Source organism: Heminiphilus faecis (assembly GCF_008728965.1).
GTDB classification, from domain to species: domain Bacteria; phylum Bacteroidota; class Bacteroidia; order Bacteroidales; family Muribaculaceae; genus Muribaculum; species Muribaculum faecis.
Genome location: NZ_VSMC01000017.1, coordinates 1 through 57671, shown reverse-complemented (window position 1 = coordinate 57671; position 57671 = coordinate 1). Strand labels below are relative to the sequence as shown.

The 57671-nt window shown below is 48.4% G+C and carries 51 protein-coding genes and 1 pseudogene (1 of these 52 running past the window's edge); 15 read left to right on the top strand and 37 right to left on the bottom strand.

The window, feature by feature from the left end; genetic code table 11:
• The 6 genes in view from FW767_RS08615 to FW767_RS08590 are tightly spaced (at most 54 nt apart) and all read right to left on the bottom strand, a layout consistent with a single transcriptional unit that may run on beyond the window.
• On the bottom strand, window positions 1–7 hold the beginning of the coding sequence (locus FW767_RS08615) for a DNA/RNA non-specific endonuclease (protein ID WP_205523874.1). It extends 800 nt beyond the left edge of the window; the window shows 7 of its 807 coding nt (coding positions 1–7); the start codon lies at window positions 5–7; the stop codon falls past the left edge of the window.
• Between the two features lie 54 nt (window positions 8–61).
• A complete protein-coding gene (locus FW767_RS08610) occupies window positions 62–928 on the bottom strand; it encodes a hypothetical protein (RefSeq protein WP_147438767.1) in 867 nt (288 codons plus the stop codon).
• Between the two features lie 17 nt (window positions 929–945).
• On the bottom strand, window positions 946–1821 hold the full coding sequence (locus FW767_RS08605; RefSeq protein ID WP_147438768.1) for a hypothetical protein: 876 nt from the start codon (window positions 1819–1821) through the stop codon (window positions 946–948).
• A 13-nt stretch (window positions 1822–1834) separates the two neighbouring features.
• Window positions 1835–2281, bottom strand: coding sequence for a DUF6108 family protein (locus FW767_RS08600; RefSeq protein ID WP_121699350.1), 447 nt, complete (start codon window positions 2279–2281; stop codon window positions 1835–1837).
• Between the two features lie 12 nt (window positions 2282–2293).
• Window positions 2294–2734 (bottom strand): hypothetical protein, encoded by a 441-nt coding sequence (locus FW767_RS08595; protein WP_148463829.1) that lies wholly within the window; start codon window positions 2732–2734, stop codon window positions 2294–2296.
• 22 nt (window positions 2735–2756) lie between these two features.
• The gene (locus tag FW767_RS08590; protein ID WP_121699352.1) at window positions 2757–3254 is read right to left on the bottom strand and encodes an RNA polymerase sigma factor; all 498 of its coding nucleotides are present in this window, start codon (window positions 3252–3254) and stop codon (window positions 2757–2759) included.
• A 136-nt stretch (window positions 3255–3390) separates the two neighbouring features.
• Between FW767_RS08590 and FW767_RS08585 the strand changes: the two genes are divergently transcribed.
• The 6 genes from FW767_RS08585 to trxA all read left to right on the top strand — a co-directional run bounded on the left by FW767_RS08585 (window position 3391) and on the right by trxA (window position 7933).
• On the top strand, window positions 3391–4173 hold the full coding sequence (locus tag FW767_RS08585) for a glucose 1-dehydrogenase (protein ID WP_121699353.1): 783 nt from the start codon (window positions 3391–3393) through the stop codon (window positions 4171–4173).
• Between the two features lie 66 nt (window positions 4174–4239).
• Window positions 4240–4653, top strand: coding sequence for a secondary thiamine-phosphate synthase enzyme YjbQ (locus FW767_RS08580; protein WP_121699354.1), 414 nt, complete (start codon window positions 4240–4242; stop codon window positions 4651–4653).
• A 2-nt stretch (window positions 4654–4655) separates the two neighbouring features.
• Window positions 4656–5591: a ribosome small subunit-dependent GTPase A gene (rsgA, locus tag FW767_RS08575; RefSeq protein WP_121699355.1), complete on the top strand. Its 936-nt coding sequence runs from the start codon at window positions 4656–4658 to the stop codon at window positions 5589–5591.
• Window positions 5592–5593: 2 nt separating this feature from the next.
• Window positions 5594–6208, top strand: a complete 615-nt coding sequence (locus FW767_RS08570; protein WP_121699356.1) for an L-threonylcarbamoyladenylate synthase — start codon at window positions 5594–5596, stop codon at window positions 6206–6208.
• Between the two features lie 214 nt (window positions 6209–6422).
• Window positions 6423–7358 (top strand): malate dehydrogenase, encoded by a 936-nt coding sequence (locus FW767_RS08565; protein WP_121699357.1) that lies wholly within the window; start codon window positions 6423–6425, stop codon window positions 7356–7358.
• Window positions 7359–7453: 95 nt separating this feature from the next.
• Window positions 7454–7933 (top strand): thioredoxin, encoded by a 480-nt coding sequence (trxA, locus tag FW767_RS08560; protein ID WP_121699358.1) that lies wholly within the window; start codon window positions 7454–7456, stop codon window positions 7931–7933.
• Here the strand turns inward: trxA and FW767_RS08555 are convergent.
• Window positions 7917–8990 carry a hypothetical protein gene (locus tag FW767_RS08555; RefSeq protein WP_147438769.1) on the bottom strand — a complete coding sequence of 358 codons (1074 nt, stop codon included), beginning with the start codon at window positions 8988–8990 and terminating at the stop codon, window positions 7917–7919. The two genes, trxA and FW767_RS08555, sit on opposite strands and share 17 nt — an antisense overlap.
• A gap of 109 nt (window positions 8991–9099) precedes the next feature.
• Between FW767_RS08555 and priA the strand changes: the two genes are divergently transcribed.
• Window positions 9100–11583 (top strand): replication restart helicase PriA, encoded by a 2484-nt coding sequence (gene priA / locus FW767_RS08550; protein WP_121699360.1) that lies wholly within the window; start codon window positions 9100–9102, stop codon window positions 11581–11583.
• A gap of 8 nt (window positions 11584–11591) precedes the next feature.
• On the opposite strand, the gene FW767_RS08545 is transcribed toward priA, so the two are convergent.
• From FW767_RS08545 to FW767_RS08535, 3 genes are read right to left on the bottom strand one after another with little or no spacing between them, the layout of a single operon-like run.
• Window positions 11592–12209 (bottom strand): nitroreductase family protein, encoded by a 618-nt coding sequence (locus FW767_RS08545; RefSeq protein WP_121699361.1) that lies wholly within the window; start codon window positions 12207–12209, stop codon window positions 11592–11594.
• 32 nt (window positions 12210–12241) lie between these two features.
• Window positions 12242–13174 carry a DMT family transporter gene (locus tag FW767_RS08540; protein ID WP_121699389.1) on the bottom strand — a complete coding sequence of 311 codons (933 nt, stop codon included), beginning with the start codon at window positions 13172–13174 and terminating at the stop codon, window positions 12242–12244.
• A gap of 10 nt (window positions 13175–13184) precedes the next feature.
• On the bottom strand, window positions 13185–14129 hold the full coding sequence (locus tag FW767_RS08535; protein ID WP_121699362.1) for an alpha/beta hydrolase family protein: 945 nt from the start codon (window positions 14127–14129) through the stop codon (window positions 13185–13187).
• A gap of 66 nt (window positions 14130–14195) precedes the next feature.
• On the opposite strand from FW767_RS08535, the gene FW767_RS08530 reads away from it, so the two are divergent.
• Window positions 14196–14720, top strand: coding sequence for an AAA family ATPase (locus FW767_RS08530; protein WP_121699363.1), 525 nt, complete (start codon window positions 14196–14198; stop codon window positions 14718–14720).
• Between the two features lie 5 nt (window positions 14721–14725).
• Here the strand turns inward: FW767_RS08530 and FW767_RS08525 are convergent, their stop codons facing one another.
• The 13 genes from FW767_RS08525 to FW767_RS08465 all read right to left on the bottom strand — a co-directional run bounded on the left by FW767_RS08525 (window position 14726) and on the right by FW767_RS08465 (window position 30889).
• Window positions 14726–16096 (bottom strand): efflux transporter outer membrane subunit, encoded by a 1371-nt coding sequence (locus tag FW767_RS08525; RefSeq protein ID WP_121699390.1) that lies wholly within the window; start codon window positions 16094–16096, stop codon window positions 14726–14728.
• Between the two features lie 18 nt (window positions 16097–16114).
• On the bottom strand, window positions 16115–19234 hold the full coding sequence (locus FW767_RS08520) for an efflux RND transporter permease subunit (RefSeq protein WP_121699364.1): 3120 nt from the start codon (window positions 19232–19234) through the stop codon (window positions 16115–16117).
• 10 nt (window positions 19235–19244) lie between these two features.
• Window positions 19245–20399: an efflux RND transporter periplasmic adaptor subunit gene (locus tag FW767_RS08515; RefSeq protein ID WP_121699365.1), complete on the bottom strand. Its 1155-nt coding sequence runs from the start codon at window positions 20397–20399 to the stop codon at window positions 19245–19247.
• 192 nt (window positions 20400–20591) lie between these two features.
• Complete coding sequence (locus tag FW767_RS08510; protein ID WP_121699366.1) at window positions 20592–21323, bottom strand: biotin--[acetyl-CoA-carboxylase] ligase; 732 nt, start codon at window positions 21321–21323, stop codon at window positions 20592–20594.
• On the bottom strand, window positions 21316–22593 hold the full coding sequence (locus FW767_RS08505; protein WP_121699367.1) for a hemolysin family protein: 1278 nt from the start codon (window positions 22591–22593) through the stop codon (window positions 21316–21318). The genes FW767_RS08510 and FW767_RS08505 overlap by 8 nt, the downstream gene beginning before the upstream one ends.
• A gap of 5 nt (window positions 22594–22598) precedes the next feature.
• Window positions 22599–22820: an Imm17 family immunity protein gene (locus tag FW767_RS08500; protein ID WP_121699368.1), complete on the bottom strand. Its 222-nt coding sequence runs from the start codon at window positions 22818–22820 to the stop codon at window positions 22599–22601.
• Window positions 22817–23260 carry a tRNA (adenosine(37)-N6)-threonylcarbamoyltransferase complex ATPase subunit type 1 TsaE gene (tsaE, locus tag FW767_RS08495; protein WP_205523873.1) on the bottom strand — a complete coding sequence of 148 codons (444 nt, stop codon included), beginning with the start codon at window positions 23258–23260 and terminating at the stop codon, window positions 22817–22819. Before tsaE ends, FW767_RS08500 begins: the two co-directional genes overlap by 4 nt.
• Window positions 23261–23285: 25 nt before the next feature.
• Entirely contained in the window at window positions 23286–24830 is a 1545-nt protein-coding gene (porX, locus tag FW767_RS08490) for a T9SS response regulator signal transducer PorX (protein ID WP_121699369.1), read from the bottom strand.
• Between the two features lie 13 nt (window positions 24831–24843).
• A complete protein-coding gene (gene porW, locus FW767_RS08485; protein ID WP_205523872.1) occupies window positions 24844–27606 on the bottom strand; it encodes a type IX secretion system periplasmic lipoprotein PorW/SprE in 2763 nt (920 codons plus the stop codon).
• Window positions 27607–27627: 21 nt separating this feature from the next.
• A complete protein-coding gene (locus FW767_RS08480) occupies window positions 27628–28446 on the bottom strand; it encodes a metal ABC transporter permease (protein ID WP_121699371.1) in 819 nt (272 codons plus the stop codon).
• A gap of 15 nt (window positions 28447–28461) precedes the next feature.
• Complete coding sequence (locus FW767_RS08475) at window positions 28462–28875, bottom strand: phospholipase (protein WP_121699372.1); 414 nt, start codon at window positions 28873–28875, stop codon at window positions 28462–28464.
• Entirely contained in the window at window positions 28875–30128 is a 1254-nt protein-coding gene (locus FW767_RS08470; protein ID WP_121699373.1) for a 3-phosphoshikimate 1-carboxyvinyltransferase, read from the bottom strand. The genes FW767_RS08475 and FW767_RS08470 overlap by 1 nt, the downstream gene beginning before the upstream one ends.
• A gap of 23 nt (window positions 30129–30151) precedes the next feature.
• Complete coding sequence (locus FW767_RS08465) at window positions 30152–30889, bottom strand: glycoside hydrolase family 25 protein (RefSeq protein WP_121699374.1); 738 nt, start codon at window positions 30887–30889, stop codon at window positions 30152–30154.
• A 184-nt stretch (window positions 30890–31073) separates the two neighbouring features.
• Here FW767_RS08465 and FW767_RS08460 point away from each other — a divergent pair, with 184 nt between their 5' ends.
• The gene (locus FW767_RS08460; protein ID WP_121699375.1) at window positions 31074–33332 is read left to right on the top strand and encodes a GH92 family glycosyl hydrolase; all 2259 of its coding nucleotides are present in this window, start codon (window positions 31074–31076) and stop codon (window positions 33330–33332) included.
• A gap of 88 nt (window positions 33333–33420) precedes the next feature.
• Here FW767_RS08460 and FW767_RS08455 read toward each other — a convergent pair whose 3' ends face one another.
• Window positions 33421–34260: an alpha/beta hydrolase gene (locus FW767_RS08455; protein ID WP_235898091.1), complete on the bottom strand. Its 840-nt coding sequence runs from the start codon at window positions 34258–34260 to the stop codon at window positions 33421–33423.
• Between the two features lie 28 nt (window positions 34261–34288).
• Entirely contained in the window at window positions 34289–36238 is a 1950-nt protein-coding gene (locus FW767_RS08450) for a glycoside hydrolase family 97 protein (RefSeq protein WP_121699377.1), read from the bottom strand.
• A 226-nt stretch (window positions 36239–36464) separates the two neighbouring features.
• Here FW767_RS08450 and FW767_RS08445 point away from each other — a divergent pair, with 226 nt between their 5' ends.
• The 3 genes from FW767_RS08445 to FW767_RS08435 all read left to right on the top strand — a co-directional run bounded on the left by FW767_RS08445 (window position 36465) and on the right by FW767_RS08435 (window position 40387).
• Entirely contained in the window at window positions 36465–38306 is a 1842-nt protein-coding gene (locus tag FW767_RS08445) for a glycoside hydrolase family 97 protein (RefSeq protein WP_205523871.1), read from the top strand.
• A gap of 82 nt (window positions 38307–38388) precedes the next feature.
• A complete protein-coding gene (locus FW767_RS08440) occupies window positions 38389–39648 on the top strand; it encodes a peptidase U32 family protein (protein ID WP_121699379.1) in 1260 nt (419 codons plus the stop codon).
• A 151-nt stretch (window positions 39649–39799) separates the two neighbouring features.
• The gene (locus tag FW767_RS08435) at window positions 39800–40387 is read left to right on the top strand and encodes a C40 family peptidase (protein ID WP_121699380.1); all 588 of its coding nucleotides are present in this window, start codon (window positions 39800–39802) and stop codon (window positions 40385–40387) included.
• A gap of 116 nt (window positions 40388–40503) precedes the next feature.
• Here FW767_RS08435 and FW767_RS08430 read toward each other — a convergent pair whose 3' ends face one another.
• The 5 genes from FW767_RS08430 to FW767_RS08410 form a co-directional block, all read right to left on the bottom strand.
• Window positions 40504–41643 carry a tetratricopeptide repeat protein gene (locus FW767_RS08430; protein ID WP_121699381.1) on the bottom strand — a complete coding sequence of 380 codons (1140 nt, stop codon included), beginning with the start codon at window positions 41641–41643 and terminating at the stop codon, window positions 40504–40506.
• On the bottom strand, window positions 41633–42445 hold the full coding sequence (locus FW767_RS08425) for a hypothetical protein (RefSeq protein ID WP_121699382.1): 813 nt from the start codon (window positions 42443–42445) through the stop codon (window positions 41633–41635). The genes FW767_RS08430 and FW767_RS08425 overlap by 11 nt, the downstream gene beginning before the upstream one ends.
• Before the next feature lie 77 nt (window positions 42446–42522).
• Window positions 42523–43122 carry a GrpB family protein gene (locus FW767_RS08420; RefSeq protein WP_121699392.1) on the bottom strand — a complete coding sequence of 200 codons (600 nt, stop codon included), beginning with the start codon at window positions 43120–43122 and terminating at the stop codon, window positions 42523–42525.
• A 34-nt stretch (window positions 43123–43156) separates the two neighbouring features.
• Entirely contained in the window at window positions 43157–44155 is a 999-nt protein-coding gene (locus FW767_RS08415; protein ID WP_121699383.1) for an alpha/beta hydrolase, read from the bottom strand.
• Between the two features lie 94 nt (window positions 44156–44249).
• Complete coding sequence (locus tag FW767_RS08410; RefSeq protein ID WP_121699384.1) at window positions 44250–45899, bottom strand: fumarate hydratase; 1650 nt, start codon at window positions 45897–45899, stop codon at window positions 44250–44252.
• Between the two features lie 154 nt (window positions 45900–46053).
• On the opposite strand from FW767_RS08410, the gene FW767_RS08405 reads away from it, so the two are divergent.
• Window positions 46054–47772, top strand: a complete 1719-nt coding sequence (locus FW767_RS08405) for an ArnT family glycosyltransferase (RefSeq protein WP_121699385.1) — start codon at window positions 46054–46056, stop codon at window positions 47770–47772.
• Between the two features lie 32 nt (window positions 47773–47804).
• Here the strand turns inward: FW767_RS08405 and FW767_RS08400 are convergent, their stop codons facing one another.
• Window positions 47805–48656 carry an OmpA/MotB family protein gene (locus FW767_RS08400; protein WP_121699386.1) on the bottom strand — a complete coding sequence of 284 codons (852 nt, stop codon included), beginning with the start codon at window positions 48654–48656 and terminating at the stop codon, window positions 47805–47807.
• Between the two features lie 333 nt (window positions 48657–48989).
• On the opposite strand from FW767_RS08400, the gene FW767_RS08395 reads away from it, so the two are divergent.
• Both FW767_RS08395 and FW767_RS13475 read left to right on the top strand, forming a co-directional pair.
• A complete protein-coding gene (locus tag FW767_RS08395; protein WP_147438770.1) occupies window positions 48990–50378 on the top strand; it encodes a tetratricopeptide repeat protein in 1389 nt (462 codons plus the stop codon).
• A 614-nt stretch (window positions 50379–50992) separates the two neighbouring features.
• A complete protein-coding gene (locus FW767_RS13475) occupies window positions 50993–51109 on the top strand; it encodes an IS3 family transposase (protein ID WP_121700373.1) in 117 nt (38 codons plus the stop codon).
• Window positions 51110–51148: 39 nt separating this feature from the next.
• On the opposite strand, the gene FW767_RS08385 is transcribed toward FW767_RS13475, so the two are convergent.
• The 6 genes and pseudogenes from FW767_RS08385 to FW767_RS13515 all read right to left on the bottom strand — a co-directional run.
• Entirely contained in the window at window positions 51149–52168 is a 1020-nt protein-coding gene (locus FW767_RS08385; protein ID WP_121700370.1) for a 2-oxoacid:ferredoxin oxidoreductase subunit beta, read from the bottom strand.
• 6 nt (window positions 52169–52174) lie between these two features.
• Window positions 52175–54022 (bottom strand): 2-oxoacid:acceptor oxidoreductase subunit alpha, encoded by a 1848-nt coding sequence (locus tag FW767_RS08380; protein ID WP_121700371.1) that lies wholly within the window; start codon window positions 54020–54022, stop codon window positions 52175–52177.
• Between the two features lie 67 nt (window positions 54023–54089).
• Window positions 54090–55448, bottom strand: coding sequence for a dihydroorotase (locus tag FW767_RS08375; protein WP_121700372.1), 1359 nt, complete (start codon window positions 55446–55448; stop codon window positions 54090–54092).
• Window positions 55448–56218: a polyprenol monophosphomannose synthase gene (locus FW767_RS08370; RefSeq protein ID WP_121700374.1), complete on the bottom strand. Its 771-nt coding sequence runs from the start codon at window positions 56216–56218 to the stop codon at window positions 55448–55450. The genes FW767_RS08375 and FW767_RS08370 overlap by 1 nt, the downstream gene beginning before the upstream one ends.
• Before the next feature lie 20 nt (window positions 56219–56238).
• Window positions 56239–57432: a pyridoxal phosphate-dependent aminotransferase gene (locus FW767_RS08365; protein ID WP_121700375.1), complete on the bottom strand. Its 1194-nt coding sequence runs from the start codon at window positions 57430–57432 to the stop codon at window positions 56239–56241.
• A gap of 122 nt (window positions 57433–57554) precedes the next feature.
• Window positions 57555–57671 (bottom strand): annotated as a pseudogene (locus FW767_RS13515) (IS30 family transposase); the annotation flags it as partial.

The following is a 57671-nucleotide window of genomic DNA, read 5'->3' as shown; positions in this document are numbered from 1 at the left end:
TTTTCATAATCATGCAAAGATAGCGGTTTTTCACCTAAGCTATGCCGCCAACCGGCAATTTTTACATCGCCCACACGATTCCGGTCGACACGGTCGAGAACTGCGGTCCGCAGCCACTCTTTATCAGCTTCATCGGCGAATACCGCACATACAGTCCCCAACCGCGGTAAGTCACGGCTCCATACAGGTCTGCCGTAATCTTACGTGCATATATGCCACCGGCACGATATCCCTCTTCATTGCGACCCACCTCATATGTCGTCTTGAGACTGCTACCGGTAGTCACATTTAAAATCGGCCCCGCATGCAGACAAAAATACCGTCCGAGATCATGACCGTAAATAAGCGGCATCGATATAGCCTCCGCCCTGAGCCGCGAACGTCCCGCATGAGCACCTTCCGGATAAGGCTCCACCGATATCGCTCCGTCAGCCTTCACAAAACGACCGGTCGAATTGAGTTCATAGTCCCGCAAGTTATATCCCATACCGATAGTAAGCCAATTATGGCGATTCCAGTAAGCGCGCAGGCCGAGTATAAATATAGCTGAAATTTCATAAGACTTTGCCGCCTCGACATGCATGCCGGAGGGCGCTCCTGCGGCATGCACAAGTCCCGCGCTGACACCACCGAATATCAGATCCCAGTCAACGGGTCCGGTCTTATACAGCAACGATAGCCCGTTGGAACCCGTACGCTTCCTGCGCACGGCCGATATAGACACATCGCTGTCATCTCTTACATATTCATACTCAACCACACTGTCAGATGCAAGTTTCATTCTGAGGCTAATACCATCCGATGACTCGGTAAACACTATTTTCTCCGGGTTGTCAACCGATATAATCGTATCAGGTTTATTTACACTCACTGCCGCGGCCGACATCGCAACCGCAGTAAGCACCGTTGTGACAAACATCTTTTTCATAATCCTCAAATTACGCATTACATCGGGAGCATAACGCCGAACGAAAACGACTTAATTTCAGGTCCACAGCCCGACTTCATGACACTGACAGGCGAATACTTCACATACACTGCAAAACTGCCAATCAGACCGGCCGATGCCATGAAATCGACCGTCACCTTACGTTGTTGAAGCCTTTTGTATGACTCCTTGACCTCGATACCGTCGTAGTCATAGCATGAATTGGCCGATGCATGCAGATTGAAATTAACTACAGCTCCGAGTCTTACTCCCCATCCGCGATAAACACGCTGCGTCATCATCAGCGGCACATTCAGGTGAAATATCTGCAACCGCGAGTGACGTCCATAAGTGTCATCAGGATAGTCATCTACTACAAAGTCGCCGTCGGAGTTCTTGTAAAACCGTGTGCCGCCTTTGTGGGTGCGATAGCTTTTGAAGCCGAAGCCCAAACCGGCCGACCATCTCGGACCATTGCGCCACGGACGGTATTCCCATCCCAGCAGATTAAGCATACCCCACTCTATCGAGCGGCCGGCTGCAAGATTCAGATTGTCAGGAGTATCAAATGTGTTTATGAAGCCCATGTAGATACCATAGCTCACCGCATAGGTGTCCCCTTTGTTTCTGCGCGTTTTTTTTACAAATCCCGGTATGTTCAGTATCCACTCCTCATTAACGACGGTACTGTCGGTAACTTGCGAACTGTAAATATAGTCTGTCGCTTTTCCGTCATAATTGTTGATTGTCACTACCACTCCGTTTTCCGTTGAGGCCACGGTCACCTGTTCGGCCTTATCGGCTACAAGAAGGGTATCGGCTGATTCATTCTGTTGAGCCGATACAGACACGGCCAAAGCCGTCATAAGCAGCATTACAAATCTTTGTTCCATTGCATCGTATATATTATTTTTTCAACATTTTTTTCACATCCGCACGTCCGGCCTTTCCTTCAATATATATCAGTATCAGTTTGTCCTTGCCGACCGCATGTTGGTTCAGATAAAACAGATAGCGGTTTAGTTCACCGTCCGACATCGGTTTAAGTGTATAGTAACCGTAATAAAGTCTGCCGTTGCGAAATGCCACCTCCTTGTCCAATGCTCCGGCCGCATCTTTCAGCACCGCCGCCTCAAACACCGGCACTTCATCGGACATCCCCGACAAAGTAAGGCTATGGTATACCGACAGATTGTACTCTTGTAGCCCCGACCCGCTTATCACGGTTTCGGTAGCGTGCACGTTGTCACGGTATGGCCCGTTAAACAGGCCGTTTACACTCAGCCCCTCCTGCGCGCCGGCTGCAACGGCCGGCAACATAGCTATAGTCAATATCAATGCGTTAAGTTTCATATCGCACCATTTTTAAAATTCAACTGTTTCAAGAACATCGCCCATCATCTGCATCTGTGTCCTTACATCAAGTCCTACATCGGCCGAAGCCTCCTCAAGCACTGACAGATCATGATGCATAAGACCGAACACATCGTCATCGTCCTCTATCCGTTGTCCGCCGACATAGGCATAACACTCCTCTTCGGGCATTTCGCCATAACTTATGTATCCCACACCCGCCATGATTATAAACGCTATTGCGGCAGCAACATGCAACAGCCTTTTTACCGGAACAAACGTTTTTGCAGAACGCTGTTTCCCCGCCACACAATATCCGGCCACAGCACGAGCCTCATCTATAACAGGACTCGACATGTCTGTCATAGCCAGCAGGCGTAAAAACCGCTCCTCTTCCTCTTCGTCAAGAATGCAATCGAAATAGCGTTCCGCCAATAATTCAAGTTCACGCATTGACTGTCGTTTATACTCATGTCTATTCATATCGGGTCTCCTTATATATTTCTCTTATCGTCTTTCTGGCGCGGCTCAGTATCATTCTTACATTTTCCTGCGTCGTTCCTATCTCTTCAGCAATATCGCAGTACGCCATTCCGTCACGGTCGTGCATCTTAAGCACTGCCTGTTGACGGGGACTTAGACGACTGTCTATTATCGCCTTTACACACATGTATAGCTCCTCTCGTTCTTCGGAGTCATCATAGTCAGCCGTATCGCCGGCTTCATCTATACTCACGGCAAGCCTTACTTTTCGTCGCCGTAGCATGTCAAGAGCCACATTCCGTACCGTGGTAACCGACAAGCACTCCGCATCCTTCTCGGTTTTTATTGTATCGCGTCGTTGCCACAACCTGAAAAAAGCATCCTGAAGAGCATCATCTACAGCATCGTCGTCACCGAGCATACGCGCGGCACATCGGCCGAGCCCCGCTCTAATCCTCAAAAACGTCGATGTCAGTTTATGTTGCTCCATTGCCTGTTTCTGTCGTTTCTATCGAGTAAACGCACATCTTTACGGTTTGTAACACTGATTCGCAATTATTTTTAACCGCAAACATAATCAATATCCCGAAAGCCATTGTTATAGTTAGTATATAATTTAAGCTGTTATGGATAATATCGACAGACTTTTTGACCTCACGGGCAAAGTCGCCATAGTGACAGGCGGAGGCGACGGCATAGGACGAGGCGCCTGCAACATTCTTGCCGCGGCAGGAGCTTCGGTTATGGTAAGCGACCTGTCGGCTGACAAAGCCCGGACTACGGCCGACGAAATCACAGCACAAGGCGGTATAGCCACAGCCATAGCGTGCAATGTGCTCGAAGATGGCGACCTTGTCAGGCTCGTAGAGAAAACCATCGACATTTACGGCACTGTCAACATACTTGTCAACAATGCCGGGCTTGGCGGAGGAGGCCGTGAGAATCCGTTCAAGATCGACAGGGAGTATGTAGAACGTATATATTCAATCAATGTCTTCGCACCGTGGAGGCTTTGTCAGCTTACAGTGCCGCATATGGCCGAATCCGGCTATGGCAGCATCATCAACATAACCTCCATCAGCAGTACAAATACCGAGCCCAATATGGGCATATACGGCTCGTCAAAAGCCGCATTAACACATCTTTCAGCCAATCTCGCTTTTGACTTCGGGCCCATGGATGTGCGCATCAACTGCGTAGCTCCGGGAGCTGTCAGGACCCATGCATTGGCATCGGTCATAACTCCTGAACTTGAAGAGAAGATGCTGCGCCACACCCCGATCAGACGTCTTGGCAATGTATCGGACATAGCCGGAGCCATACTATATTTCGCAGCTCCGGCATCGGCGTGGATAAGCGGTCAGGTACTTGTCGTAAACGGCGGCGGCAAACAGATTCTGGATGAATAACCCTACTCTCCTTAAAAAACATCCCGAGGATTTTGCCCCGTTACCGTTTTACTCTATCTTTGTATTATGGTACTACAGAAAGAGATTACACTCGCTCCGAGAAAAAGGGGTATTCACCTCGTGACGGGCGACATACAGAAAGAGTTGACCGGGCTGCCGTCAAAAGGCATTATCAACCTGCTCATAAAACACACATCGGCAGCATTGGCGCTTAATGAAAACGCCGACCCCGATGTACGTAGCGATCTTGCATCCATATTTGACCGGATGGTGCCTGAAAACGCGACGTATTATCTGCACACCATGGAAGGATCCGACGATATGCCGGCTCATGCCAAGTCTGTACTCGTAGGGACGTCGCTCACCATTCCCGTTACCGGCGGCCGTCTGAATCTCGGCATGTGGCAAGGCATATATCTGTGTGAGTTCCGCGACTACGGAGGGCCGCGCAAGATAGTTGTAACTGTAATCGGCGAATAATCATGGAAGGACTTGTCATAAAAAATACCGGCAGCTGGTATATCGTCCACACCGATGAAGGAAGTGATGTGAATTGTAAGGTCAAGGGCAATTTCAGGCTGAAAGGCATACGCACCACCAATCCAATAGCTGTCGGCGACAAAGTGACAATAACCGTAAACCCTGACGGCAATGCCTACATCACCGCCATAAAGCCTCGCGAGAATTACATAATACGACGAGCAAGCAATCTGTCGAAAGAGTCACACATAATAGCGGCCAATGTCGACAGGGCATTTCTTGTCGTCACACTCTCCCATCCCGTGACTTCGACTACGTTCATCGACCGCTTTCTTGCCACGGCAGAAGCATATCGCATACCGGTAACCATAGTCATCAACAAAACCGACCTGCTCACAGAACCCGAAGAGCATGAGTACTGCGAAGCTGTAACCTATCTGTACCGCTCCATTGGATACGACGTTATTGAGATTTCGGCCAAAGAGGGCACAGGCATCGAAAATCTGCGAAACCGTCTTGTCGGTAAGGTATCGTTGCTTTCAGGCAATTCCGGCGTCGGAAAATCGACTATCATAAACGACCTCATGCCAGAACTCGACCTGCGCACCGCCGCCATATCGGACATACACGACACCGGCATGCACACGACCACATTCTCCGAAATGTTTCCCCTGCCCGAAGGCGGATGGGTCATCGACACTCCGGGCATAAAAGGCTTCGGCACAATAGACTTTGACCGCCACGAAATAGCCCACTTCTTTCCCGAGATATTCAACATATCCTGCAACTGCCGATACAGCGATTGCACCCACACCCATGAACCGGGATGCGCCGTACTCGAAGCCCTTGCCGACCACCGCATAGCGGAGTCACGCTACAACTCCTACCTAAGCATACTCGATGACACCAATCCCGACAAATACCGTAAACCCTTCTGACCATGACACCGCTAAAAATGTACCCCACAAGCCTCAACGAGAAATATCTTGACATCACGGTCAGGACTCTTACCGACGGAGGCATAATCATCTATCCTACCGATACGCTCTACGCCATCGGGTGCGATGCTCTTAACGGTCATGCCGTAGAGCGCATATGCCGGATCAAGGGCATCAACCCGTTGAAAACCAACCTGTCCATAATATGTACTGACATATCGCAGGCCGCCGAGTATGCTCGTATTGACAACAAGGCATTCAAGTATCTGAAACAGTACCTGCCCGGCCCCTATACATTTCTGTTGCCTACGGCAAGCGCCTTGCCCAAAGTGTTCAAGGGCAGAAAGGTCGTGGGAGTGCGTATTCCCGACAATGCCATAGCCACAGCTCTTGCCGAACGTCTCGGCAATCCGCTACTGTCAACCTCCATACAATACGATATCGACGAACCTGAAGAAGCGGTGTCGCCGGAATCCATAGCCCTTCGCTATGCCGATGACATAGACCTCATGATTGACGGCGGCGACGGATCGATAGTACCGTCTACGGTCGTCGACCTTACCGACAGTTCACAGCCCGTCATAGTCCGTGAAAGTTCCGCCCCCTTCAATATCTGACATATAATTATGTAATATACACCGTCCATACACTGACGACTTTCATGGGCATATCTTCAATTCGATGTCGCAAACACTGATTGCATGACCCATTATGTAAGGTAATATTTTTTGTTGTTATATTTCAGGCAAAATTTTCATTTAAAGAAATATTTCCTTATTTTTGCATCACAATAATTGTATCTTAATTTTTAACCGAATAAATCAAGTAATTATGTCAAAGGTAACAGTAGTAGGAGCCGGCAACGTAGGCGCTACCTGCGCTAATGTTTTGGTGGCTAACAATGTAGCTGACGAAGTCGTTCTCATCGACATCAAGGAAGGCCTTGCCGAGGGTAAGACCATGGATATCATGCAGACTGCCAATCTGCTCAACATCAACACCCGCATGACTGGTGTAACCAACGACTACTCAAAGACCGAAGGCTCGGATGTGGTTGTCATCACTTCCGGTATACCGCGCAAGCCCGGCATGACCCGTGAGGAGCTGATCGGCGTTAACGCTGGCATCGTCAAGTCTGTAACCGACAATGTGCTCAAGCACTCTCCCAACGCTATAATCATATGCGTATCCAACCCCATGGATACTATGACCTATCTCATCCATAAGACTTCGGGTCTTCCCAAGAACCGCATCATAGGCATGGGTGGCGCTCTTGACAGCTCTCGCTTTAAATACTTCCTCAGCGTAGCCCTTAACGCCAACCCCAATGAAGTTGACGGCATGGTTATAGGCGGACACGGCGACACCACAATGATACCGCTGACACGCTATGCCACTTATCGCGGCATACCCGTAAGCGAGCTTCTTGACAAGGCAACCCTTGACAAAGTAGCTGCCGACACCATGGTAGGCGGCGCTACTCTTACCGGTCTTCTCGGCACTTCGGCTTGGTACGCTCCCGGTGCGGCATCGGCTGCTGTCGTAGCTGCCGTGCTTCACGACCAGAAGCGTGTCATACCCTGCTCCGCTCTTGTTGAGGGAGAATATGGCGAAAACGACATCTGCATAGGTGTTCCCTGCTTGCTCGGCCGCAACGGTATAGAAAAGATTGTAGACGTAAAACTCAATGACGCAGAGAAAGAACTCTTCGCCAAAAGCGCAGCCGCAGTGCGCAATACCAACGGAGCTCTTGCTTCGTCACTCTAAGCACCGGACAAAGAAGTTTTTGAACCAATTTAACCACAAGGTGTTTCGATTCTACGAAACACCTTGTTTGTGTTATTAACATTTATACATGTATTATGAAGAAATTAACTTACATTCTTATGACCGCAGCAGTTGTAGCAGGTATGTCGCTATTATCATGCAACTCCGCGTCAAAGCAAGCCAAGGAAGCGGCAGAGACCGAAGAAAAAATAGCTGAAGCCAGCGGTAAACCTATAGTACTCGGCCCGGGCGACATTCTTGAATTCGGAGAGCCTATGCCTGCACCGGTAGTTGTGGATTTTTGGGCGGAATGGTGTCCTCCGTGCAAAAAATTCGCACCTATTTTTCACAAAGTGGCGGAAAAGTATAAAGGACAGGTACGTTTTATATCGGTTGATGTCGACAAATGCCCCGACATAGCCAAGCAGTATGGTGTAGAATCAATACCGACCATACTCCTTGTAAACACCAAAGGTATCATAAACCGCAACATCGGTTTCATGACCGAAGACGAACTCATATCCGGAGTCGAAGCAATAATGCCTTCAACAGAGCCGACTATCGCTCCGCGCTGACAGATCGGCGGAAATTTTCATAGCGGGCCATACTTACAGCCCGGCAAGAATCATTATAATAACGCAGGCGGGAAAGGTTTATATACCGGTTCCCGCTTCCGCGTTTTATAGGGAAAACCTCATTTTTACGTCTGACAACCTCGTCGCAAAGAGAACTACGTCCGGTAACATCATCGGGCCTAAGTTCAGAAGGCACACTATAGACAGTCACAGGAAGCACATATGAGCATGGAGGATAACCTATGACCGTCCACATGACGGCACATCCGTCGCCTCGCTGCTCTATCACCACAGATGCACTTGACGAATTGCGCGGTATAAAATCCTGATCGACAATCCATTCTTGACCCGACTCCTCCATATCGCAGCCCAAAAGTGAATGGTAAAAACTCCGCGACAGCACTTCGGTAAACGTCTCCGGCGCAATCGCACCTTTGTAACGGTAAGGCTCCAGCAGATACCGGGCATTGCACTCGCGAATATATCCGAATCCCGACACCGAGTCGCCTGAATAAGAATAATTGGTGCGATAAAGCACGCCTGAGGCTGCTTCGGAAAGACTATATTTCACATAGCCTCCGTCATGAGTCTCATAGTAAGCACCTTCACCCGAGGCATCAAGCACTCCGAAATTGGCTTGCACGCCTAAAGGCTTAGGCAACGAGTCAAGCAGCATTTCAAAATCAGACAATGTACGGCAACTACGCAGTGCGTCTGTCATGACCACTCCCTCACGATCACGAAATGAAGCTGTATCCGGGACCAGATTATACGACGCCGTGTTCATTATGGCGAAACCGGCACTGTTCACTCCGGCCCAAGCTTCGGCAAGAAGAGAGTCACCGGCATTAAACAGAGCCACATAATCAAAGTCGTCTGCAGTTTTTGCGTTAACCCGCGCTACAAAATTATTTTCATTACCCGTATCACGATGCTTCCACAACATAGCATATCCGTCGCGGGCAACACGTCGGTCAACTATAGCGGATGTACATGACGACGCCACAGCCCATGACGACATCAGCATCAATGCTGACATCACTAAATGTTTAATCATGACTATTCTTTGCATACACAAATGTAATGATTTATCTTTATACTTTCAGGATTTGTACGTATCTTTGAATATGTTTTAGTATCCTTACATAACTAAATCCAAACAGCCTATGCCTGAAGAGACCCGACAATATGCCGAAGTCATATTACCATTGCCGCTTTACGGGACATTCACATACAGCATACCCCGCAATCTTACGGATAAGATCGGCATAGGCTACAGGATAATAGTACCGTTTGGCCGAAAAAAATATTATACCGCCGTTGTGGTATCGCTCACGCCAGTGGCTCCGCGAGGTTTTGAGGTCAAGGATATAGTATCCGTACTTGACGACGGTCCCATACTGCGTTATCCGCAACTTAAGTTATGGCAATGGATATCGGAATACTATCTGTGTGCCACAGGCGATGTGTATAAAGCCGCCGTACCGGCCGGTCTTAAAATCGAGAGCGAGACATTCATAGAATTAAACCCCGACTACGAAGAGACTGTGACCGAACGCCTTACCGAACGCGAAGCCATAATCGCACAGACTCTTGATCACAACGGACGCATGCCGCTCGGCGACATAGAGAAGCGCACCGGTCTGCAAAATGCCGAGACCCTTACCGCCAAAATGATTGAGAAGGGCATCGTCATCGTATCGGAAAAACTTGTGGAGCGTTACCGCTCAAAAAAGGAAACATGCCTGCGGCTTGCTGTTGACCGCAACGACGACACGGCCATGCACGCGGCATTTGACGCTGTAAAAGGCGCACCCAAACAGGAAAAGCTACTCATAGCTCTTATCGATTCGCTCAACAAAAGGAGTCGAAATGGAGAATGTGATGATGTGCCGCGTGCCGCTCTGCTCGAAGCTACCGGACTATCATCGGCCATAGCAGCGGCACTCGCATCAAAAGGCATCATCGAGATTTTCACCCGGGAGATAAACCGTTTCCGCTATCTGGGCACCGACATCGGACAACTTCCGGTATTAAGTGAAGCACAGAACAAAGCCTTGGATGAAATACACAACGGCTTCCTTGAAAAAGACATCATACTGCTCCACGGTGTAACATCAAGCGGCAAAACCGAGTTGTATATCCACCTTATCGACTATGTACTGAAAAAAGGCGAGCAGACACTGTTTCTTGTACCGGAAATAGCTCTTACCACACAACTTACACGACGATTGCAAAAAGTATTCGGCAACAAAGTCATAATATATCACTCAAAATTTTCCGACAACGAACGGGTAGATCTATGGAAACGCATTCTACACGATTCACGTCCGTGTGTCATTTTAGGAGCACGCTCCTCGCTGTTTCTGCCGTTTTCCAAACTCGGACTCGTCATTGTCGACGAAGAACACGAATCGAGCTATAAACAATTTGACCCGGCACCACGCTACAACGCGCGCGACTGCGCCATCGTGCTCGCATCAATGCACGGAGCCAAGACTCTTCTGGGTAGCGCCACACCATCTATCGAAACCTACTACAAAGCGCTCAACGGGCGCTACGGGCTTGTAACACTGTCGCAGCGTTTTGAAGGAGTACAGCTGCCAGCCATTAAAATCATCGACACCGTAGATGAAAGACGCCGGCAACGTACTGCTTCCGGTCCTATGACAGCAGAGATGGGGCGTCTGTCGCGCGAGGCATTGAGCCGCGGAGAGCAGATAATCCTGTTTCATAACCGCCGGGGTTATGCTCCGGTTGTCACCTGCCGCCAATGTGCCTACGTACCAAAGTGCCAGAATTGCGATGTGTCGCTTACTTATCACAAACGTGCAGGCGAAATGGTGTGCCACTATTGCGGAGCCACTTACAAGCTACCGTCCATATGCCCGTCATGCAAGGAACCGGCCATCGAGGTACACGGCTACGGCACTGAGCGCATAGAGGATATAGCAGATTCTGCATTTCCCAATGTAAAAATCGCACGCATGGACCTCGACACTACGCGCAACAAGGACAGCTACGAAAACATCATAGACGATTTTTCAAAAGGCAAGTCACAGGTACTCGTGGGCACACAAATGGTCACCAAAGGACTCGACTTCGACAAAGTGAGCATGGTAGGAGTACTCAATGCCGATACTCTTATCAACTTCCCTGACTTCAGGGCCTCTGAAAGGGCTTTCAACATGCTTGAACAAGTTGCCGGACGTGCCGGACGACGCAATACCCGGGGGCTTGTCGTTATACAGACCTCACAGCCGGCTCACCCGATATTGTCGTTTGTACAGAGCCATAACTACAAGGGTTACTACGAACATGAGCTCAACGAACGGCGCCGTTACAACTATCCTCCCTATACCCGCGTGATAAATGTATATCTCAAACACCGCGATCTTGACCGGCTGATAGAGGCCGCCGCACGCTACGGCGACAAGCTGCGCGAGATGTTCGGCAACCGCGTATTCGGACCTGACGAACCCCATGTGGCCCGTATCCAGTCGCTTTACATACGTAAAATCATGCTAAAAATTGAAATCAGCGCTTCCATGCGCAAGGTAAAAGACCTGCTTCGCTCCGTTTACGAGGAATTCATGACCGACCCGTCCTTGCGATCGCTGCAAGTATACTATGACGTAGACCCCATGTGACGACTCAGTCACCACTTGTTGTATCTGACCTTGTTCTCGTCCCATTTATCTTTGGGTGTCTGTGCTCCGTCAGGATACCCCATCGGCACCACACACAACGGTATAATTTCGTCAGGCATGCCAAGCACCTTGCGGACATCATTGACACGCTCCATATCGGGATATACGCCAGTCCACACGGCTCCAAGCCCAAGGGCATGGGCAGCGATAAGCATGTTTTCAGTCGCAGCCGAAACATCCTGAATCCAAAAGTCGCGTCCGTTACCTTCAAGAGCACGGGTCATATCGCCGCAAGGCACTACTGCCAAAGGTGCCTGCTTTAACATACGTGCATAAGGGAGCACTTCGGCAAGACTGTCAAGCATGGCCCGTTCATTGACGACAACAAAAGCCCACGGCTGTTTATTAACGGCTGTAGGAGCAGCCATAGCCGCTTTGAGCAGCAGAGTCACGGTATCGTCCGGCACCGCACGATCGGTGACGTAACTCCTTACACTTGTACGTGTAGCTATAGCGTCAAGAACTACAGAAGCATCGTCTGCCTTGGATACACAATCAGCCGGAGTATTATTTTTACAGCCAAGCATAGTCATAATAAGTAAGGACAATAATATTATCTGTTTCATAATTAAATGTTTTTATGGTTAATTGGTTCAATTTATTTTATCACATGCAACATCACCGAAAGCTGGCGCAGAATCCTGATAAGCGGCTTAGACAGTATAAGAAGTGTTACAGCCACAAGAACCATCACTATACCGGTGACAGCAAGGGCCGTGAGTCGCTCGTCAAAGACGCATACTCCTATTATGAGGGCAGTCACCGGCTCAAGAGCCCCGAGAATAGCGGTAGCCGTCGATCCTATGTCATGAATAGCCACAGCCATTGTCAGCAACGAAACCACCGTAGGAAATAAGGCGAGCGACACCGCACAAACCCATGGCAGAGTCCCCTCCACAGGAGTAAATCCAGAACAGAACAAGATGCGCACAAAAAATACCGCCTGTCCGAAAAACACAGAATAAAACGTCAGCGTAAGAGAAGGCACCGACCGCAATGACGTACGGTTGACCGCCACCATGTAAAGTGCATAAGCCACGGCTGAAAATATAACCAGCACCGTACCGGTTACACTCAGGTTAGCCTCGGCATCTCCCCCGAAATAAAGCAATACTATGCCCCCCAAAGCCAAAGCTATCGACAGAACGGTAACTACAGAAAGCCGTTCACGATAAAACAAAGTATTTATTATAGCGACAAATACAGGATATACAAACAGTATGGTGGACGCTATGCCGACATCCATATATCGGTAGCTTTCAAAAAGCAGCAGGGACGAGCAGGCAAAAAGTATGGAAAACAGAGCCATCAGAGGTATCTGCCTGCGGGTCAAATGAAAACTTTTACGCATAACAATCATGGACACGGCAAGCATTATCACCGCAAGAACATAACGATAACACAACATCGAATCGGAATTAACACCTACAGCAAACAGCGGAAGCGCCAACAGCGGGTTAACACCGTATGAAGCGGCCGCCACGGCACCGGCCACATAACCACGCGCTCTATTTGATACACTCGGGCACATAAACATCATACTACATATTGGACCGCAGATAATCCTCTATTGTAAAATCAGTCTTGTAGTCTCCGGTGCCGGGGATTGTCTCCTCAATAGTAGCCGTACGGCATACGCCGGGAGAATCCGTGAGTCGTATAAAGTTGAGTATCTCACCCCTATAACGTGTCATGGGAGTACCTGACACCTCATGGCCTCCGCCACGCACCACATGAAACACATGTGACAGCCCCATACCACCAAGTGCCCGGCTGACCGTAGACGATCCCCATAGGCCAAACCCGTCGATTACAGCCTTCTCAAACGGCACCACACTATCTGCATCACCATGAAAAAGCATTATGGGAGCTGTCATAGCAGTCCACTCGGGAACGCCCTCTGCACATACGGCCCCCGCCATAGATATGACACCGGCATAATTAAAATCAGCCGGAAGTATACCGCTGGGCACCATATCATTGCATATACCGTATTCTGCCTGAAGTACCGTTATGGCTCCGGCACTCGACCCGCAGGCTATGATTTTGGCGCTGTCCACTCCCCACATAGGACTGTGTTCTATGACAAAGGCCGTAGCTTTATAAAAATCGGTTACAGCCACTGATATAGCTTCATACAACGCATCTTTGAAACCCGGCAAAGTCGCTAATCGCACCGGATCGGCATCCTTAAGCGCCGTACGATAATCGGTCGATACCACCGTGACGCCGTTTTCGACAAGAAAGCGGAAAAACGGCATGAACGATGCGCTATCGCGGCTGCCGCCACGAAAACCGCCGCCAAAAGCAAAAACGACAATCTGACCTTTGTCATCACAGCCTCTGACAGCAGGATAGCGATCAAGCCGCAGAGTATCGCCGCCGGCAGTAACATCAAATACATATGTCTCTTTAGGCAACTCAAAGGCAGCAGAACCATAAGGAAAAGCCAAAAGGAAAAAACACAAGATATATTTTAGACTCATCTTTCCATTCTATATTTATACACAAAAGTATATAAAAAACATGATATTTTTATACTTTTGTACAATATGAATATGCAGGAAGAAAAGTATATGACAAAGAGCTATAAGCAGGTATTGCTGCTGTGCGGTATTTCAGGGTCGGGAAAGACTACATTTGCCCGCAGTATGGCGTCTTCAGGCTACCGGCATCTGTCAATTGACGATATTATGTGGCGCACACACGGGTTATGCGGCATCGACTATCCCGAAGACCGGTATGACGAATACCGCGACATTGCCGAAAAAAGTCTGCTGGAAGAATTAAGTCGACTTATAGCCTCCGGACATAAAGTCATCATTGACTCCCCGCTATGCAAAAGGGCCAAACGCGACTTCTACCGCAGGTATGTGTCTTCGCTCGGAGCCGAATATTCGCTTATATTTTTCGACACCCCGCTCGAGCTACTAAAAAAGCGACTTCGGAAACGCAATCTGACACCGGGACCCGATGCGGCCATAGTGACCGACGATATGGTTGAACTGTTTTATAAAGGGTTTGAACGTCCGCATGATGACGAGCCATACATCAGCATCGCCCCTCAACAGCCGTAAAACCGTCACCAGCCCCCACCAAGAGCCTTGTAAAGCTGCACCATGGCAAGACGCTTGTATAAAGCGGCATTGCTCAGGCCTACCTGTGCATCAAAATAGCTACGCTGAGCGTCAAGCACATCTATATAACCGATAACTCCGTTTATATACTGCAGCTGGGCAAGGTCCATGTTGGTCTTGGATGCATGTACAAGCTGGGCCATGGTTTCATATATGTCACGGGCCTTGTTGTATGCCACAATAGCGTCACGCACCTCCTTGAAGGCATTGAGCACCACTTTCTCGTAAGCATAACACTCCTGCTCATAGACCGCCTGCTGTGCCCGATAAGCGCTCTGACGGCGTCCCATATCAAACAGCGGACCGAGAAGGCTCGCACTAAGAAAGTGCATCGGCGACTTAAACAGATTGGAAAACTCCTCACTTTCGACGCCAAACTGTCCGGTCAGAGCAAGACGCGGAAACCTATTGGTATAAGCCACTCCCACAGCTGCATTTGCAGCAATTAGATTCTGTTCAGCGGCTCGTATGTCAGGACGTCGCTCAAGTAAAGTCGACGGAATACCGACAGGCAGTTCTTCAGGCAATCGCATATTGATACGCGACGACCGTTCTATACCCGAAGGGAACTCACCGGCAATAAACGAAATTTCGTTTTCTTTCATAGCAATGTCACGTTCGAGCACGGGAACACGCGTAGCCGTGCGGGCATATTCAACCTGAGCCTGCTGATAAGCCGTCTCGGAAGTAAGGCCGCCCTCAAAACGCAACTTGGCAAGACGCACACTCTCCCTACGGGCTTCGAGAGTCTGCTTCACAATAGCAAGTTCCTGATCAAGGGCCACAAGCTCATAATAAGCCTGAGCCACATCGGCTACAAGGCTCATGGTCAAAGCCCGGCGATTCTCAATACCGGCCATAAATTGCGCCTTGCCGCGCTCATTGGCCCATCGCTTGTTGCCCCACAGATCAAGTTCCCAGCTCATTGCCGCTTTAAGACCATACTCCGGATCGTTTTTAAAATTGTCACCTCCGTAATTCAGTCCTTCTTTCTGAGCATAGAAACTTCCGTTGATTTCCGGGAAAAGCCCCGCAAATTCTATGCGCTTGCGCGCCGCAAGCTCTTTGATACGCGCATCAGCTATGCGCAGATCCTTATTGTGCTCCATTGTCTGCTTGATCAGACGCTGGAGTATGGTATCGGTATATATGTCCCACCATCCGAGGTCGGCTATCGAGAATGTATCGGTAGTGACCGTAACACCGAGATTTTCGGGCAAAGACATATCGGGACGTACATACTTCTGTCCAAGTTTGCAGGATCCGAGCGACAATGTCATGGCTGCCAGCGACGCTATTATTATATGTAATCTCATAAATCCCATAAGTTTTTATCACGCAGACTTCGAGGTCACGCGCTTTTTAAATTTCATGACACTCCGGTAAATCAACACAAAGAAGAATGGCACAAGCAATATGCCAAACACTACGGCAAATATCATTCCGAAAAATACACCTGTGCCTATGGCCTGACGGCTTGCAGAACCCGGCCCTGAAGCAAGTACCATGGGAAGCATGCCGAGGATGAAGGCAAGCGACGTCATAAGAATAGGTCTGAACCTTAATTTTGACGCATAAATCGCCGCCTGAAGTGCATCTACCCCCTTGTCGGTCTGCTCCTTGGCAAACTCCACGATAAGTATGGCATTTTTAGCCGCCATACCCATAAGCATCACAAGACCGATCTGGAAGTATATGTCATTTTCAAGCCCGCACATCCACTCGCCTATGTAAGCTCCCAATGCAGCCACCGGCAACGACAACAATACCGCCACAGGTACAGTCCAGCTCTCATAAAGAGCGGCGAGAAACAAAAACACGAACAAAAACACCAGCGCAAGCACAAGTCCGGTCTTGCCTCCGGCCTGTTTCTCCTGAAATGACAGACCGCTCCACTCCACTCCAATGTTTTCAGGCAGTCTTTCGGAAGCGATCTTCTCAAGTGCGGCCATAGCCTCGCCCGAACTGTAGCCACCGGAAGCTTCTCCCCTTATCACCGAACAATTAAACATATTGAAGCGCTTTATATTGCCCGGACCTGTAGTATATGAAGTCGAGCCAAGTGAAGCAAGCGGTATCATCGTATTGCCGCTCCCTCTTACAAAAAAGAGGTTTATATTCTCACGATGCTCGCGATATGGAGCTTCAGCCTGAATATATACACGGTAAATGCGGTTAAACATATTGAAATCGTTGACATACACCGAACCTGTATATGCTTTCATTGTCGAAAACACATCGGCCAGCGGAACTCCAGAAAACTTAACTTTGTCTCGGTCAACATCAAAATAAAGCTGCGGTATATCGGCCTGCAATGACGATGACAGCCCGGTAATGGACTTCTGCTCCGACGCATACTTCATAAGAGTATCGGTGGCATTGACAAGGTCGTCGAGGGTGGCATCACCGCGAGCCTCAAGCTGCATCTCGAAACCGCCCGATGTACCGAAACCGGGAATCACAGGCGGACGCGACAGATAAATCTTACACTCCGGATACTGCGCCATATCTTTTCTCACCACCGCCATAATATCATCGATGGTCTGCTCATCACGATCTTCCCACGGTTTAAGAATCACCGTCAGCTCACTACGTGCCTGACTGCTTCCTACCTGCGAACTGCTTCCTGCCACACTCTGCACATACTCTACAGCCGGGTTGGCCGTAAGATAAGCCACGGCTCGCTCCGTGATAGTGCGGGTACGCTCAAGTGTAGCACCTTCGGGCAGTTCAAGTTCGACCTTGAAGTAGCCTTGGTCCTCGACCGGAAGAAAGCTCGACGGCATAAGGTGGTTTATGACGAGTATAACGGCTATCATGGATACGAAGCCCACGAGCACGCGCTTTTTGTTTTTAATAGTTACGCCTATGACACTGACAAACTTATCGTTGCCTGTAGCCAGCCACTCGTTTATCTTACGGAACACTATATTTTTCTTCTCATCTTTTTTTGCCGGACGAAGTATGAGCGAACACATGACCGGACTCAGTGTAAGAGCCACAACTGCCGACAGGAGCACCGACACGACAATGGTCACTGTAAACTGACGATAAAGCTGTCCTGTAATGCCGCCGAGAAAACTTACCGGCACAAACACCGCGGCAAGAACCAGCGATGTAGCTATGATAGGGCTCGTAAGACCTGTCATGGCCTTCTTTGTGGCCTCGTAGGGCGACAGTCCCTCTGTAGCCATTATGTGCTCTACATTTTCCACTACCACTATGGCGTCATCGACCACAATACCTATAGCAAGGACAAGACCAAGCAGGGTAAGCATGTTGAGCGAGAACCCGAATATGAGCATGAAGCCGAAAGTACCGATAAGAGAAATCGGCACGGCGATAAGCGGAATAAGAGTTGCTCTCCAGCTCTGCAACGACAGGTATACAACAAAAATCACAAGAAACAAAGCCTCGAAAAGAGTCTTGTACACCTCATGAATAGACTCCGATATATAGGTTGTCATGTCGAAAGGTATGTCATAGCTCAACCCGTCGGGAAAACTCGAGCTAATCTCCTTCATGGCCTCCTTGACGCGAGTGGCTACATCCATGGCATTGGCTCCGGGCAGCATATATATGGCAAGTACCGCGGCATTCTCACCGTTTATACCACTCTCCGTGTTGTAAGACTGCGCTTCAAGCGATATACGGGCCACATCGCGCAACCTTATTATAGAGCCGTCAGGATTGGCTCTCACGACTATATCCTCAAATTGGCTTACTGATGACAGTCGTCCTTGTGTTGTGATGGGTATGGTTATGTCAAGTCCTTTGACAGGCTGCTGTCCGAGTACTCCGGCGGCCGATTCCCGGTTCTGATCCTTCAGTGCTTTCTGAAGATCACCTACGGTTATGCCGAGATTGGCAAGTTTGTCAGGCTGAACCCATATCTGCATGGCATAATATCGACTCCCGATATTGGACACACGCCCCACTCCGGGTATACGGCGCAATAGGTCGAGGACATTGAGAGTGGCGAAATTGCTCAGATATATCTCATCAAATTTAGGATCTGATGAAGTAAGACATATGGTCAGGAGCTGGCTTGGAGCCTGCTTCTCCACTGATATACCATTTTGTACTACCTCTGCCGGCAGTCGCGACTCAGCCAGTTTTATACGGTTCTGTATCTCTACGGCAGCCAGATCGGGATTGGACGATATGTCAAACGTCACCGTCGCAGAAAAGCCGCCCGAATTTGAACTTGACGACTCCATGTAAAGCATGCCGGGCGTACCGTTAAGCTCCTGCTCTATGGGAGTAGCAACCGCCTGTGACACAGTCAGGGCACTCGCTCCGGGATAAGAAGCACTGATCTTAACCACCGGAGGCGTTATCTGCGGATATTGGTCGATAGGCAACATGGTCATGCCTATGATGCCTATGATCACTATAAGTATCGATATAACGATCGAAAATACGGGTCGATCGATAAAAAAACTCATCTTCATACACTCATCATCATTCTTTTTCCTCTTCAACTATAGCATCGGCCACTTTCACCTTTATTCCGGGCGATAGCTTGTGGTAGCCTTCCACAACCACATTTTCGCCGGGATTAAGACCGCGCTCGACCACAATATTGTTCTGGAATTCCGGTCCGAGCTCCACAAAACGCTTCTCTACGGTAGAGTCGGCCCGCATGATATATAGGTATGAACCGCCTTTCTCGATTATGACAGACTTCTGGGGCACTACGGTAGCGTCCTCCCTGATGTCAAGCAATACTTTTACCTTTGTAAACTGGCCGGGCAATATGGCGCGCTCAGGGTTAGGCATCTCCGCTCGTACCGAGAATGTGCCTGTCTCCGGATCAACCTGCGGCTCGGCAAAATCCACCATACCTTTATGAAGATACACAGTATTGTCGGCAAGAGTTATGGTGACATAAGGCTGCCATGAACGAGTCTTGTCCTGCTGACCTAACGCTACATTACGCTCCTTGCTTTTCAGATAGTCCAGCGCCGTCATGCTGAAGTCTATAAGTACCGTATCGCTCTTGACGATAGTAGCAAGCAAGGATTTAGCACCGGGTCCTACCAAAGTGCCAAGATCGACATTACGTTCGCTTATATGTCCCGACAACGGTGACCTTACTGTAGTATATCCGAGTTCAAGCTCAGCCTGTGCAAGGTCGGCGCGGCTCATAGCCACCGCAGCTTTGGCGGTTTCGTAGGCAGCCACAGCATTGTCAAGATCAAGACGGCTTGCCGCATTCTGCTCGTGCAGCGGCTTTATGCGCTCAAGATCACGTTCAGCCTTCTGCGCCTGCGCCTCATCCTTTTTAAGTTGAGCGCGTGCCTTGTCGACCTTGGCGCGATACTGGTCGGGATTTATGATAAACAACACCTGATTTTTTTTCACATAAGTACCCTCTTCGAACAGCATCTTTTCAAGATACCCTTCGACTCGTGCCCGGACCTCGACAAACTGTTGCGCCCTTACCCTGCCTACGTATTCACCATAGATCTCAACATCTTCCTGATGAGCAGGCTCTACTGCAATGACCGGCAACTCTGTAACAGTCTTCTTACATCCATAAAAGGCTCCGCTAATAACCACAGCGGAAACCAACAGCGATAACGTCTTTTTCAATCTTAAACAAAATCCTTTCATGTTCAATAAGCGATAATGTGCAAATAGTAAACATATAAAACCGGCTATCGGTTCATCCTTCAATAAGGACAACCGTTAGACGGCACAAATTTAATGTTTTTAATTAAGATATGCCGTATACCGGCTAATATGACTAACAACCTGTATTATACAGCCAACAGCCTCATCAGTCAGAAAGCGGCGGCCTATGTATCACAGGACAAGAGCTACCTCTTTAAATGCGTAAGTGCGTGAATTGCCCTCCGTATCAAGCAGCGTCATGTGACCGGTTGGGGCAATTCCCGCAATTATGGCATGGAACTCCTCGCCTGTGGACATATCGCGATAACCGGCACCTTCACGTCGGTAAAGAGAAGACATATAATCGGCATGGCGCTCATACACATGCTGCAAAAGGCGTGACAGTATGGCATCCACTACATCATCAAGCAGCTTGGATAGGTCATATTGCACGCCTGTAAGCATAACAAGCGACACCGGATTGGGAGCGTCGCTGTAAAATGACTGTTGGTTTACATTCAGACCGATACCTGCAATAGAATATCCGACAGAAGAACCGATAAGACTGTTTTCAATAAGTATACCGCATATCTTGCAGTCATCTACATAAATGTCGTTTGGCCATTTTATCGCCACAGCATTATCGGGAAGTAGCGGACGCAATATGTCCGTTATACCGAGCGCCACAGCTTCCGATATATAGAACTGGTCGCGCGCCGGCATCGCGTCGGGTTTTATAAAAAGTGAAAACGTAAGATTCTTGCCGGGCATCGCTTCCCAAGAATTGCCGCGCTGACCTCGACCGGCAGTCTGTCGGTCGGTTATAACCACGGCGCCATGACTTAGCCCGGACACAACCGACGCCATGTAGGAATTGGTCGAACTGCACTCGTCAAGTCTTATTACATGATGTATGTCAGTCATTGCTCAATCTCGTCACAAGTATCTTATCTATATAAGTCATGTCCATATCCACGATTTCAAACTTAAAATCGTGCCAAGTCACCGACTCACCCTCCTCCGGCATCTTACGCATAAGTTCCAGTAAAAGTCCGCCGACAGAAGAATAGCCGGCAGGGACGTACAGGTCACCGCAGCCAAAGTAGTCAAGAAAATCATATAAAGGACACTGTCCTGCAACAAGCCATCCCTGATTGTCGGCCCTCGGAATAATGAATTGAGCATCGGCTGACTCCGGAACAGTGCCTACAAGTCCGTCAAGGATGTCATTCAGGGTCAATACACCCTGCATCATTCCGAACTCGTCGCACACGATAAGACAATGCTCGTGATTCTCCTTCAGCTTGGCCAAAGCATCGTAAGCGGTCATGCTTTCCGGAATAAAAGTACCGGCCATAACTACGTCGGCAAGCATAAAGTCGGGTTCATCAAGTGTAAGTATAAGGTCTTTGAGCGACACTACACCTTTCACATCCTCATGATCGCCGTCAAGTACAGGATAAGAGTCGTGCAGTTCGTGAGCAAGCACTTCCTTGACCTGAGCCGCCGTCATGTCAATATCGACGGTGACTATCTCTTTGCGGCATGTCATGATTGAAGCCACTCTCAAGTCGCCCATTACAAGCGCACGGTTCATTATCTCCTTTTCAACTTCTTTCACTTCACCGGAAGCCGCTCCGTCATTGATGATGGACTTTACGTCGCTCTCGGTAACCTTATTATCATCACAACGTATATTGAAGAGTCGCACCACCAGACCGGTAGATACGGAAAGTAGCCATACGGCCGGTATGGTAATGCGTGACAGCAGCCACATAGGCCGGGCCACGAGCTTGGCAACGGTGTCAGAGGCACTCAAAGCGATACGTTTCGGCACCAGCTCGCCCACAACTATAGACAAATAGGTCACTACAACGACGATAAGAACCTGAGCAACAGGCAACGCATAGGCCGGAGCAACGCCCCAACCGATAAGAATAGCACCGAAAGCCTTTGCGAACGAAGCCCCCGAGTAAAGACCGGTAAGTATACCGATAAGAGTGATGCCGATCTGTATTGTAGACAGAAAGCAATCGGGATCGTTGGCAATGCGCAGCGCGGCCTTTGCCGCGCGGTCGCCGGCATCGGCTTCTCTTGACAGACGTGATTTACGAGCAGATATCAATGCCGTCTCCGACATCGAAAAAAGACCGTTGAGCAATATTAGCCCCACGATTATCAACAATTCATTCATATGGTTTAAGCAGTGATATTATACATATACATAGCCATGGCCAATATTGCCAGACCAAGCACGATATATAATAAACGCGCCAAGGGGCGCCGTAGTTTTCCGGTAAGCACCCGTACATTGATATTGTCAAAAAACCAGCTCCATCCGGCAATACCAGCTACAATGGAAAATATCCCGCAAAAAGTGAACAGAACTACGAGCACAAGAGTGGCGCCTTGCAGTGTCATACTTCAGCGCTGTCAGTTATAGTAAGCTTCCGGCACCCGTCGGGAAGTGCCTCGATATCAACGCGCACAGTATCATCAGGGAGTATGTCGGCTATACGCTCGGGCCACTCAATAAAACACAACGCTCCGGAGTCAAGATAATCTTCCACTCCTATGTCAAAAGCTTCTTCAAGCGACTCAAGCCTATAGAGATCGAAATGATATATCAGCTCTGCCGTAGTGTCAGAACGATATTCGTTTATAATCGCAAACGAAGGGCTGCTCGTAGGGTCGTCCTCAACCCCCAGTTCTCGCGACAGCGCGTTAATGAATGTGGTCTTTCCCGCTCCCATATCACCATAGAAAGCAAAGACTGTAGAGTCGCCCATAAGGCCGATAAACTGACGTGCGGCATCGGCAAGACAGTCAATCGAATCAATTGTAATAGTATTTATTGCCATATAAAATAATATAGTGTATCAGTTGTTATTTTGCAGTAAGAGTTACAACAGGCACCAGCATCTCTTCAAGTGATATGCCACCATGCTGAAATGTGCCGGTGTAGTATTGCACATAATGATTATAATTGTTAGGATAAACGAAAAAGTCGTGTCCGGAAGCAAAAATGTAAGATGACGACAGATTGGGCGAAGGCAAACCGAACCGTTCGGGATATTTTATGTCATAGACGTGACGTGGATTGCATGTCATGTTACGGCCTACCTTGTAACGCAGTCCGGAACCTGTATCCTTGTCACCTACAATCTTCACAGGATTGTCGACCTGTACTGTGCCATGGTCTGTGGTCAGCACTATTCTGAAACCTTTCTCCCCTATACGTCTGAACAGCTCCATCGCGAAAGAGTGGCGAAACCACGACTCTGTGAGCGACAGATAAGCACTGTTGTCAGCGGCAAGTTCACGTATCATCTTGGACTCGGTACGTGCATGCGATAGCATGTCAATGAAGTTTATCACCACGACATTGAGCTGATTTGAGGACAGATTGTCAAGTTCATGCACAAGTCTATCGCCCGAAACCGAATCATTTATCTTCCTATAAGAGAAGTGTATGTCACGCCGCGAGCGTTTCAACAATGCCGCCAGCAGAGCCTCTTCATAAAGATTTTTTCCGTTCTCATCACCCTCTTCAACCCACATGTCAGGATACATGCGTGCGATATCGGCAGGCATTAGTCCCGAAAACAGAGAATTGCGTGCGTACTGCGTGGCAGTTGGAAGTATCGAAGTATACATGCTCTCGTCAAAGACAAACGCATCGGCAAGCAACGGCTTTATAACCCGCCACTGGTCGAGGCGTAAATTGTCAATAAGCACGACAAATAATTTATGACCGGCATCAAGGAGCGGAAATACATACTTGGGAAATATATCGGGACTCATGAGCGGAGCATCATCACCGGCGCCAATCCAAGAACCGTAATATGTCCTTACATAGCGGGAGAAAGCCATGTCGGCCTCACGCCACTGCATGCGTAACATATCCTCCATATCGGTATCGGCTGACGCAAGTTCCCGATCCCAGTATACAAGCCTGTCGTATAGCTCATACCAGTCATCAATCGCATCACACGCATTTGTCTTGGCCGAAATCGCGGCAAAGTCGCGGCGATAGTCATCGGCAGCGCATCGGCTTACAAGATCTCCTGAATGAAGGAGTTTTTTTATCGACAGCAATATCTGGTTGGGATTGACAGGCTTTATAAGATAATCGGCTATCTTGTTGCCTATAGCCTGATTCATGATATCCTCCTCCTCGCTCTTGGTTATGAGCATGACAGGTATATGAGGAGCTATACGTTTTATAGCGTTAAGAGTCTCAAGACCTGACAGTCCGGGCATATTTTCGTCAAGAATTATCAGGTCGAAGTGTTGCCGACGCACAAACTCGACTGCATCACGGCCGTTGTTTACGGTTGTGACGTCATATCCTTTATCATGGATAAATAATATATGGGGCTTCAGCAAATCAATCTCATCATCAGCCCACAGTATGCTGTATCGGCTCATATCAAATTACATTTTACAGAACCGGGCCGGCAACAACCGGACTTTCGGCACTACGCTCATCCACATAACGGAAGTAATCGTCAAAAGACCGGCCCTCGTTCACAAGCCTGTTGAAGTCATCGACACTTATCATGACGGGCCTCACCTGCGCAGGTAGCTGCAGTTCTGGGTCATCCTCCAAAATGCGTCGATAACGGACAATTTCGTCAAAGTTAGCAAATCCCTTTACAACAAGCAACCCCAACCGCCCGAAATTCATAGGTTCGAGGTCAAAATCACTTACTACGAAAGTGCTGAAATTATGTCTTGCTACATCATAAAGCAGTTTATTGCCCGACACCTCGTCAACAGGATAAACCAATACCATAACGTGGGGAGCCGCACTGTCAAGCTCAAAAAACACCGAATCAGAAACCACTGCGGCAGTATCGGACGCAAGACGGGTTGTCCATGCCAGACCTCTCACGTTGTCGCCTCCGGCATTGAGAGAGCGCCCCTCTGCCAGCCCTTTAAGATAAGACGACGCAACGGGAGCCAGCTCTGTGTCAGGATAGCGCCTGAGCATCGTTTCGAGAATCGACCTGAAACGTTCAGCATCACCTTCCGTAACATGACAAAGAGCTTCAAGAAACATAAACTTGGGTATAAGCCGACTTGTCGGCGAAAGTCGGGTGATAGTATCGCAGAGTGCATGTACGTCAGCATTGCGGTTTTCAAGATAAGCTTCATAGGCCCGCTCGTATAGACGCTCCTCTTCAGCATACATGCGGCGCTTATTGTCGAGAAAGTCAGGATCAATCAGCGCCTGACCCTCAGGGGAATCCGGGAAATGCTCAAGTATCAGTTGACGGTAGCCTCCAGCCGCAACGACATCGCCCTCCCGCATGTACATAAGATACATATTATAATATATGTCGCGACGATATATATTGTCAGGATATCGGTCAAGCAACCGTAACCATTCATCGGCGGCTTCAGGGTAAGCACCGAGGTCATCTTTCAGGATAAGGCCTATATTATACATTCCGTCACATATAATATTGACAGCTGCCATACGCTGCATCGGGGTTGACGGGATGCGGCTAAGATAATATTCGGGACTATACAGATCGAAGTCTCCGTTATATTCCTTTACATCAGTATCTTCAAAATCCGTGTCAGACAAAGAGCCGTCAGCTACATCCTCGTCTAAAGAGGCAAGGCCGGAAACAGTCCTGTCACGTCGCCGCCAGTCATCCTCAAGACGCCGCGCACCCCATCGGCGCAGAAAGGCGTCGCGGCCCGCACTGCGCACAGTACTGTTGTAAAAGTACCACGAGTCATCAGTGTTCAGTTCAAATGCCACAGGAGCCGAAGCCTGTCCAGCTATGCCGTCAGCCGGATTACCGCCTCCTTGCAACGCAATATACTCTTCGCGCCTTATACGCTCGGCCTCCTCTCTGTCGGTTCTCCTGCGGGCGGCTATAAGCCGGTTCACAATGTCCATCCGCTCCCGTTCAGTCATGTCAGCCAATCGCAGAAGCGAGTCATTGAGTCTTACATTCTGCGCATACACGGCAAGACGGTCAAGCACATCACTGCGTCGTCTGATAGAAACGTAACCGGGATAAGTCGAAGGCAACACAGGCAAAGCCTCGGCATAACAGATTTGAGCCGCCTCGTAATCGCGACGGTCGAAATATATGGACCCGAGGGCAAGCCGCGCGACAGCACGGTCAATACCATCGCGAGTCGAACGCTCCACAGCCAAACGGTAATTTTCTACAGCTTCCGCAGTATCGCGACGCGACAAATAAAGATTGCCTATAGCGTAATATATAAGGTCAAGATAGGGCGAGTTGCGTTCATAACGGGCCATACGCCGCAGAGATTTCACCTCTCCCCTTATGTCAGAACCGTGGAAAACCTCACTCTGACGTATGCGCGCGTTCAGGCGCGTCCTGTAAGGAGCTCCTCCTCGTGCAGCCATTGCATAGGCATCATAGGCCTCGCTGTTTTTACCGGAAAGTGCATAAAGTTGCCCGAGCAAAAAATAAAGACGAGGCTTCTGAGTGCGCGAAGCATGCCGCAAGGCTCCCCTTACATAAGGTATAGCCTGCGACTGATCGGATGAGTTTATATACATTGATGCATATGCCATGTCATACAATTCTTCTATCTCTCCCGAAGCAATATCGGTGGCCGGCATTTTCGACAATATTGCTTCCGCATCAAAATACCATCCCAGAGAGCAGTAGGCGCGGGCTTGCCACAACCGGGCTTCAGTCACTGTAGCGGGAAGCCAAGAAAAGTGCTTGGCTATGTATTGAAATGTCGAGGCGGCGCCGATGAAGTCGCCGTTGTTGTATTGCGAACGGCCAAGCATAAGCCAAGCATTGTGTAGAAAAGGGTTATATTCTTCACGCTTCATCCATTCGCGATACTTCTGATCGCGCGACTTTCCGGCCTTGCGGGCGGGCTTACGCTTTATCGACCGCAACTGAATGGCTTTCTGAGCCTTCTCGATCGACCGTGAAAAGTCGCCCGACGGCTGCGGAGCATCAGGACATGCCCGCGCATCGGCAGGATGTAGATAAAGCAGCCGTGTGAAGTCATCCTCATAACTGCGCTCCATCTCCCGGAGTGTAGTCTTGTAGTGCTCGTCGCCGTTATAATAGATATTGTATCGTGTTATAAATGCCTGATAATTGCGTGTCAGGGCCGTATTTTTACGCATGCTGCAGCTGACAAGGGCTGTCAACAGAGTAAAAAAGCAGATGACTTGTACAGGTTTCACTACGGATACACGCATGAATGGCTACTTCCCTATCGACCGACGTAAACTTATATCCTTCACGACACGTGCCGATACATATAGCACAACCTGAAGCATAACTATTATGGCCGAACACGGTACATCTATGACCGTAGCTACAAAAAGGCCGGCAAGACTGCTTGAGAGCGACACAGCCATTGCCCCAAACATGATAGAAGAAAAGCGCCTATACCACATTTCAGCGACAAGCACCGGCAGGGTAAGCATGGATATAAGCAGCATGATGCCCACCAGACGTATGGTCAGCACCACACATACAGCTACAAATACCGTCATCATACAATTGACGGTCTTGACTGGCAAACCCGACACCTTGGCGAAATCGCTGTCGAAAGCACAAGCTATTATTCGGCGGTAAAAAACCGCGAAAAAGGCTATGAGCACAAGAGTATACACTGCAAATGTCCAAAGGTCGGCAGCGGTTATGGTCAGTATGTTGCCGAAGAGAAATCCATTCAGTTCAGGTACATAGCCCGGAGTAAGAAATACAAAAAGTATACCTACAGCCATACCGAGCGACCACACTACAGCTATAGCGGAGTCCTCTCTGACCCTATAGCGTGAAGCCATCCACTCGACCCCCAACGAAGAAGCCACGGCAAAAAGTCCGGCCATAGCCACAGGACTTACTCCGAGAAAATAGCCGAGACCGAGGCCGCCGAAACATGCGTGCGTAATGCCTCCGGTTATCGACACCATTCGACGTGTTATTATATACGTGCCTATCATAGCTGCGGCGATACTTATGATAAAGACGCCTACGAGCGCATTACGAAAAAAGGCATACTGAAGATATTCCATAATTAATCATGTGTTTTATGACGTGCGGCTCTTGCGTGCTTCGGCCACTATCATCAACAGTTCGTCACGCACAGATTCCGGCAACTCAATGCCCCGCAACTGTATGCTGCGTCCCCAACCCGCTATGTCATCAGGCAACAAAGTCAGCAGTACATCACGGAACTGCTCTGTCTCTTCATCCGTATAGCTGTCGGCATTACGCCCGCGGTATACGTCGAGTTCCTCGTCGTCATAGTACTCTATGGTATCGCTTACCGAAGCGAGCAGTGAATCGCGCTCGCAGGTTATATGCATGCCGCAGCACTGTTCCTCAGGTTCTTTATACAGCGGCTCGTCGGCGGGAGCCTTACGCCGTGTATAACGGTCATGAAGATAAAGGGCAGCACCTACCGCAACCAATGCAGACAATATGATAAGGCTCACCTCCATCACTCCGGCAGATTATCGTCAGCGACCTCTTCAAGTGTAAAGCCGATGGCTCGAAGATGATCCCAATATTCAGGATAGGACTTGGACACAACCTCGGCATGGCGAATGACTATTCCCGGAAGGAAAAACGCCACCGGAGCAAATGCGAGTGCCATACGGTGATCGTCATATGTGTCTATGGCAAGTCCAGAGGAGTCAGCAGGAACTCGGCGGCCTTCCCACGCAAGCGAAGAGTCATCGGGACGGTCAATGACAAACGAGAGTTTTCGCAACTCGGTGCAAAGAGCCTCAATACGGTCGGTCTCTTTGATTTTCAATGTAGACAATCCTGTTATATGAAACGGCAGATTCAACACACAGCATGTCACCGTAAGAGTCTGCGCAAGATCGGGCTGCTCCGTAAGGTCCAAATTGATGCGAGGAGAAATGTCAGGTGACGGATTCAGTTCAAGCGAGCTCCGGTCATCCCACTCCGCTTCTATACCGAAGTTACGGAAATAGTCGATCACGCGGCTGTCGCCCTGCAGACTGTCGCGCTCAAGCCCGAGCAGTTTTATGTCGCCGAATGAGAATGCTCCCAATTCAAACCAGTATGAGGCCGCCGACCAATCAGCCTCAACAGTAAAATCGACCGGAGTATAAGCCTGCGGAGCCACGGATATAACAGAACCGTCAGCATCGGCCTCGACACCCCACTGCTTCATCAATCCGAGCGTCATGTCGATATACGGAGCCGACACAGGCGTGCCGGTAAGCTCAAGACGTAACCCATGCTCCATGTATGGAGCTACCATAAGAAGAGCCGATATATATTGTGAACTTACATCGGCGGGTAACGACACTTCTCCTCCTTTAAGTTTGCGGCCTTTTATCTTCAACGGCGGAAAGCCCTCTTCACCGACATACTCTATGTCGGCACCACAGTCGCGCAGAGCCTCGACAAGAATTTTAACAGGACGTCGACGCATACGTTCGGTACCGTCAACAGTCACCTCTCGTCCGGGTTGCATGGCGAAGTAAGCAGTCAGAAAACGCATGGCTGTGCCGGCAGCGCCTATGTCTATGTTGTTTTCGGCAGAATCGAGCGCACGCATCATGGCCGACGTATCGTCGCACTGCGCCACTTCCGCTATTGAACCTCTGTTTCCGGTAAGCGCGTTAATCAGCAGTACCCTGTTGCTTATGCTCTTGGACAGCGGCAGCCTTATAACAGCATCGTTTATTTCTTCGGGAGGTATTATACGGTAATTCATCTTTATGGTCTTTTATAATTGTTTCAAAATGTAGAGGCACGCAACCAATTCAGCCACTCGTCACGACTGCCGTTAAAAGTGTTTAAGTCAACTTTGGTATCACAAGCTTCTGTCCATCCGTGATGACTGTATTGCCACAGATCCCATCGGTCATCGGACAGCTCATCCAGAGGCGGGTCGGTAAACGAACATATCCACAGCGGATATTCCTCAAAACGATTTTCAAGAAACCTCCGGTACCCGTCTTTGTTCGTATAAAACATGACGTTGTGACCGTTTCGCTCAAGATATGCTATCATGGCGCGTAGACGGCACACGACCTCTTCTGTATCTACATCAGTCGGATTAGTCCACTCTTCAAGATCTATGACAGCCGGAAGATCAAGCGTCTTACCACGAAGGCTGTTCAAAAAGTTGATGGCCTGCATCTCTCCGTCGGTGTCGAAGCGGAAAAAGTGATATGCACCTATGGCCTTTATGCCTGCATCACGAGCCTTCAGGTAGTTAAAATGAAAGCGCGGGTCCTTGAAAGTCGTACCCTCCGTGGCTTTAAGCATGAGAAAGTCTATAGAATCGCCGGCAAGACGCCTGAAGTCGACTTCACCGTTGTGGGCCGACAAATCAAGTCCTTTAACCGGGAAAAGGTCGGCATCGACAGTCAGCGAACGCGGCACAGTACGCACTACAGCATAGTAATATACGCCTCCGGCAAGAAGCAGCAAAGTCAGCAGACTACCGATGATCCAGATCTTAGCTCTCATATCATCACAAAGTTATAAAAAATATCGCGTAGGAGCTATTTTTCTACGAAAAGAAGAAAAGCCAAGCATAGCATTGACCATCGTCAAGAGACTTCCAGCCGGTAAAATTGTATAAAATTTGCTTTGACAGCCGATTTATCAGTATCTTTGTAAAATATCAGTTATCCTTAATTTTACCACGACGATGAACAGACTTATAGTAAGTATCGGGACGGCGGCGCTGTTATGCGCATGCGTCACCGACAACAAAGAGACTAAAGACTACACCGCCTATGTTAATCCGTTTATCGGTACCGGCGGACACGGTCACACATTTCCGGGTGCGGTAGTGCCGTTTGGCATGATACAGCCAAGTCCCGATACCCGTATCGACGGTTGGGACGCATGCTCGGGCTATCATTACAGTGACTCATTGCTCAACGGCTTCTCCCAAACACACCTTAGCGGTACGGGATGTTCCGACTACGGCGATTTCCTGCTTATGCCTACAGTAGGGCCGCAGACAATCGATCCACAGAGTTCGGCAAGCCAGAATATGCCATACGCATCAGAGTTTGATCACTCCGAAGAAACCGCGGAACCGGGATACTACTCCACAATGCTTAAACGCTACGGCGTCAAGGCGGAGATAACGGCGGCGCCCCGCAGTGCTCTATACCGGTTCACATTTCCCGCGACCGACGACCCCGGCATGATAGTAGATGCCGACTACTCGATATCGCACCAGAATAATCTTGCAATGACAATCGAAGCCGTAGGCGATACCGCTATACGCGCTTACCGGCTCAGCCGTCACTGGGCCTACGACCAGCAGCTAAGCATGTACGCCGAGTTCTCGAAACCGTTTACCTGCTCCATAATAACCGACACCGTGTCAGACGAGACCGGACGCGTATCGGCACGATGCAAAGCCTTGCTGAAATTTGCACCCACCAAAGAAGGTGAAGAGATATATGTCAAAGTAGGCATATCGGCTGTCGACACCGAAGGAGCCGAAAAAAATCTACGTGCCGAAATACCCGGTTTTGACTTCGACAATATAAGAGACGATGCCCGCAAGTCATGGAACGAGTATCTGTCAAAAATAGATGTAACAGCCGACAATGACGACGACAGGACCGTATTTTATACCGCCTTGTATCACACGGGCATAAGCCCCAATCTGTTTACCGACGTTGACGGCCGCTACTTCGGTATGGACCGCAAGATACATCAGGGCGATGTCGACAACCCCGTATATACGGTATTTTCGCTGTGGGACACCCACAGGGCGCTTCATCCGCTATACACAATCATAGACCCCGAACGCAACAACGACTTCATCAACTCGCTGCTTACAAAATACAAAGAGGGAGGCATACTGCCCATGTGGGAGCTTGCCGGCAACTACACCGGTTGCATGACAGGCTATCACGCCGTGTCGCTTATGGCCGACGCTGTCAACAAAGGCATAGCCGACTTCGACATAGCTGAAGCGTTAAACGCAGCCGAGCGTTCTTCGCGCTACGACACCACAGCCACATCAGCCCCTGACAATGTATTCCATAAAATGCTTATGCCCCGCTCAAAGTATTATAAAAACACTCTTGGCTACATACCGTGGAACGAAGAGTTCGAGTCGGTGACTAAAGGTCTTGAATACGCCTACAACGACTGGTGCATATCGCAGCTTGCGGAAGCGGCCGGCGACAAAGCAAAAGCCGAAGAGTACGCTGAAAAAGGACAAAATTACCGTAACTATTTTGACCCGGCTACCCGCTTCATGCGCGGCAAGGATGCGGAAGGCAACTGGCACACTCCCTTTAATCCGCGCGGTTCCAGCCACGGTAGCGGCGACTACTGCGAGGGCACGGCTTGGCAATGGACATGGTTTGCGCCCCATGATGTCGACGGTCTTACAGAGCTTATGGGCGGACGCGAACTTTTTATCGAAAGGCTCGATTCACTGTTCAACGCAGACTCCAGACTGGAGGGCGAAAATGTATCGGCCGACATATCGGGACTTATCGGACAGTATGCCCACGGCAACGAACCCTCGCACCATATAATACATCTCTACAACTATGCGGGACGACCCGACCGCACACAGGAGCTTGTCGACAAAGTTCTCAAAGAGCAGTACCGGGCCGACACCGACGGACTGTCGGGCAACGAGGATTGCGGACAGATGTCAGCTTGGTATGTGCTTAATTCGCTCGGCTTCTATCAGGTGTGTCCGGGCAAACCGGTATATTCAATAGGCCGTCCATGGTTTCCGCATGCCGAAATCAATCTGCCTAACGGCAAACGTGTGACACTCGATGTAAAAAACTACTCGAAAGACAACAAATACATTACATCTGTCAAACTTAACGGTAAAGAACTCGAAACACCGTTTTTCACACACGACGATATAGTAAACGGAGCCGACTTTGAAATAACAATGTCGCCCGAGCATCTGTAAAAATCATTGTTTGTATATAAACAACGGCCCCGGTTCAGCAGCCTGAATGACTGTATGAACCGGGGCCTTTTATGATGCGTGGGAGTTATCAAAGCTCTTCACGGAGCCACTTTTCAAGCTCCTCTTTCCACTGGTGCTTATAGATAAAGCCATCGCCGTAACCCCAACCGTGACCGCCGGTAGGATAAGCATGCAGCGAAGCAGGTACTTTATTATTTACAAGCGCTGTATAATAATTTATACTGTTTGCCACAGGCACAGCGTTGTCATCTGACGAAAGCATAATAAAAGCCTTTGGAGTATCGGGTGTCACCTGAAGCTCGTTACAAAACTTGTTCTGCAACTCAGCCGACGGATTTTCTCCGATAAGATTGGCTCTGGAGCCGCCATGAGTATAAGACGGATCCATAGTTATTACCGGATAAAACAGTATCTGAAAATCGGGACGTGTCTCAGCCGAAGAATAATGAGTGGCAAGAGTTGAGGCAAGATGGCCTCCGGCCGAAGCACCCATTATGCCGACCTTATCGGGATCCACATTCCACTCTGCCGCATGACTGCGTACAAGCCTTATGGCCTGCTCCGCATCAGCCAACGGTATTTTATGGTTGCCCTGCGGCAAACGATACTTAAGTACCACATAAGTTATGCCCTGTCCGTTGAACCACTGGGCCATATCGTGACCTTCATGACCTGTTGCAAGCCAGCCGTAACCACCTCCGGGACACATGATTATAGCCTTCCCGTTAGGCTTGTCGGCCTTATATACGGTTATCGCCGGATCACGCGTAAAATCAGTGGATGACGCCGCGGCCTTAGCCTGTTCAGCATCAGCATTCTCATTCCAGAGCATAAGATCCACCCGGTTGTTTTGCGACATCGCACCAAATGAAACACACAGCATAGCCGCAAACAATATTTTTCTGATATTCATGATATTTATGTTTTATGTAAATTTAATCGGCTACTATAACGACTCCACCGTCAGGGAAAATCTCCATCGGCACGGTAGTGCTGTTTTTAACCTTGACATCCTTTATCTTGAAGTCATGGGCGGCATCATCGGCATACATCTTCAATACTGATGATTTAAGTCCGAGCGACGACAGGTCAAGATTAAGTTTCACAGGTTCCTTAAGCGCGTTGACCCCTGCTATGTACCACTTGTCGCCATGACGGCGTGCAAGCACTACATATTTGCCGGGATAACCGTCGATAAGCTTAACGTCATCCCAAGTCGTTGGCACATTCTTCATAAACTCTATGGCTTCGGCGGGAGAACCTGTAAGATTATCGGGAGTCAGAGCAAAATTCTGAACGGGATTCTGGAACAACACGGCAGTGGCGAGCTGGAAAACATCGCCGGTACGACGCACATTGCCGCTCTTGTTGTCACGGCTTACTCGATGGTTAAGTATGGTGCCGCCGTACTCCATAAGAGCAACAGCATTACGGATGAACGGATGAAGAGTGGCATGGAAAGCTTCAAGATCGCAAAATACCTGACCGAACACAAGATTTTCCGAAGCAAAGACAGCCTCACTGCCCACATGGTTTGGATACATACGCTCCCAGCCGCGGGGAAGGGTACAACCGTGGAATATGACGTCGATACCATAGTCGGCCGCATCGCTTAATATGTCTTCATAAAGACGCATGGTCTCCTGCTTGTCACCACCGAAAAAGTCGACTTTTATAGCATGTACACCATTGTCCCGAAGCCATTTCATCTCGTTTTTGCGCACAATGGGTCGGTCCATTTTATTTATGGGACTTTGTACGATATCGTTCCACGGACCGCTCGATGAATACCACAGTATCGGATTTATACCTTTTTCGCGAGCATAGCCGAGAAGTTCGGGCATACGGTCATAACCTATATTCTGATCCCAGCCGGCATCTATAAGTATGTTTTCATAACCCAAGTCTTCGGCAAGGTCAATGAATGTCTTCTGGTCATCCATGTTCATGCTTGCATCCTGCCATATGATCCAACTCCAAGTACCGCGTCCTGCCCGAGCGGGTGTTTCGGTCTTGTAACGGGGCTCCACGACATCCCAAGGTACGGTTGTCTCTACAATGGGAGCAAGACGGTCGGCCACGGTGATTGTACGCCACGGAGTCTTTCCGGGCAATGATATGCCGGGAGCGGCAGTACCGTTGCCGTTGTTTTCTTCAGGCATAGGATAGGCTATTGAATATACTCCGTCCTTATAATCGCTCAGGTGGGAGGCGCAATAATAACCGTCGACACCGGTCTCCGAAAGAAGCGCCCAGCCCTTGTCGCCTACACGGAACAAGGCAGGGAAAGTAAAGCCGTGGCCAAACTGCGAAGGCGAGTCAAGCGGCGCATCAGATATGTAAAATTCCTCATAGCTCGGCTTTGTGCGCTTCCATCCTATCATGGCATCACTCTGCGAGGTAAGAAAAACGGTGGTCTCTTTCGGGAAGCGATAGCCCGTGGCCTCTTCATTGATGACCATTGCCCCGGTATCGCCACCGTTCTGACTCGGAATTATGTAGCGGAAAGCAACGTCATTGTCCGACACCTGCCATTCTACCGACATCTCGTGACCGAAAGCGCCTTTATAGGTGTTAACCAACGTATTGGCTTTATAGTCGATATGGCTTTTCTTGATTTTGTCCTGCTCGTATGACTTATTTACCTCTCCTCGCTTGGAGTCGGCAAGCGCCATGTACTGCGTAAAGTCTCCTACATCGGACTTGAAGCCGAGAGGAGAGTTTTCGATTATGACATCTCCGTCATAAGTTATCGAATACACCGGCTTGCCGCCTATTACATCAGTCGACACAATGAGCTTGCCATCAGGACCAGCCACATCGACCGGAGCGCCCCATGCGTATGACGCCAACAGCACGCTTAAACTTAAAATTACTTTCTTCATTGTCTTTATATTGATTCAAGTTATTAGAAATAGTATATGCAAAAATAATCTTATAATGCCGCATTAAAGGTATAACTTTATTATAAAATTGCGAAAGTAACAAATATTGCCGTAAAATTTATCTTTACGATACCTTACTGCAGCAAATATGTTACATAATTTACGGTGGCTTAAACCGAACATGTATTATATTTGCATATCTCAACACTCAATCAACATCAATAACATGAATCATCACAGATTGCTCATCATCCTACTGTCGCTGTCGGCTATGGCTTTAAGCCGGCACACTGCCACTGCCGTAAAAAAAATACAGTCTCCAGATAAAACCATAGAAGTCACTATCGACAAAAATAACATGGATATACACTATGGCAATGAACGAAACCTGTTCACCGTATCGGCATCGGGAGCCACAATCGACAATAGACCGGCTTCCGTCGACAAATGGATTGTATCATCATCGTCGCTCCCGCAAAATATCAAATATGAAATGACCGGCGGCAAACGTCTCAAATGCTCTAACACCTATAATGAATACAGGCTCGTTGCCGACGAAAAGGATAACGGCACGCTGTCTATGGTACTGCGGCTGTATAACGACGGCGTCGCCTTCCGCTACGAGACCGAAGGCGACGGCAACATATGCGGCGAGACAACACAGTATAAAATACCATTGTCATGCAAGCGATGGATGCAGCAGTACGACCAATCATATGAGCGCTTTTTCCCAGAAGAGACCGGCGACGCCCAACAGGATGCTCACTGGGGCTTCCCGGCTCTGTTTGAATTAGGCAAAGACTCTTGGGCGTTGCTGACTGAAGCAGGCATAGAAAAATGCCATAGCGCATCGTCACTGACCGCGGCGGAAACGCCGTCGGCCTATAATATATCATGGGGTTCGCCGGCTCGATGTGGCCACACACCGTGGCGTGTCATTATTCTCGGTTCGCTCAATGACATAACAGAGTCCACTCTTGTAACCGATGTAAGCCCCGAATCAAGAATTGCCGACACATCTTGGATAAAGCCGGGAGCGGCATCATGGATTTACTGGGCCTATAACAGGGGATCAAAAGACTACCGGCTTGTGACTCAGTACATAGACATGGCCGAGACTCTTAAACTGCCTTACGTGCTCATCGACTGGGAGTGGGACATAATGGGCAACGGAGGTGACATAAACGACGCGTTGAAGTATGCAGCAGAGCGCAATGTAAAAACGCTTCTCTGGTATAATTCATCAACGGCATGGACCACAAACGGAGCCGGCGGCCCGCTGTTCCGTCTGAATAAACCGGAAGACAGAGAACGGGAATTTGCCATGCTTCAGGATATGGGGGTAGCAGGAGTGAAAATCGACTTCTTCGCAGGTGACACACAGCAGACGATGGAGTATTGTATCGAACTGCTCGAATGTGCTGCACGCCATAATCTGCTCGTCAACTTCCATGGGGCCACAATACCGCGAGGATGGCAACGCACCTACCCGAATCTCGTTTCGGTCGAGGGAGTCTACGGCGCCGAATGGTACAACAACGCTCCGGTGCTGACCGACCGTGCAGCAGCCCACAACGCCACTCTGCCGTTTACCCGCAATGTCATCGGACCTATGGACTATACTCCGTGTACATTCTCTGACTCACAGCACCCGCACATAACGACTCACGGACATGAGCTGGCACTGACCGTTCTGTTTGAATCGACCGTACAGCATCTTGCCGACAAGCCGGAGAGCTATCTCGCACAGCCTAAGGAGGTACAAGAGTTTCTGACAGGGCTTCCCACAGTGTGGGATGACACAAGACTGCTCGCAGGATATCCCGGTAAATATGTTGTAATGGCTCGCAAAAACGGCAACCGATGGTTTATCGCCGGCATAAACGGCACTGACAGCGATCTAGACATAACGATACCTGTCGACCGCATCGACCTCGCCAGCTTTAACAAAGGAAAATTGTATACCGACAGCGGTGATACCGAAACACCGTGGACCGTATCGACAATCTCGTCTGTTCCTCAAAAACTGTCGCTGCTTCCCCGCGGAGGCTTCGTGATAGTGCTTTGACAACCGGCATATTACAACCTCCCTACCGCATTTATCGATGTCACACTACGGCAGTATGCGTTTTTTACGCTAAATTTGCATCATGAAAAGATCTAATTTCGAGATAATGGCTCCGGTAGGGAGCTACGAGTCGCTTTACGCCGCAATCGACGCCGGCGCCGATGCCGTATACTTCGGCATCGAGGGACTGAATATGCGCGCACGTTCATCCAACAACTTCACACCTGATGACTTACGCGACATAGCCCGTACCTGCAACGACCACGAAGTGAAAACCTACCTTACAGTCAACACCATAATATTTGATGATGACATCGACAAGTGTCACTCCATAATCGATGCCGCACATGAGGCCGGCATCACGGCCATAATAGCGAGTGACATAGCGGCCATACTTTACGCCCGAAAAGTCGGTGTCGAAGTACATATATCGACACAAGTCAATATAACCAACACCGAAGCGGTGAAGTTTTACTCGCAATGGGCCGACGTAGTTGTGCTCGCACGCGAAGTAGACCTCGACCGGGTGCGTGACATTCATGAACACATCATTGCCGACGACATACGCGGCCCACACGGTAATCACATGCGCATCGAGATGTTCTGTCACGGAGCATTGTGCATGGCCGTATCGGGCAAATGTTATCTCAGCCTGCATGAGATGAACTCAAGCGCCAACCGCGGAGCGTGCACCCAGATATGCCGACGCGGCTATACCGTACGCGATAAAGAAACCGGCGACGAACTCGACATCGAGAACCAGTATATAATGTCGCCCAAGGACCTGAAGACCATACACTTCCTCAACAAAATGATAGATGCGGGTGTAAGAGTGTTCAAAATCGAAGGCCGTGCGCGAGGACCGGAATACGTAAAAATAGCGGTGCAGTGCTACGACGAAGCGTTACGCGCCATATGCGACGGTACTTTCTCCGAGGAGCGCGTGGCGGAATGGGACAACCGTCTCTCACAGATATTCAACCGCGGCTTCTGGAACGGTTATTATCTCGGCCAACGGCTGGGCGAGTGGACATCAAAGTACGGCTCATCGGCCACACGTACAAAAGTCTACGCTGCCAAGGGCGTACGCTATTTCAGCAACATAGGCGTAGCAGAGTTTCTGATGGAGAACGGAGAGCTCTCTGTCGGTGACGAAGTTGTCATAACAGGCCCAACGACAGGAGCGGTGATAATGACTGTCGAAGAGATACGCGTAGACCTCAAAACAGTTGAAAAGGCGGTGAAAGGCGACCGCTTCTCGATAAAGACCGAGGTAAAAATAAGACCGAGTGACAAAATGTTCAAATGGGTGTCGACCGAGGCGCTAAAGTCCTTAAAATAGGATTCATAAGACTCGTCGGACCAGTTGGTCCAATACACTAAATGTGAAATTAACATAAATAATTTATATCGGATTTGTAACAACCCGATACAATTGAGTATCTTTGTATAGTTCATCAGGAATAACCTTATTCAGGTACCTTTAAAGATTTATGAAGTTATACATACTCATCATAACCGGACTCTTGTGGTTAAGCGGCATCCTAACACCTGCTTATGCCGCACAACCGGTATTAAAACACAATCTTCCCGACATGTCAAGCGACATAGCCTCCATCAATATATGGAAGCCCGAAATACCGATGCTGTCGCCGGCGAAAGTTGCCGCAGAGGACGAACTTCCGGAATACATCGGCGACATGCTGACATTCGCGCACAAATTTACAGGACTACGTTACCGCCGCGGAGGTAAAACCCCAAAAGGATTTGACTGCTCCGGCTTCACAAGCTATGTATACCGACAATTCGGCATATCGCTCAACGCTTCGTCAAGATCACAATATACGCAAGGTACATCGATAGACACCGATAACCTACGTCCCGGCGATCTTGTGTTTTTCGGCGGACGCGGCGGCAGCAGAAAGATTGTCGGTCATGTCGGCATAGTTGTCAGCGTCAACTATGACAACTGCACATTTGACTTCATACATTCGGCATGCAGTTCAGGCATCACGGTGAGTAAATCGACGGAGCCTTACTATAGCCGGCGTTATATCGGAGCACGCCGCGTAACCAAATGACCACACCCGGTCCTAAATATATAAAATATCCGAGCCAGCATAAGACCAAGCTATTTTGCCATAGGGCCACAATACCTCTATAATGGAGTCTTCATCTTATCTGTCACTTTTAATAATCATAGTGTCGACGGATTCTCTCCTCCCAAAGCATCAAGAACCATAGAATCAATTGGATGCCACAGCATATCAATATCCTCTTCCGCTTCCTGAAGATACTCCAACGCCACATCATCATCCTGTACCACACCTAAGCCCATCCGATAGCAGATGCCGAGATAAGCGACAGAACGCACTTTGTTTTTCCGTCCGCTTTTAGGATTCCGATAGGCCTTTTCAAACCATTGGGCGGCTTTTGCATAGTCCACCTCAATGCTGCCCCAGCCATCGAAATAATAATATCCTACCTGCCATTGAGCGTCAGGATGACCTCCTATGGCGGCTATTTCGTAGTATTGAAAAGCCATATCCGTATCCTCGCCTACACCATATCCCTCGTCATAACAACTGCCTGCATTTACCATAGCCTGCAAATCGCCGCGCTGAGCAGCCTTCATATAATAGGAAAAGACCACTTCCGGCTCAACCTTTCCTCTAATATAACATCCGTAGTTATTGCAAATCAAAGGTGAAATTTCAGCCAGCGCACGAAAATAGCTCTCATATACATTATTTTTTATAACGCACAAGCCCGATTCTTTTATGTTGCAGTAGTTGCCCCATCCGGCACAGATGTGCCCTTTGAAGCTACGCTCATACCACTCTTTAGCTATCGGATAAGCCCATGCATTATACTTATTTTCTGTTTTGAATTGCTTGGCTAGATCAGGTTCAACAAGCAGATAGTCACCCCAATAATATACATTTCCTATCATATAGCAGCAGAATGCATTGCCTCGCTCGGCCTGACCAAGAATCTCTTCAAACGCATCCTTAAACGAAGCGAAAGGCATTCCCCGCTGTACGGCAGGAGTAAAATTGCCACTCCGCACGGCACAAAGCACACCGGTGGCACTCCCCATCAACGCACTTTTCTGCATCAGCATCGACGCATTGGCATCGTCAGTGGCGAAGCCTGCTCCACTCCATACATACTCCTCGCCCATAAAACACCGGGCGATGAAGCACAATGCATCGGCACCGCCCTGTTGCGCCTCCTGCATGAGCATCGCATAGCCCCGGCGTATTTCTTCCTTGTCGAAACTCGACCAAATCAAATCTACTGCCTTAACAACCGGCAGACTATATTTACCGTTCATCGTAATCTTCCTTATTTAAATTATCACCTTCACCTAAAAACCTGAAAACCAATCGCCGGAAATGATCCTCCACGTTGAATTCCTCCCATTCGGAAAGATTCCCGGGGTAGTTGCGTTCCGTGGCAAAATCCCAAAGCCAACGACGCAAAAGAGCAACGTCAGATATGACAATATGGTACCCTGCAGGTCTGGGCTCCATCCATTGCACCAATTCCACCTTATATTTTGTCAAGCCGCCTGCATCTACACAACGGCGAATATTCATATAGCCGCCATCCCTGCCCGTGAAGTCATGCAGAAGCCATTTTGATTTGCCTTCTATAATATTTTCAAGAGCTGCCATAACATCAGAGCAACCGAAATATCTGAAATTCTCACCATCTACAGTAAGGCTTGATTCCTCATTTTGTGGCGCAGACCTCAATTCCTCATACGTCCATGTATGTACATCCGGAATTTTGCACCGCTGGAAGAAATCGCACATCACATCGGCCGCATTTTCTACCGAGAAGCCGCTGCGGACCATCCTCAATATATTTTTACCGACCCTGAAATATGCCGCAATGCGGGAATCTTTATAAAAACTTATGGCAAAAAACTCCGCTTCACGCACAACTCTTATAGGCATACACTTTTCAAGTGTAACATACTCGTTAGAGTCAATCTCATAAACGGCTTGCATAATTCGAGCAACGGTGACATTACTCGTACGCTCCTTGCCACACTCGGTAATAAGAACATACATAGGCTTCAGCGCAGTCAAGCCTGTATATCGGCCTCGCGGATGTTTAGGATCAACCATTGTCATAATTCATATTCAGGTACTCGGGAGTTTCGGTACTACGGGACATCTTCGACAGCATGCTTCTCCGGAAGCTATCAATGTCGGGGACTCCGGCTTGAGTAACATTGTTGTTTTCGGGCATCATCGACTACTGCTCTTACAAAGTCCGACTTGGCTTCCGTGTAGCCGTCTCTGTCATTTTTATATCGTGGCAAAAGACTTAGTTTCAACGCCTCATATTCTCGGGCAACTGCCGGATGATCTCTAAGATAGTCACGAAATAGAATTTCGTCATTATCACCTACAGCATGGACATGAATATGAAACACCCTTTCCGCATAGCCTTCCGGAGTATACCCCTTGTTGAAACTCATGCGGCGTTCAGATGAAGACATACATATATATCCCGCCTCTATCATTTCCGACCTTATACGCTGCCAGTCGGTTTCGGGCGCGATTTCGACGAGAATATCAATTATCGGTTTAGCCTGAATACAGGGTATTGCGGTACTTCCGATATGACTGATGACCGGAGCGTATCCTGTCAGGATTTCCGACAGTGCCTCAATCTCTTCCTGAGCCCGGTCAGCCCACTGCGGCTGATGCGGAGTCAAAACAATTGGAAACAATATCCATAGTTCCTCCAATGTCATGTCTTTAAAGGATTTACTGTTTGAGCTACCGTGTGGTTTCATTTCAATCATCTGTATTAGTATGCGACATGATCCATTATTGAGCAACGATTTCTGAAATAAATCCTGATGCCGCGGACACTGCATAATCGAATGCTGCTGTCTGCCCCGGGACCGTTATAAATAAATGAACCGTATTGGGGAGCATATCGTAACGCACATCATTGCCCAACAGCCTTAAACGAGTTGCAAATTCCTGACCTTGATCTTTCAGTATGTCACGTTCAGCGGCTATTATTAGTATGGGCGACAATTTTCTCAAATCATTGTCAGAAGCCATGGCCGGTGATACCATCGGATTATATATATCAGAGGTATATGCGCCATTGAACGCTTCCATCAACTCACTGTCGAGTCCGAATCCGGACCCGTATTTTTGCCAGCTTGAAGAATTGTCGGCATAAGCCTTGATCACTGGATAAAAAACGGCCAGACCGTTGAACGCATTGTCTGGAAAACTCAACGCAGTAGCTATGGCAAGATTTCCACCGGAACTGTCGCCACCCAAAACTATGCCGCGGCATTTCCACCGGTCAAGACTGTCCGCGGCGATTTTAGCTGCATCTATACAGTCATTCAGGCCTTCAGGATAAGGATGTTCGGGAGCAAGCCGATAATCCACCGCCAGAACTGCAATACCGTTGACAGCCAATTGAGAACAAAAACGCGAACAGCTATTTATGCTCCCTATTGTCCATCCGCCCCCGTGAATATACAGCAGCAAAGGTATTGTATCGTTATCATAGCTCTCACTCCGGAACAAAGCCATGTTGTGCCCTATCGGTCTGCGAGTCACTCCTGCGGGCAACTCCGCAGGGATGTCACGCGACATTCTTATCGCATCAAGAGAATCGCTTTTTCCAATCATCGCCCGACGAATAGCTTCGGTCTGACGTCTCTGCATGTTCTCGGGAAATGTCGTCAAAAATGCGTCAGCCTCATGACGATAGATGCCACATGAAGCACCCGACCCTATTGTCAGGAGAGGAATTATAGCAAAAGCTATTACAGCAATAATCTGTTTGTATCTATACATTACTACTTTGTACCATATAAACTAATAAGCATGGCACCGAAAGGCACCATGCTTATTGACAGATATAAGTTTTCTATCCAAGCGTTTAATAATCTTATTTCGCCACTGGACAGCCTTGACAACGCTGTGCTATTTCGGTGAAGAAGTCGTTGCCTTTGTCATCGACGAGGATGAAAGCGGGGAAGTTTTCAACTTCAATCTTCCAGATTGCCTCCATACCGAGTTCTGGATACTCGAGGCATTCCACTTTCTTTATACTGTCGTGGGCGAGTATAGCAGCCGGGCCGCCGATACTTCCGAGATAGAAGCCTCCGTGCTTGTGGCAGGCATCGGTCACCTGCTTGCTGCGGTTGCCTTTGGCAATCATGACCATCGAGCCACCTGCGGCTTGGAATTGGTCAACATAAGAGTCCATACGTCCTGCGGTAGTGGGTCCGAAAGAGCCTGAAGGCATTCCTGCCGGAGTCTTTGCAGGTCCTGCGTAATAAATCGGATGATCTTTCAGATAGTCAGGCATCGGCTCGCCACGGTCAAGACGTTCTTTTATCTTGGCATGGGCTATGTCACGGCCTACAATAATAGTACCGTTAAGCGACAGGCGTGTCGATACGGGATATTTTGTCAATTCTGCAAGTATCTCGGGCATAGGACGGTTGAGATCAATCTTCACGACATCGCCTTCACCTTTATTACGCAGCGAATCGGGAATGAGTTCGCCGGGGTTGGTATCGAGTTTTTCAATCCAGAGACCCTCTTTGTTAATCTTGGCCTTGACATTGCGGTCAGCCGAACAGCTTACACCAAGACCTACCGGACAAGAAGCGCCGTGACGCGGGAGTCGGATGACACGTATGTCGTGAGCAAAATACTTACCGCCGAACTGTGCGCCGAGCCCTATCTTCTGCGCTTCTTTAAGAAGAGTCTGTTCAAGTTCCACATCGCGGAACGCACGGCCGTATTCGTTGCCGCTTGTAGGAAGATTATCATAATACTTTACTGAAGCCTTCTTGACAGTGGCAAGGTTCATCTCGGCCGAAGTGCCGCCGATGACAAACGCTATATGGTAAGGAGGACAAGCCGCAGTGCCGAGCGACTTCATCTTCTCGACCAAGAAAGGCACCAGCTTCTCGGGATTGAGCAGAGCTTTGGTCTCCTGATAAAGATATGTCTTGTTGGCCGAACCGCCTCCCTTAGCGACAAAGAGGAATTTATATTCGTCGCCGTCCACGGCATAAAGGTCAATCTGCGCAGGAAGATTGCAGCCGGTGTTCACCTCGTCATACATGTTCAGAGGTGCATTCTGCGAATAACGCAGATTGCAACCGGTATATGTGTCATACACTCCGTGCGACAATTGTTCCTCATCGCCACCGCCGGTATATACATTCTGGCCTTTCTTTCCTATCACGATAGCAGTACCTGTATCCTGACAGAAAGGCAACTGGCCTTTAGCGGCAATCTCGGCATTGCGCAGCATGGTCAAAGCCACGAACTTGTCGTTTTCACTAGCTTCGGGATCACTGAGAATCTTGGCTACCATGGAATTGTGCTCACGACGCAACATGAAAGCATTATCGTGAGTAGCCTGCCGGGCAAGTACACGCAAAGCCTCAGGCTCCACTACAAGCATTTCGTGGCCGTCAAACGTTTCTGTTCTGACGTAGTCAGAGGTCAGATGATAGTACTCTGTCGTATCATGCGACATAGGGAACGGCTCCTGATATACAAACGGTTTTTGTGCCATATCTAAAAATTGTCGATTATTATGTTATTACATTGATGCAAATTTACAAATTAGGCGTTTACGAAACAAATTATTTTCGTTTCTATGGATTCGCCACAAAATATTTCCTATTTTTGCAAAAAATAAGGACATTTAGACTAATAAATCCCATTTCATGAAGTCAATCTCATTTCGCCTTACACCGCGAAATTCATATTTCATACTTGCTGCCATTGCGGCCGTGACATTATTGCCATTTCTCGGTGAAACCCTCTTTTACTCCAAAGGAGAACCTCGCGAGGCCATCGTAGCGGTATCGATGCTTAATACCGGCGACTGGATTCTGCCTGAAAGCAACGGCGATGAAATACCATACAAACCCCCGTTCATGGCATGGTGCATAGCGATATTTTCGCTTATACACGGCCATGTAACCGAATACTTGTCACGGTTGCCGTCGGCACTTGCGCTCATAGGAATGATATTGTGGTGTTACGGCTTTTTCAAACGCCGCATATCATGGACCCATGCTTTTGCAGCCGGGCTTATAACTCTTACCGCTTTTGAAGTGTATAGGGCTGGCATGGCATGTCGGGTTGATATGCTGCTCACATTCTTCATAACCGGGGCATTATTCTCTCTTTATACATATTGGGAACGAGGTCTTAAAGGCTTGCCATGGCTTGCAGTAATCATGATGAGCGGCGGTGTGCTTACAAAAGGTCCGGTGGCCGTAGTGCTTCCTCTTGCCGTGATATTCACATTCATGCTTATTCGCGGCGAGAAATTCTGGCGTGTCGTGGTAAAACTCATACTGCCATTTTTGGTACCGCTGATCATTCCCACTCTATGGTACTACGCCGCTTATCAACAGGAGGGCGCGGAGTTTCTCGACCTTGTACATGAAGAGAACGTAGAACGCATGACCGGCAACATGAGCTACTCCTCACATGTAAAACCGATGTACTACAACTTTCTCACCTTACTGTCGGGTTATCTGCCTTATACGTTGCTGCTACTGGTGTCGCTCATACCTATGCGCCGTATAAACGCCATAAAAGCCGCCGCGCCTATAAGAGAATGGTGGAAAAGTTTTAAGTCAATGGATGCACCTCGCATGTATGCACTCATCACCATACTGCTGATATTTGTCTTTTATTGCATTCCTGAAAGCAAACGAAGTGTATACCTGCTGCCCATATATCCATTCATAGCCGTGTTTATCGCCGACTACATAACATGGCTCATAAGGCACAATCATCGCTCCATAAAAATATACGGAGCCGTCATTGCCTCGGTCGTAGCACTTGCATTTATAGTGTTTGTGATTATACAATGCGGTTGGTTTCCCTACTCTATCCTGTCAGGACGCCATGCTTTCGACAACGCGGTCATGATCACAGGACTTGAAGGGTACACAAACATTATAAAATGGCTCCTTGTAGAACTATCGGCTGTACTCGCAGGAGTAACATTATGGAAGTTGCGCAAGGCATCGTCAAAAACCGCTTTTATTATGACTCTGACAGTGACCATAGTTTTCTATTGGGCTTTTGCAGGCGTATACCAGCCGGGCATACTTAATGCAAAGAGCGACCGCATAATAGCGACGACTGTCAATCGTCTTCAGCCCGAAGGCAATGTATACTCACATATCGGAAATTCGATGTTGCGCTTCTACGGTACAAACTACTACACCAACGACCGCATCAAGCCGTTCAGGATGTTGGATGATACTCAATCGGGTTATCTGTTGGTCGGGGTCGAAGACGCACGCAAGTTCTTGCCTGCTCAGGCCGATACTTATGACTTCTACCTGATAAAACACTTTAAGAAACGCAGTGCCGACATACGTCAGCCAGTACTGCTGCTTAAATTTGTAAAAAAAGAATAACCGCTTTAGGCGGTTATTCCGGGTGATTTTCATTACATGCCGTTCGTATTATCATCGGGTGCTTTTTCAATCAAGTCCATAAATTGGTCGAGATTAGGAGTAATGATGATTTCGGTACGGCGGTTGCGTTGACGCCCGCTATCGGTAGAATTGTCTGCGATAGGCCGATACTCACCACGTCCGGCAGCAGACAGACGCGACGGGTCAACTCCGAAGCGGTTTTGAAGCACCTGTACTACCGACGAAGCACGTAAGGCCGACAAATCCCAGTTGTTTCGTATATTGGTGCGTGATATAGGCACATCGTCGGTATTGCCCTCCACCATAACGTCATAGTCTTTGTAATCCTTTATGATCTTGGCTATCTTTGACAGAGTGGCCATAGCGCGGTCCGATATATCATATGACCCTGTCTTGAAGAGCATATTGTCGGCAAGCGAGATGTACACTACCCCTTTGAGCACCTTGACGTCGACATCTTTCAACTCATCTCGGCTAAGCGAACGAGTAAGATTGTTGGTAAGCACCATGTTGAGCGAGTCTGATCTGTCCTTGGCCGCGATAAGCTCCTTTATATACTTGTTAGACGCATTAATCTCATCGACAAGCTTGGATATATTTACATTGCCCTGCGAGTTCTGGGCTATACTCTGGTTCAGAGAGCCCTGAAGAGCCGCAAGGTTCTCTTTCAGCTGGGCATTGTTTGCCTTGGCCTCTTCAAGCATGGCGTCAAGACTTTTATTATAAGCCTTGGCTTCGGCCAGTTCCACACGGGTCGAATTATAATCGTCAAGCAACGTGGCATATTTTTTCTTGGTAACACACGAAGATAATAAAAGTGTGGTTACAGCCGCGAAAGCGAGCACGGGTCGTATTGTCTTCATAAAATCAAGCTTTAATGTTACTCTGTATAAAACAAACCAACTCCGCCATGAGTTTTCATATACCTTTCATCTACATTAAACGCTTATTATAAAATTTATACTACCGTGCGTGAGTGTTCATGCCAATTTTTGAGTATATATAATAAATCATCGTTTAAAATGAAGCTCAGATCTTACATTATTTTATTTTGTACGCTAACACTCAGTCTCGCAGGATGCAAAAAGGACGAGTCTTCAATCCATAATGAGCTTGACATAATCTCTCAAGTGGCATATCTATATCCGGACAGTGCCTACAGACAATGGCTTATATTGTCGAAAAAAGGATCGAAGATGGAACAAGATGAAATTGCTCATTACAATCTATCATATATACATATTGCCTACCAAAACGGCATGACGTTCTATAACGATGAACTTATATCGAAAACGATCAATTACTATTCTAAAGCGCACTGGAATGATTCTCTTAAATCATATAGTTTCTATTACGGGGGCGAAATCTATAATGACCTCGGAGATATACAAAAAGCTATGTTTTATTATCATAAAGCACTTGAAACAAAATCTAAACAAAATTCAGAGCGATTGAGCGAAGATATATATCGGGGACTTGCAAAGATGTTTAATCGTATAGGATTATATAATCAAGAAACAGAAAACCTACGTAAGGCTTTAATATTTGCGAAACAAACAAAAGATAGCATTTCAATCATACATTGCTCGGAACTGCTTGCATCAGCTTATCATCGGTCAGGACAAAGAGACAAAGCTATACACCTACACAATACGGCCTTACGATCAGATATTTACCGTTCATATATAAAGTCAGTACCCAAAATAGCAATTGCATCAGCCGCATATAACAACTTAACAGGTAACTATGATGAATCGGATTCTATATTAAAGGCTATCACACCTCAAAATATACCATTAAAAGATAAGGGCAATTATTTGTCCGTTGCAGCTGAAACTGCATTATTAAAATCTGATACAATTAATGCAATCTCTTACTTAGAGAGGTTGATCAATAGTTCTCCATTGCCCGATGCAACCAAGGCAGCCACAATATTAGCAAGCGTTAGGCCGACAAAACAAAATGTAGGCCATGCATTATTACTTTCCAACTCAATATATTTTATGAGCAACAAATCAATTACAAGATGTATGGAAGCATCTATGACGAAAATTCATGATTTTAAACCCTTGTACACAGCTAATACAGATACGATACCATTACAAATAATAGTATTTTTCTCCTTTATTTTAACAGCAGCCATTATATCTTTGACAATATGGGTTCTCGGGAAACACAACGACTTGAAACGGCTAAGTGTCACACTTAAAAAGATATGCCACAAACGGAAAGACAAAATACCATTTAAACATCGATTAACCGACAACGAGCAAATCAAAACGTTCATATATCATGTGCAAACTGCCAGAAAATGCACAACAAAAGAATGGGATATACTTTCCGAAACAATAAAGATTACTTATCCTGAATTCTACAATCTTTTTTACTCTTCACCAGCCATTTCTATAAACGAGAGACGGGTTGCAACCCTAATAAAATTAGGATTTCCCGTAAAAGAAATAGCTAAAATAATGTGTAAATCCGAGAACGGCATTTCAACAATAAAGTCAAGACTAAGCAAAAAGCTCTATAATAATGACAAAGCAACCGCCCGTGATCTTGATAGGATAATCTCCTCATTATAAGCACACTTCCTACATTTTGAGAACTTTATGAGAATTTAAAATATCTGCTTTTATAATTTGCGACCATATTGCGAGTAAGATATATCTCTTAAATCCCTTCCGAAATACTACCTTTGGCACATACAATAAAAAGTATATTAACGTAACTAAATATTATAATTTTTATTACAATGAATAATAATTCGAATCTAAAAGTTTTTTGGGTCAATGTAGGGTTATCAATAGCTTTATTGCTACTAACTTGGTGGATAACAGCAATTTCAATCTATGGGAATATATGGACTACATCATTGACATATTTCGGACTAACTTGGTGGAGCCTCGCTAAATTCAGTAAAAATCCGAAAATAAAACCTACAGTTATAATATGTGGACTTATTTTTGGTAGATTAGCCATTGATATTGCTGCACGAATACCTCATTTTATGAGCACATTAGCGAGCCTGATACTTACTATCACCTGTTTCTCAAGTATACTACTATCTGCAATTTGCTATAAAGAGAAAAGAACCTATGCTTATATACTTTCAGCAATAATAGTAATCCTCTTAAATACCATTGTAGCTTATGTATGGCTCGATACCGCTCCGTTCACATGATATGAAAAGAAGAGACTGTATCGTAGTGAACTGCATCATGAATATATAGTATATTATAACAATAACAGAATAAGAGCCCGGTTAAATGAAAAGAGCCCGGTACAATACCGAACTCTTTATCAAATCGGATAGTTAAAACCTGTCCAACTTGTTGGGGCCACTTCACCGGGATTATTTTACTTCCCAGTGCTCGCCGGCAAGTATCATGGAGCGGAGGGAGTCGAAGCCTTTTTTGGCGCGTACCTGCTCGATCTGCAGGTCGACCTCCTCGTTGTATACGGGACTTTCGACATCGCGTATGACTCCCACTGCAAGCGGCAGCGAATAGCCGTCCATCATGGCGAGTTGCTGATGAAGGAAGTTGCTCGGAGTATGGGCGTCGTGTACAAGCACGTCATCGATAGTATAACCGTCCTTGCCTATCTCGACAGCCTTAAGCAAAAAGCCGTCGCGCACGAGTCCGCGATTCATGTCTTTTCCGAAAAGCATTTTCTCACCGTGGCGCAGATGGATTGTGCGCTCGGCACGAAATTCGCGGTCGGTGATATAATTATGTATGCCGTTATTGAATATGACACAGTTCTGAAGCATCTCCACCACCGAAGTGCCTTTATGACGGGCCGCCGCCACAAGCACTTCCTGTGCTGTAGGCAGGTCAACATCAATCGAACGGGCAAAGAAGTTGCCACGTGCGCCGAATACGAGTTCGGCAGGGATAAACGGATCCTCGGTAGTGCCGTAAGGCGACGATTTGCTCACGAAACCTCGATCGCTCGTAGGCGAATACTGGCCTTTGGTAAGGCCGTATATTTTGTTGTTGAACAACAACAGGTTTATGTCTATATTGCGTCGCACGGCATGGATAAAGTGATTGCCGCCTATGGCAAGACCGTCACCGTCGCCCGACACCTGCCATACGGTCATGGCCGGATTGGCCACCTTGAAGCCGGTAGCCACGGCTGCAGCACGACCGTGAATGGTGTGGAAGCCGTAAGTATTCATGTAATAAGGCAGACGCGAGCTGCAACCGATACCCGATATGACCGCAGTCATATGGGGAGGCACGCCGACTTCGGCCATGGCCTTGTGCAACACATTAAGTATGGCATGATCGCCGCATCCGGGACACCAGCGCACCGACTGCTCGTTCTTATAATCGGAGGGAGCATATTTTGTACATTCCATAGTCATAGTCGATTATTGTTTATCCATAATGTTGATAACTCCGTCAACAACCTCTTTAACAAGGAACGGCTGTCCCTGCACCTTGTTTATACGGTGCACTTCAAGACCGCCGAAATGGCCCTGCAGATAGTCGGCAAACTGTCCGGTATTCAGCTCTGCGCATATCACCGTCTTGTAGCGCGACAGCACTTCGCCTGTATTACGCGGCAACGGGTTTATGTAACGGAAGTGGGCGAAAGCGACTTTGCGACCTGCGGCACAAAGTTCCTCGGCTGCAGTGTAAAGATGCCCGTAAGTGCCACCCCAACCGATAAGAAGCGTGTCGGCGTCTTTGTCACACAGCACTTCAAGCTCGGGTATGTCATAAGCCACATTGGCAACCTTGTCGCGGCGCACCTGCACCATATGCTCATGATTGACAGGATCGGTCGATATGACACTCGTGTCGTAATCTTTCTCAAGACCGCCCAGACGGTGCATAAGCCCCTCTGTGCCGGGTATGGCCCAATAGCGAACAAGGGTCTCGGGGTCACGCATGTAAGGCTTCCATGCGGCTTTAAGCTCTTCAGGCACATAATGAGGTTTTATAACCGGATATTCGTCGGCATCTGGCACACGCCAAGCCGACGAACCATTGCCGATAAACGCATCGGACAACAGGATCACGGGAGTCATATGCTCAATAGCTATACGTGAGGCCTCAAAAGCCATTGTGAAGCAGTCGGTAGGCGAGGCGGGAGCCACGACAACAACCGGCGACTCACCGTTGCGGCCGTAAACGGCCTGCATGAGATCGGTCTGCTCGGTCTTGGTAGGAAGCCCTGTCGACGGACCACCACGCTGGACATCGATGACCACCAGCGGTAACTCCGCCATGACAGCAAGTCCTATACCCTCGCTCTTCAAGGCGAGACCGGGCCCGGAGGTAGAAGTTACAGCAAGATTTCCGGCAAAGGAAGCACCTATAGCCGAACATACTCCGGCTATCTCGTCCTCCATCTGCACAGCCTTCACACCGAGATCCTTGCGCTTGGCAAGCTCATGCAGAATGTCGGTAGCCGGGGTAATGGGATAGCTTCCGAGAAAAAGAGGACGTCCCGACTTCTCAGAGGCAAGAATAAGTCCCCAAGCGGTAGCGGTGTTACCGTTTATGTCAGTATAATAACCCGGACGTATATTCTCGGACTCTATACGATAGGTCGATACGGAAGCATGTATGTTAGCTCCGTAGTCATAACCGGCCTGAAGTACTTTGGAATTGGCTTCGTAAATAGCCGGTTTACGGGCAAACTTGTTTTTCAGATGATGCAACGCGGCTTCAAGCGGACGGTCAAAGAGCCAGCATACGAGGCCAAGAGCAAATATGTTGCGGCACTTCATAACCGACTTATTGTCAAGGCCCGAATCAGCAAGCGCGGCCTTTGTCATAGAAGTGACCGGCACTTCAAGTACCTGAGCGTTAAGCCCAAGTTCTTTGAAAGGGTCATCGGTCGTGAACAACGCCTTCTGCAGATCAGCAGGCTTGAATGAATCGATATCCACGATGGCCACACCTCCCGCATTAAGATGTTTTACATTCTGCTTCAGGGCCGCAGGATTCATGGCGACGAGCACATCAGCCTTGTCACCGGGTGTATGCACGCCCACACCTATGTGTACCTGAAATCCGGACACTCCGCTGAGCGAACCCTGCGGAGCACGTATCTCGGCCGGGTAATCGGGAAATGTCGACACCTGATTGCCGACTCCGGCCGAAACATTGGTAAAGATATTTCCGGCAAGTTGCATGCCGTCGCCGGAATCGCCGGAGAAACGGATGACAACCCTGTCAAGGTACTTTACGTTAGCTTTTTCTATCATAATGTTGATGTTTGGTTTTGTATGTTTTATGGCACTGCGGCAAAAGTACGATTATTTTTCTACAATATCAACCCCGGTTACGCGGAAGATAATGCAATTCACGTCCGCGCACCGAAGTATCAACAACACCGTCGCTACAAACGAGATGTCCGTTGACATAAGTACGTACCACACGGTTGTGCAGCGTGGTACCGGCGAGCGGAGTCCATCCGCAACGGGCCGAAGCGGAAGCGTCAGTAACAGTATATGGATCGTCGGGACGTACAACAACAAGATCGGCATAATAACCGGAACGCAGATAACCACGCCGGTCTATATTATAAAGCCGTGCCGGAGCATGACACATTTTCTCAACAACGAGTTCGCGCGAGAATACCCCCATATCGGCAAGTTCAAGCATCACAGGCAACGAATAGCGTACCATCGGAGCGCCCGAAGCGGCAGTAATAGCATTGCCCTCCTTTTCAGTCAGCAGATGAGGAGCATGATCGGTAGCCACAATATCAAGACGTCCGTCACGCAGTCCATGCCGCAACGCATCGCGGTCACCCCGGGTCTTGACGGCAGGGTTCATTTTAATACGGGTTCCGAGACGCGCATAATCCTCGTCGGAAAACCACAGATGATGTACACACACCTCCGATGTTATGAGCTTGTCCTGCACGGGAGCATCGGAAAACATGGCCACCTCCTCGGCAGTAGACACATGCAGCACATGAAGACGGGTATTGAAGCGACGCGCACGCTCGATGGCCCTTCTGGTGGATATCACGCATGCTTCACGACTTCGTATAAGCGGATGCAATTCTACGGGCAGGTCGTCGCCACGCTCCGCGACAAACTTCTCGCGCATAGCCTTTATAGTGGCCTCGTCCTCGGAATGGATGGCAATCAATGCCGGCACGTCACGGAATATACGATCAAGCGTAGCCTCGTTATCAACGAGCATGTTGCCGGTCGAGGAACCGAGAAACAGTTTTACGCCGGGCACACGACTGTAATCGCATTGAAGCAATTCATCCATATTATCGTTCGTGGCACCGATAAAAAAGCTATAATTAGCCGACGAACATTCGGCTCCACGAGCCAGTTTAGCCTCAAGAGCCCCGACAGTCACAGTGGGAGGCTTCGTATTGGGCATGTCCATAAACGAAGTGACTCCGCCCGCAACAGCCGCCTGCGACTCGGTGGCGATGTCGGCCTTATGCGTAAGGCCGGGATCACGGAAATGCACCTGATCGTCTATCACTCCGGGCAGCAACAAACATCCGTCAAGGTCCTCCACCTTTCGGAAAGTATCTTTCATGCCCTCGGGCAGTTCACCCTCGCCCACCTCTATTATAATATCGGCATCGACAGCGACATATCCTCTGAAGCATCGTCCCTCATTTACAATAAGGGCGTTATGTAACAGTAAATCGTGCATCAGCGAGGCAATATTTTGCTACAGTCGGGATACTTGTGAATCCAACTGTAAAGTTTAAGTCTTATGACACCAAACACCGCTTCGGAAAATATACCGGAACTCATCTTGCTCTCACCGAGAACCCGGTTGACAAATATAATCGGCACTTCGACAATGCGGAATTTGTGCTTATAGGCCGTAAACTTCATTTCTATCTGAAAAGCATAGCCCTTGAAGCGCACTTTGTCAAGTTCCATCGATTCAAGCACACGGCGGCGATAGCATACAAAGCCGGCAGTTGTGTCATTAAACGGCATACCGGTAATGAATCTCACGTATTTTGACGCGAAGTATGACATAAGCACACGGCTCATAGGCCAGTTGACCACATTGACTCCCGATACATAACGCGAGCCGATGGCCACATCGGCACCATCCTTAGCACAAGCGCGATATAGCGCCATCAAGTCGTCGGGATTGTGCGAAAAATCGGCATCCATCTCGAAGATGTAGTCATACTTGCGTTCGATAGCCCACTTGAATCCGGTGATATAAGCGGTGCCGAGTCCGAGTTTACCCGAACGTTCAATCATATGCACACGTCCGGGATACTCCTCCATTTTGCGACGCACTATGTCGGCCGTACCGTCGGGAGAGCCATCATCGACAATAAGCACGTCCATAGCATGAGGCTGCTTCATTACAGCATCAATGATAGCCGATGCATTTTCAGCCTCCTTATAGGTGGGTATTATTACAAGGCAATCGGAGTTTACACGTTCTGACGACATGGCGCCGGGCATTTTATCTGTTAAATAAGTTTGGCAAGAGCTTCAGCGATGCGACGCATGGCCTCGCATATGTTATCGTCACTTGTAGCATAGCTCAGCCTTATATATCCGGGGCAGCAGAATGCCGAGCCGGCAACAGTGGCCACATGTCCCTCCTCAAGAAGATACATGGCCAGATCGGCGTCGTTTTCAATTACCCGGTCGCCGCAACGCTTTCCAAAATAGCTCGACACCTCAGGGAAAAGATAAAACGCGCCCTCCGGCGTATTGACACCGAGTCCGGGTATGGCTTTGGCAAGACCCACCACAAGATCACGGCGACGCTCAAACGCCTTGCGCATGTCCTCAACACAATCCTGCGGGCCGGTATAGGCGGCCTCGGCGGCTTTCTGCGCTATCGATGACGCACCTGACGTATACTGACTCTGCAGTTTATTGGTCGCTTTAGCAAGCCAAAGCGGAGCAGCCAGATAGCCTATACGCCATCCTGTCATGGCATAAGCCTTTGACACACCGTTGACGATACATGTACGGTCAGCTATAGCAGGGAAAGAAGCCAAAGAGGTAAAACTGCCTGTAAAATTGATATGTTCATATATTTCGTCGGAAAGCACAAGAACATCGGGATAGTCGGAAAGTACCTCGACAAGGGCCTGAAGCTCCTCGCGGCTGTACACACTGCCGGTAGGGTTGCTTGGCGAACAGAAAAGCACAATCTTGGTACGCTCGGTCAACGCCTCGCGAAGCTGTGCAGGAGTTATCTTGAAGTTCTGTTCTATCGTGGCGGGCACAAGTACACTTTTACCCTCGGCGAGATTGACCATTTCAACGTAGCTTACCCATGCCGGAGTAGGTATGACCACCTCGTCGCCGGGATTCACCACTGTTAGAATGACATTGCACAGAGATTGCTTGGCACCGTTTGACACCACAATCTGCTCCGGTGCGAAATCAAGACCGTTCTCGCGTTTCAGTTTCTCGGAAATGGCCTTACGGAGCGAAAGATAACCGGGTACCGGCGTATAAAACGAGAAGTTGTCATCAATAGCTTTCTTTGCGGCTTCCTTAATGAAGTCGGGAGTGAAGAAATCGGGTTCACCGACCGAAAGATTGATTACGTCAACGCCTTGCGCCTTCAGTTCTTGACTCTTCTGTGACATCGCCAGTGTCTGCGACGGAGCGAGAGCCTGTACTCGTTTGGAAATCTGCTGCATCATTACGCTAAAGTTTATCTCTGTTTTTAATTAGTCTGCAAATATACGACAATAGACGTAATTCATAAACATTTTTACATCTAAATCGCGAAAAAGTTTAACATTTTTCTATAAACGCAGGTTCAACTGGCAAGTGCAAAATTAGCGATTTGTTTGAAGAACTCGGTTTTCGGGTTTGAAAAACCGAGTTTTTTCCGTGGTCTGAGGTTTAGTTTCTTTGCGACATTCTTGATGTATAG

What these genes read in the sequence shown, in the direction of transcription:
- FW767_RS08610 (WP_147438767.1), bottom strand. Translation starts at nt 928, where the DNA reads ATGAAAAAGATGTTTGTCACAACGGTGCTTACTGCGGTTGCGATGTCG.
- FW767_RS08420 (WP_121699392.1), bottom strand. Translation starts at nt 43,122, where the DNA reads ATGAAACCACACGGTAGCTCAAACAGTAAATCCTTTAAAGACATGACA.
- FW767_RS08430 (WP_121699381.1), bottom strand. Translation starts at nt 41,643, where the DNA reads ATGAACGGTAAATATAGTCTGCCGGTTGTTAAGGCAGTAGATTTGATT.
- FW767_RS08395 (WP_147438770.1), top strand. Translation starts at nt 48,990, where the DNA reads ATGGAACAAGATGAAATTGCTCATTACAATCTATCATATATACATATT.
- FW767_RS08585 (WP_121699353.1), top strand. Translation starts at nt 3,391, where the DNA reads ATGGATAATATCGACAGACTTTTTGACCTCACGGGCAAAGTCGCCATA.
- FW767_RS08520 (WP_121699364.1), bottom strand. Translation starts at nt 19,234, where the DNA reads ATGAAGATGAGTTTTTTTATCGATCGACCCGTATTTTCGATCGTTATA.
- FW767_RS08515 (WP_121699365.1), bottom strand. Translation starts at nt 20,399, where the DNA reads ATGAAAGGATTTTGTTTAAGATTGAAAAAGACGTTATCGCTGTTGGTT.
- FW767_RS08555 (WP_147438769.1), bottom strand. Translation starts at nt 8,990, where the DNA reads ATGATTAAACATTTAGTGATGTCAGCATTGATGCTGATGTCGTCATGG.
- FW767_RS08410 (WP_121699384.1), bottom strand. Translation starts at nt 45,899, where the DNA reads ATGGCACAAAAACCGTTTGTATATCAGGAGCCGTTCCCTATGTCGCAT.
- FW767_RS08470 (WP_121699373.1), bottom strand. Translation starts at nt 30,128, where the DNA reads ATGAATTACCGTATAATACCTCCCGAAGAAATAAACGATGCTGTTATA.
- FW767_RS08380 (WP_121700371.1), bottom strand. Translation starts at nt 54,022, where the DNA reads ATGATAGAAAAAGCTAACGTAAAGTACCTTGACAGGGTTGTCATCCGT.
- FW767_RS08435 (WP_121699380.1), top strand. Translation starts at nt 39,800, where the DNA reads ATGAAGTTATACATACTCATCATAACCGGACTCTTGTGGTTAAGCGGC.
- priA (WP_121699360.1), top strand. Translation starts at nt 9,100, where the DNA reads ATGCCTGAAGAGACCCGACAATATGCCGAAGTCATATTACCATTGCCG.
- FW767_RS08595 (WP_148463829.1), bottom strand. Translation starts at nt 2,734, where the DNA reads ATGCGTGAACTTGAATTATTGGCGGAACGCTATTTCGATTGCATTCTT.
- tsaE (WP_205523873.1), bottom strand. Translation starts at nt 23,260, where the DNA reads ATGGCAATAAATACTATTACAATTGATTCGATTGACTGTCTTGCCGAT.
- FW767_RS08425 (WP_121699382.1), bottom strand. Translation starts at nt 42,445, where the DNA reads ATGGTTGATCCTAAACATCCGCGAGGCCGATATACAGGCTTGACTGCG.
- FW767_RS08460 (WP_121699375.1), top strand. Translation starts at nt 31,074, where the DNA reads ATGAACAGACTTATAGTAAGTATCGGGACGGCGGCGCTGTTATGCGCA.
- FW767_RS08535 (WP_121699362.1), bottom strand. Translation starts at nt 14,129, where the DNA reads ATGAGTCTAAAATATATCTTGTGTTTTTTCCTTTTGGCTTTTCCTTAT.
- FW767_RS08400 (WP_121699386.1), bottom strand. Translation starts at nt 48,656, where the DNA reads ATGAAGACAATACGACCCGTGCTCGCTTTCGCGGCTGTAACCACACTT.
- FW767_RS08565 (WP_121699357.1), top strand. Translation starts at nt 6,423, where the DNA reads ATGTCAAAGGTAACAGTAGTAGGAGCCGGCAACGTAGGCGCTACCTGC.
- FW767_RS08480 (WP_121699371.1), bottom strand. Translation starts at nt 28,446, where the DNA reads ATGGAATATCTTCAGTATGCCTTTTTTCGTAATGCGCTCGTAGGCGTC.
- FW767_RS08510 (WP_121699366.1), bottom strand. Translation starts at nt 21,323, where the DNA reads ATGACTGACATACATCATGTAATAAGACTTGACGAGTGCAGTTCGACC.
- FW767_RS08545 (WP_121699361.1), bottom strand. Translation starts at nt 12,209, where the DNA reads ATGAAACAGATAATATTATTGTCCTTACTTATTATGACTATGCTTGGC.
- trxA (WP_121699358.1), top strand. Translation starts at nt 7,454, where the DNA reads ATGAAGAAATTAACTTACATTCTTATGACCGCAGCAGTTGTAGCAGGT.
- FW767_RS08370 (WP_121700374.1), bottom strand. Translation starts at nt 56,218, where the DNA reads ATGTCGTCAGAACGTGTAAACTCCGATTGCCTTGTAATAATACCCACC.
- FW767_RS08530 (WP_121699363.1), top strand. Translation starts at nt 14,196, where the DNA reads ATGAATATGCAGGAAGAAAAGTATATGACAAAGAGCTATAAGCAGGTA.
- FW767_RS08405 (WP_121699385.1), top strand. Translation starts at nt 46,054, where the DNA reads ATGAAGTCAATCTCATTTCGCCTTACACCGCGAAATTCATATTTCATA.
- FW767_RS08440 (WP_121699379.1), top strand. Translation starts at nt 38,389, where the DNA reads ATGAAAAGATCTAATTTCGAGATAATGGCTCCGGTAGGGAGCTACGAG.
- FW767_RS08580 (WP_121699354.1), top strand. Translation starts at nt 4,240, where the DNA reads ATGGTACTACAGAAAGAGATTACACTCGCTCCGAGAAAAAGGGGTATT.
- FW767_RS08500 (WP_121699368.1), bottom strand. Translation starts at nt 22,820, where the DNA reads ATGACACTGCAAGGCGCCACTCTTGTGCTCGTAGTTCTGTTCACTTTT.
- FW767_RS08445 (WP_205523871.1), top strand. Translation starts at nt 36,465, where the DNA reads ATGAATCATCACAGATTGCTCATCATCCTACTGTCGCTGTCGGCTATG.
- FW767_RS08475 (WP_121699372.1), bottom strand. Translation starts at nt 28,875, where the DNA reads ATGGAGGTGAGCCTTATCATATTGTCTGCATTGGTTGCGGTAGGTGCT.
- FW767_RS08570 (WP_121699356.1), top strand. Translation starts at nt 5,594, where the DNA reads ATGACACCGCTAAAAATGTACCCCACAAGCCTCAACGAGAAATATCTT.
- FW767_RS08590 (WP_121699352.1), bottom strand. Translation starts at nt 3,254, where the DNA reads ATGGAGCAACATAAACTGACATCGACGTTTTTGAGGATTAGAGCGGGG.
- FW767_RS08605 (WP_147438768.1), bottom strand. Translation starts at nt 1,821, where the DNA reads ATGGAACAAAGATTTGTAATGCTGCTTATGACGGCTTTGGCCGTGTCT.
- FW767_RS08415 (WP_121699383.1), bottom strand. Translation starts at nt 44,155, where the DNA reads ATGTATAGATACAAACAGATTATTGCTGTAATAGCTTTTGCTATAATT.
- FW767_RS08385 (WP_121700370.1), bottom strand. Translation starts at nt 52,168, where the DNA reads ATGACTATGGAATGTACAAAATATGCTCCCTCCGATTATAAGAACGAG.
- FW767_RS08525 (WP_121699390.1), bottom strand. Translation starts at nt 16,096, where the DNA reads ATGAGATTACATATAATAATAGCGTCGCTGGCAGCCATGACATTGTCG.
- FW767_RS08365 (WP_121700375.1), bottom strand. Translation starts at nt 57,432, where the DNA reads ATGCAGCAGATTTCCAAACGAGTACAGGCTCTCGCTCCGTCGCAGACA.
- rsgA (WP_121699355.1), top strand. Translation starts at nt 4,656, where the DNA reads ATGGAAGGACTTGTCATAAAAAATACCGGCAGCTGGTATATCGTCCAC.
- FW767_RS08600 (WP_121699350.1), bottom strand. Translation starts at nt 2,281, where the DNA reads ATGAAACTTAACGCATTGATATTGACTATAGCTATGTTGCCGGCCGTT.
- FW767_RS08375 (WP_121700372.1), bottom strand. Translation starts at nt 55,448, where the DNA reads ATGCACGATTTACTGTTACATAACGCCCTTATTGTAAATGAGGGACGA.
- FW767_RS08505 (WP_121699367.1), bottom strand. Translation starts at nt 22,593, where the DNA reads ATGAATGAATTGTTGATAATCGTGGGGCTAATATTGCTCAACGGTCTT.
- porX (WP_121699369.1), bottom strand. Translation starts at nt 24,830, where the DNA reads ATGAGCCGATACAGCATACTGTGGGCTGATGATGAGATTGATTTGCTG.
- FW767_RS08450 (WP_121699377.1), bottom strand. Translation starts at nt 36,238, where the DNA reads ATGAAGAAAGTAATTTTAAGTTTAAGCGTGCTGTTGGCGTCATACGCA.
- FW767_RS08540 (WP_121699389.1), bottom strand. Translation starts at nt 13,174, where the DNA reads ATGTGCCCGAGTGTATCAAATAGAGCGCGTGGTTATGTGGCCGGTGCC.
- FW767_RS08465 (WP_121699374.1), bottom strand. Translation starts at nt 30,889, where the DNA reads ATGAGAGCTAAGATCTGGATCATCGGTAGTCTGCTGACTTTGCTGCTT.